We start from the raw sequence: 44074 nt of genomic DNA on the forward strand, positions 1-44074 counted from the left end.
AGCTAAAATGTTGATTATCGTTTGCCAGAAAATGATATTTTACTAAGCACCATAAATCTCCATTTTTATAAAACATACAGAAAAGCATCTTCTTTTCATCAGATCCTTTGATTGATTGAAAAGCATCTTCAAGGAGCCTATCCATAATTTTAAAAAATCCTTTAGGTTTAATAATCAAGTTGTCTATTGGTTCTGTTAATTCAATTTCAATTTCTATACCGCAACTTTTAGCATAATTAAATTTTTCAGAAAGTAAACTGTTTAAGTCGGTATTAACAATGTAATCCAGTGTTCTGCATACAACCATAAAATATCCCCTTTGTGCTTTTGCTTTGATTATACATGCGTATTATTGTGGTAGAGCATCCAATTTTTGGCAGCTTACAAAGGGTTAGGAAATAATACCGGAAAATAAAAAAGGCGGATCCAGATTATTCCGGATACCCGCCGTTTTAAATTAATGATTTGCAGAAATACCTCAACTATCATATTCTCCTACAGAGTCGCTAAAAAACTTGTTCTTAACAGAATTAAACATATTGTAATACTCTCCGTCAACCTCTACCTTGACGTTTCCGTCTGTGTAATAGGTCGCACTGATTTTCCCGTTAACTCCTTGTTCAATTAAAGCATTTTTCAGTAAAGTATGCATTTTTTCTATTTTGGTTTCGTCAGTTTCGATTTTAAGATTTCTGTTGCAATAGTCCGTATAGTCAATTTTCATATTGGAATCCCCCTTATTTTGTCTTAACCTAAGGAGATTCTAGCACGCAATAACGGAACAAGCAATTGACATTGTCACTAGATTACGGGATACTTTATTGTTCAATTTGTCACGCAATTACTATATGTAGATTGGAATTTGAAAACGTGATATGATTCAGGGTAAGAGGTGACGAATATGTTAAAATATGATAAGGCATTAAAACTTCTGGAAGATGCAGGATATAATACGTACAAAATGAAAAAAACAAAGTTGCTATCTCAGAGTACATACCAAAAGCTCAAAGACGGTACAACAAATTTAGATGGAAAATCTATTGATCGTCTATGCAAAGAATTCAATTGTCAGCCTGGGGACCTCATGGAGTGGGTGCCAGATGAAAAAGAATAGAGAACCGTGACCATAAAAGTCACGGCTCTTGTTTTTTTATTCTGCCAGTCCGGGATACTGTAACGCTCCGTCCTGTCCCGGCGTGAGTATTACTGGATCGGTTGCCATCTTTCCGTCTTTATATAAGTAATACCACTTGCCACCAGAAGCTTGTAATCCCTTAACCATGGCTCCATCAGCACCCAGGTAATACCATTCACACTTGTACTGATACCACGTGTTTGTAATCATGATTCCGGCACCATTAAACCAGTACCATTTATCCTGATCCATTAGCCAATCATTACGGACCGGAAGGCCGGTATCTCCCAAGTAGAACCTCCACCCATTATCCTCCTGATGCCAGCCTGATTTCTTTACTTTTGGTATCTCTGTCGAAGTCCATGTCTTTTTAAATACATCAGGGTTAGCATAAACCTTCTTAATTCCAGAAGTGGAGCTTCCCCAATCCGGAAGCTGGAAGTGAGGCTTATCAACTGGTGATTTCCAGTTTCCTCCCCATTCCAGGCCCAGGCTCACACCGATGGCCCCAACTCTTCCGAAAAAGTTACCTGCTTCATTATAAGCGCCTTGTCCATCATTCCTGAAAATATCAAAGGCAGTTCCCCACTGGTGATAAGAACTGTATGTACTTCCTGGAGCATTGGTCACGATATTACCGGGTGTAGTTCTGCCCTGTGCGTATAATGCGTCCTGTTCTGCTACGGTGCGATATGTCTCGCCTATTTTGATTATTAATCCCTGGTTGCTGCATTCTTCTACCAGCTTGGCAGCCAGCACCTGCAGACGAGGGTGGCATAATGTGATATCTCTCATATTGCTTTCCTCCATTCAAAAAGGCCCGGGATTACCCAGGCCTAAAGTGATTCGCTATTGTTTCTGTGTTTCTGTGTTATCAATCTTATTTTTTAATACAGCTATGTATTTACTTAGCCATTCAGGCACAGGAGCGCCCATTCTACCAGCGTTTTCTATGATAGACAGCAACTCATTAAGCAAGTACCAAACTGCCACCAGAAGCCCAAAAAACACGTTTGTAGGCACGTCGAAACCAACGGTTCCAGATACTGTGGCAATGATATAATCTACTACCATTGCTACGGCTATCACACATAAATAGCCGACCTTTTTAATGATGCCTTTTGCCCCCTTCTTTGAACTCCACCCATAAGATGGATCCCCCGGGTGATCTATGGCCTCCGTCTTGCTTGCAAGCATACCCGATATATTATCAGCCACCATCATGAGAGTTAAAACGCACAACACCGGGTATAAGATTCCCAGTTTATCGCTTAAAAAGGCTCCAATAGCTGCCGCGGCCCCCTGAACTGCAAATACATATTCTTTTTTCATTCTCATAGTCCTCATTCTTCCTTAATTTTTAGATGCAAGAATCTCCTGTTTCTGTACTTCTGTAATCCAGCTCTTGATTACTGCATTTGCAAGCATAGCAATTGTAAGCGGGCCTTTGCCACCATCAAATAATCTCATTAATGTCTCAAACATATTTATCCCTCCAGACTTGATAAAACTAATGTATCAACAGTTGCTTTTAAGGATTCAATTTCCGCTGTCTGTGCTGCCACCGTTTCACGTAGGCCCGGTGTTTTAAATGTGGCAATCATTACATCAGCCTTGATATCCCTGTTTTCGTAAATGGGTTCTTTTGTCTTTTCATCTGTTCCCGTCTGCACTTTCTCCGTCCTAATGACCTGGTCAGACTGCTTCGTAAGTATTCCGGAATAAACCAAATCTGACCGCTTCCAGTCAGTCTCACTGGATAATCCGATCTGTGATATGCTGCCTCCGGATTTTAGGATCGTTTCGATTTCATCAAAAGTCAATCTCCCTTTCTGAAATTTGATGGTCCCTCCGTTCTCTCCAAGATTCACACCTGCAGCGACCAGATCAAAGACCTGATCGCCAAATTTGATTTTTTCGATATTATTCATATGATTCCTTTCTGCCTGTTCTAAGGCAATAAAAATAGCCCCCATAAAGGGACTAGTTTACAAGTTTATTTAGTTCGTTAAATAGCAATTTTGGTAATAAACTAAATAACACTGGTGGAACATTGACAGGTAATCTCGTAGTGCAAAAAGATGTTCCAATCTATGAAATGATGGTAAACAGCACTACAAAAGGAAGAGTTATTAAAAACGCAAGTGCAAGTATAGATTATGGAACCGAATTGATTGATATTGCCGGAAATGTTCAAACCATCCTAACAGTAACTAATGGCAGGTTACGGCTTACGAAGCGGGTTGATGGAGTTATAACGGGGTCGGTTGATATAGCAAATATACCTTAAACGATCATTTTTCAACCCAAGCTTTCCACCCATTTTCATCTTTTATACGGACGAAAAGTTTTGGAGTTGTTGTTAAAGATGTAAACCTTTGGATAGCATATGTATTACCGTCAATATACATCGTCTCCATGATACCATTAACTGCTGCTACTGGTGTATTTAAACACTTATCTGAAGCTCTATATATGGTCATAATATTTGCAATATATGGGACATCGTTCAAATCACCGGAATATCCCCCTTTGTTTGATGATTTGGATGTTAGGTCAGTTAAATTGCTATTTACAGCATATAAGGCCGCCATGCTGGCTATCTTATTTGGATCATTTACGATCTGGCTTACCACAGCGTTTGCAATGGCATTGATAGCGTTACTATTTGCTGTTATGCCGGCATCTACAGCGTTCAATGTTTCTGCTGATAAATCCGGCGTTGAATTATCAGTCCACCCTTGCCCCGCGTATGGGGTTATTGTTAAAGCCATATATCATTCCTCCTATATTATTTATTTAATTTTATGTATCGTATCATCATAAACCGACCTTGTGAATTAGATTGTGCAACTCCTATACCGACATAGATATAATGGTATGATGCAGCATTGATTAGAGAAAATGTTTGTGTTCCAAACACGTCACCTGTTGCCGGAAGTACAAATTTTTCATATGCACCTACATTAGGTGATATAGTCCAGCTATTATCATTTGTAATTTGATCTACTTCTTTTTCCCCAAAAACCAACCATGTGTAACTATTGGCAGAATGGGATGGTAATTTATAGCATATAGTGACGCTTTTTACTCCTGCCATTTCTATTGGAACTTTAAATGTAATTGCAGGATAGTTTCGCGCACTACCGCTGGTTGCCGCGGTACTGTCGGACCGAAACCATATATATTCTCCTCCAGTTTCCGTATCATCTTTGCTCCAATTAACATATGTTAATTGATAGTCTCCTACCGGTGTGTTCCTGTTTGCGATCATTCTGCCTGTTTGGCCTGGTGCGAAAAGCCCATACCAATATGGTTGCAAAGGGTCACCATTTACAAAACCACTCCATGTGCCCTCTATCGTGCCGATAAACACGCCAGCTTTAATGTTTTCAGGCAAAAGGTTTTCAACCCCATTTACCACTACATCAGAATTAAAAAACTTATCCTTTATGCCGGCTGCTGAACCACCTTCTTGTGGGTTAATTATTATGTCTCCAGTAATAATCTGTGTGTCTTGATATACTTCTCCTTGATCATGATATCCAGCGGGTATTGTGTAAGTAGCATTTATTGGTAATTTATATTTAATACTACCATTATTTTTTACTGCACCGTCCTGTACTTCTTCACTCCCAACACCATAAAACTTTTGGTTTTCTACAACGTCAGATGGAAGTGCTGTTAAATCAGATAGATCAGCATTTCCACCACGCATTATAAATCCTTCACCCATTAATGATACCCCTCGTATGTACCAGTAACCCCTAAGATAGTTACTCCTTTTTTTATGTATTGTGGTAACAGGTTTATTATAGGATTTGCTACCACGTCACCAGTCATGTATTTACCACCTACTTTTACTATCTGCTTATCTGCAGTTGGGTAAACCGTAACACCTTCCATAGTAGGCACACTTTGTCCCACTGTTCCGGTTCCACTATGGATACCAGGCTTTATAGGCAGCGTACCTCCTATTGAAAGAATTCTTGTTTCTGACGCTATTTCATCAGCTTCACCCGCTTGCATTTCGCCACTGGATCCTATGAAAAGTTTATATTTTCTTACCCTTTGCGGTATGGCTGTTAATTCTGCTTCATCTATAGCACTACCATGTTTTAATATAATTCCATCCAACTTTATCACCCTTTAATCATTAAATAGAAGTCAACAGCCGGCTTACGGTTATAGCAGTAAAGCGTGGCTGTTCCCTGCCCGAACACAATTCTATCCAAGCATCCAAAAGCTTTGGTTTGGTTTTTTACCATTTGTGCGGTCGATGAACCGTCTAAATACAATCCCACAATTGGAGCATCATCGATCTTTGAACCAGTGACTAATATGGTTTGTGAATAAGGGACTGAGTTTCCCCACCCTGCAACCGGTACGTAGAGAGTTTTTACAGTGTTGATTTTATCTATCGCTGCAGCGTGCCTATTAACCTCTTTATTGCTCATGTTAATATCATCCGCCGAATATATATCTCCAATTTCTGCATAAGCCGTAACATCGTTAAGACTAATTGATCCATCAGTGTTATCGATCTTCTGATATCTGCGCATACCAGTAAACTTATCATTCTTATAGTTGGTTTTTAGTTCCATTTATATTTCACTCCTATTCCCTAATGCCTGGCTGCCGAGCCGGAAAGCAAAGTGTTGTTGCCCCGGAAAGCAGTTTTCAACCAACTTCCCAAGGTCATAAAGTATCTTTTCGATTGCATTTGCCTGATAGATTGATGTGTATGCTATCCTCTGTGGTGTTATTGGAGTACTTTCAGGAGTAAAGTACACGGCTCTTAGCTCAATAATATTCTGCCTGATTCTTTCCATTTCAGACTCGTAGCGTGGTTCCCTATCTTTCCAGTTCATTCTACATCTTTTATAAATAGAGTTTTTATACCCATACTTATTGAGCATTTTTGAACACCAAGCCACGGCTGTTTCTACACGTATCAAATCAGTGTAAGCTATACACCCTTTTGCCGTTGCATTATCAAGATCAGCCTGTACACGGTCATATATAAGATTGTCTATGTACTCACTCATGAATCGTCACCTCCGCCTTTATGCTGCCTGCAAAGCTATATGATACACTTTCGATTGTTCCGGTCTTTATACCGTCATAATCAGTGTCTATGTCTACTACCTGACCTATTACCTTGTTGCCAAGCAGAACGTCACCAACGACATTCTCAGCGTGCTGGTAGTACTCATAAACGCGGTCAAGTACAGATGTGGAATTTCTTTTGTTCACAAGAGTGGCGTCCGGCACTTCTTTGATATTTTTGTTGAAAACGATGTTAGGATTTTCTTTGATTACTGTTGATGTAAAATGATTATACTTTTTACCTGTAAGGATTACTTCTCCACCTGTTCCAGTGATGAAAGCATAATTATCACCTTTCGCTGTGATTGTTCCACCAGTTATGCTTAAACTATGATAAGCCTCAGAGAAGATGGCTTCTGCTGTACCGTCAAGAACACCTTTGTAAATCTCTGCTGTTTCTTCTGACTTCTGGTAATCATGTACGGTCAGTCTGACACCTGTCACAACGTCCGAATGCTCCAATGTAAGGCCGCCGAAAACTTCACCGGCTGTAAACTCACCAGTCTTATCCTCCTGCTTTGGATAAATCACCACGCCATCATAGTTAGATGTGTCTACAACGGCACCTATGGCGAAAGCAATCTGCACCAGCGCATTCCGTTTTGTGGTATATGGGATATATCCATACAATTTCACATTGTCAAACGTATCGGATAATAAATAGTTAAAGTCCTCGTTTTCAAAGATATCGGCTATTACCGCAGGTACTAACTGGCCTGTATAAATACCTCCGTGGTACTCATTACCATCAAGTATTCCTAATGCATCATGAGCATCCATAAAGTAATCAGTCTTGCTTTTCTTTGCCCCGTTCTTAAGATAAAAGTTACCTATTAGGCCACCGTTAAAATACAATGCTAGTTTCTGCTTTTTTTGTAAATCAAACGGTACACTTGACTTTGTTCGCACCGTGAAATTCATCGTATTAATGCTTATATTTTCTGATATGGCATTGATCTCCTGCAGACATGATATCTGCCTTATTTCATCGGATAAAAAATCACGGTAAATACCATAGTCAATTCTGGAGAGAAATACGGGCCTATTCGGTTTTGATGTAGACAAGAAGGTAATCACGATCTTGTCATATAGCATCACATAATTACTACAGAAATATTTCGTGTCGTTTGGAGTAAAGTCCATAATGGATATCAGTTCATTTTCTGAATACCATTGAATATTAATATGGCTTGCGTAATCACCTGACATTGTATTGAAGGTTAACAACAAGCCTACGCTGGTAAATTTCTGGTTAAAGGTTATGGTTAGCACCGGAGCATCAGCATACTTTTCATAAGTTGAACGAGGAAACAAAAACATCTGTGGATGTAACCCTATCCGCGGTTTTAATCCCTCTTGGCTTACTGCATATTTAAATTTTCCTTCGCTATCAGATATTTCGTCACTTATAAATCCATAGTCATTAGAATCGTCCGGGAAATTTATATATTCTCCATTGAGTAGAGCAAAACCAGGCAGGCATAAGGCATAACCAGGATAAACTAAATCATCCCTTTTTAAGTCTGGGAATTCTTTTCTTACTGTTGTTGCCCTTGGATACAGTCCTTTATGCGGATGCAATCCAACCCGGGGCCGTAACCCCGGATCAATTACCTGTGGATTGCTGTTTTCCTTTGCATATGGAGCCACATCATCATATACAACTTTCAGCCCTTCATTGTTTAACACGGCATCGGATAAAATTGTCTGTTTTAAAAACATCTTACGGCCTCCTTTGCGGTGCCTTTGCTATAAACTGAATGGACAAACCGGACCACCGATTGACCTGTCTCCCGCTCTCCATTATCGGCTTGTTTTCATCGTCACCACTGGTCACATACGCCTTAAATTCAAGCGTTTCCTGCCCGTACGGGAGCACAACCGTATGAAAGTCTGTCGGGGCTGTTATAATGCCGTAGAACGTGTCGTAGTCTGCTCTGTAATTTGAGTCTGGCTCCACGGTCAAGGTGTAATTGTAGAACGTTCCAATAACATCACGGTACATTTCATTGTTTAGCACTCTTCCGCTATGCTCTGAATCCGTTACCGCAAAGCTGCGCTTAAGCCCTGTTACCCATAGGCGGAGGTCGACACCGTCTATAGTAAATATTCCATTTCCACTTTCCACGTTATCAACCTCCTGTCGTTACCATTCTAACGCCTACGCGCTGTTTTTCGTTGTTGTTATACTTGTAAACTAACTGACCGAACTTTGTACCATCGACAATCATGTCTGCCTGTACAGAGCCGCCGCCGATTCCTCCCATTTCTCCAATGGCTTCCTTAAATGCCTGTTTCATTGTTTCAAGCGGAGATACAACCTCATAATCCTTGTTGTTATCTCCAAGGATTGCGGCAAATTCCCCTGCTTTTGGTGGGACTACGGTTCCGGTTGCCAAGCGTGGCATAACAGAAGAAAAGGAAGCGTAACCAGTTGAAGAATATGAAGGTACTGAGCGACTACTACTTGCCCTGTTGTTAGCACCAGAAGCTACTCCTATCAGTGAAAATCCTGCTATTGCTGCTACTGCTCCCGCCACTGCAAGCATGGCATAGTTTTGTATACCCGCTGCTATTGCTGCAACTACTAAAGCTATTGCTCCTGCAACTGCAATGATTTTAGAAGCTAATTTTTCACTTGGTGTCATTTTGTCCCATGCCATAGCAACATAAGCAGCTATGGCAACAATGCTTCCAAGCACAATAACAAGCGGATTAAGTTTGCCAAGAAGTGACCCCAATACGCCTATAAGATTTGGCAGCACAGATAGCATGTTCTTAATTCCAGTCATAAACTCAACAAATTTCCATGCTGCAAAGAACGCCAATACTATTATAGTGATGTTCTTAACTGCTTCCTGGTGCTGCGATATCCAATCCGAAAACTTTGTAAGCCACTCAACAACCTTTTTTAATGCCGTTATAATAACTTCACCAGTCCACTTTCCAAAGGGCTGTATAAAATCTTCCCATAGCCATAACGCCAACGGTTTCAATGCATCAATCACAGAATTAAGAACTTTAAGCGCTGCTGAAACTAAATCAAGCCCTACTGGTAATGCTTTTTCTAATGCCCATTTTGTTAATGGTAGAAGCACATTATTAAGTAACCAAAGCAATGCACTTCCAATCACTGATACAATAGGTATAAGACTGGCAAGTACACCATCGAATGCTATTAATAATGGGCTGAAATCCAACGTAGCCGCCCAATTTTTTATTGATTCAGAGGCTTCTCGGAAGAAACCAGTGACCAAAAGAACCAAGTCACCCAAGTGACGCATGATACTGGTCCCGGTATTTGCATTTATCCAAGCCTTGTCAAACTGATTCGCCAGATTTGCCACGGTCAGCGCAAAATTACTGAATGTAATCAGTAGATCATCTGTGATTGCCTTGCCGTACCCTTCGTCTTTCCACACCTGCATGAATGACGCTCCTACGTCCTTTGCAAGCTGTTTTAAGCTTCCAAGCATGATTTTAGCGGCGTTCGTTGTAGAAGCCCCGTATTGATCCCACGAGTCCTTTAATGGCTGGAATAGGTTAGCCAGTGTACTCTTAATATCTTCTGCGAGTGCTTTTGCTTCGGTTCCTACAGCAATTGTCTTGAACATCTGGTCAGGCGTAGGGCCTTTGTATTCGTTTGTGTCTGCTGACCGTTGAATCTGCATCAAGGTATCAAAAGCAAATGAAGCTTTCTTTACCTCTTTTGCCGCTTCTTTCGCCGCCTTTTGAGTGTCACTAAGACTGGCGGCATAGTCCTCCTGTACCGCTACCGCTTTTACAAACGTATCTTTCCCTGCCAGGGCCGCCATAGTTTGCCCGATCCAGTTATTTACCTCCGCAAGTTTTGATATAAACATGCTAAGTATCGGTGACACTACTTCCACAATAGGAGCAAACGCTACCGCAAAGCTGTTTTCTAGCATTGTCATTGAAGACATAAGTGAAGATGCTGCTTTGTTGGCATCGCCTGAATACCGGGCCAAGTTCTCAAATCCATCTTTTGCGGATTGTATTGCTGCACGCATAGCCATACGGATCAGCATTAATCGTAACATTCCTGAAAGGCTCAGAATACTTTTAGACAAAGGATTGACTTCTTTTCTCGTGCTACGCATGGAAGCATTCATCTTCTTGCCAGAACTTGCAACCTTCTTCTGTTCCTTATCGGTTACGGTTAATGATTTCTTATACTCTTTTTCTGCCTGTGTCACTCTTTGCAGTTCCGCATACAACTCGTCATATTCTGGATTGCCAAGAGTAACACCCTGTTTTTCTAATTCTAGAAGTTCCGCTTTTAGCTGCTGTTTCTGAAACTCAAACGATTCTTTATCAAGTTTTATTGGTACTTTAACAGGTGATATAAGATTCTTTTTATAGTCGGTCAACTCTGCTTGCGCTTTATTAAGTGCCTGATATGTACTGTCATAAAGTCCATCTCCAAACGTCTTGCCGGCCTGCGTAAGCTGATTTAATTGTTGCTTTAATAAATCGACCTTACCTTGCAACGATGATTCATCAATATCAATTTTAACCTTCTCAGGAGTGGATAATTTCTTCTGGTAATCTTTTAATACAGATTCTGATTTCTTTAATGCTGTGTATGTGCTGTCATACAATTCGTCACCAAATGTTTTGCCCTGTTCGGTGAGTTTCCGCAATTTAAGTTTCAAAGAATCAACTTGCCCCTGTAGCGATTCGATATTGATTTTTGAGCTTTCGGCAGGACTAAGCATTTCTTTTTTATAATCTGCTAATGCCTGTTTTATTTTGGAAAGTTTCATATAGGTTTCATCATATTGATCGTCACCAAAATACAGCCCTTGTGATTCCAAATCTTTCAACTGCTTGGTTAAAGTGGAAATTTCATTCTTGAATTCATTCGTGGACTTTTCAACCTTATCCATTCCATCGGCGTACTCATTAACAAATTGCTGCACTGTATTACCATAGTCCTGAAACTCACCACGGGCGTGTGAGATTCTTGATTCCTCGTCCAATACGCCGCTACTTTGATTTCCTCTGTCAATGGAGATTTTATCCATCTGTTCTTTAAGGCTTTGTACACTGTCTTTGGCTTCTTTTGCCGAATCCGATATGCTTTCAATCTGATCTGCGGCCTTAGTTGCTTGTTTTCCTGCGCCGGTAAGCGAATTTGTTAATCCCTTAGTGAGATCTTTTACAACAGCAGTTAATTCACGCAAGGCATCTTTAAGCGCTCCAATATCTTCAATGGCTCCATCTTTGTTAATTGCTGTGTTGATTAATATAATTCCATCTGCTTGAGCCGCCATGCCATCGCTCCTTTCTTCGGACCCGGCGCTTAGGCGCTGCCCTATCCGATAAGTTTTTCAACTGCTTCTCTTTCCTTCTGTTTCTGCTCCCAATCGAGATCACACAATGCCTGATTCTCTTTGTAAAACTTAGATTCCCACTTTTCAAGTTTTTCGCTATTTGCTCTCTTCTGCCGGATATTTTGAATAGAGGAATACAAGCCATCGCCGCCGATCTGCATATAGGAGCCAAAAAAGGTCCACCAGTGCATATACTTCACACTGCGGACCTCTTTCCCCATACTTTTATTAATTTCCGGTATTATAACAGGCGAATCTTTGAGCCAACTCATTAACACCGGCTTTGGTTTGTTATCTGCTGGCAAGCTGGCATCTATAAACCGACTAGCCTTTTCTACTGCCTCACCCATACACTCCGGTGGAATTGTTTCGTAGTCGATATACAGGATTTCAATAAGCACCTGTGTTTTATCTGCGCCATCAAGCTCCGGGTCTTCATAAGCGGTTAAAATGTCAAGCACAACCCTGTAATCGGTACGGATTTTATACAATACCCCTCCCACTTCTAATTCTGTGGGTAGGCTGAACGGATTCATCATTTATGATACTTCTGTGTATACTTGCTGGCCCGGGTCTTTGCTTTGCCTAATCGCACACCAGTTTCTTTCTCAATCACAGTTCGGATCGTTTCAATGATATGTACGGCAAAAAAATCACCGTTTCCCAAAATTGAGAAGGGCCCTGTAATTTTAAAGAATGTCTCTGACACGTTGGCATTAAACAAGCGATCAATCTCTATCATCATCTTCTTTTCAGCTTCAATTATTTTATCTTTGTCACTACCTTCGCCACTTTCAAGTTGAGTCTGTAATTCCTCGAATGCTTTAACCGCATGTTCATATCGTCCGACTAGACCAATATCAGATGGTACAAAGGTAAACTGCCCCAGGGCTTCACCACGCTTGTTTTTGATGTTGTATACCCTGGAACCATCATCAATTACAATATCATTACTGTTCTGCTGGTTATTCTTAATCAGTTTATTGCTCATGTCTTAATCTCCTTTATGATCCTGACGGGATAGTACCTTCCGTAAACTTTGGTTCTTTTTCATCGAGGGAAACCTTTGTCACATAGCCTTTCTTCCGTTCGCCATTAAAAGCTATATTGTAAGGGATATTTACACCGGAAGTCCCGCCACCATAACTCTGAGGCTTAACGATAACTTCCTCGATATATGCTAAGTGGTTAGTGGCATCGGTATCATCTACAATCACCTCAAGGATTAAGGTCTTGCACTTATCACCCACAAGCCGGTCCATAGCGATTTCCCTGAGTTTTGGATAAAGTGGTTCATCTGGATTTGCATAGTACGGATCAGCATCAATAGACGGTTCATACCCGTTGTCCGTCACCCTGGATTCACCCCATATATTTTTTGTTGATGCTGTGTCAGGATTAAGGCTGACAGCTAACTCTTCCATGTCGATTCCAACCTTAAACCAAGTCGCAGATGCCGCGGTGTTCTTGAAAGAGGAATCCAGGAAGTGTACTAACGCTTTTCTTTCTAATTTCATATATTTTGCTCCTTTCAGCGATCAAATTCGTTTTCATATTCTACTGATACGGGCAATACCCAATCCTGAACGCTGTTCTTATTTGGATCAAGTCCGTATGAGTTGTCACGGGTAATTTTTTTAATGATTCGTCCTTCTGATAGCTTCGGGTATGCAGTAAGTTTGTAGGCTGTACCATCAATGGTGACAGGCTCCTTACATATCCATTTACCAATACCGTCCAGAAACGTCTGAGCGGTCATTTTAACCCGTTCACTGTTTGAGCCTACCCGATATACTATGTAGAACGGATAACGGCAAATCTGGCGCACGTGAGCTGTCACAGACTCTTTCTCACTGTATACCAATGCCCCATTGTCTGCCGAAAAGATTATTCCGCTATCCCCATCTAAATCCTCAAAAGTGATTATCTCTCCATCAAGTCCTGGGTACTGATTAAGCAGATTTTTCATTGCATCAGTCAGTACATCATACCCGGTAACATCATTACCAATTGGTTGTGGTTGTTCAGCCACTATTGCCACCTCCTGCCGTTTTCTTTACACTCTTTACCCATGTCTTACCATCTTTCTTTTTGGCAGCATCAAACCAGTACGCTTGTGCGTTTGGGTGTGCGGTCTTATTAAATACTAAATTCTCTTTTGCTTTTGTCTTACCGCTGTACTGACTAACAAGCACTTTCTTCTCTCCAAGTCTGGCCCATGTGCTTCCGGTTACTTCGCTTACCATGTTCTTTCCTTTGTACAAAAATCGCCCTGCTGGACCGTAGGCAGCAAATACCACTCCTGAACCTTGTACAGCTGCACTTGCTGCCCTTGTCACGTTAATAAATGGTCCTTCTTGTTTAGGCATGAATGGTTCCATACTATTCATTACATCGCCATCAAGGCCATACTGGGCTTTCTGGTACTGCTTATCAAACCGTGATAGGTTAAGTTTTACCTGTATGTCTCCATCAACTATTGACCACTTTGGAAAATGCTTTGTTGTTGCCATGCTATTTCCCTCCGATCTCGAAGTGAGGAATCAACTTATACGGGCCGCCTACTGTGGTAATCAGGTATACATCATCACGTGTTTTGGTTATGTAATCCTTAAAATCTTTTTTGTATTCAGCATCATTTATAACCGTTCCAGGATACTCTCCTCTTATAAAAAAGTCTGTTCCTCCAGTGAACGTAAGCGATGCGGCGATTTCGGCTTCGATCTGTGTCGCCCATTCCTTAGGTCGCTTATAGGGTTTACCTGCGATTGTGATAGCCCCATCAACCAAGGTGTACCTTATATGTAACTTTGCTGTGTCTGCGCTTTCTAGTCCGGTCTTAGTTACATTCGCACCCTTATCGACATTTAGGTCAACGTTATGCAATACGGTAGGATACCATGTAATAACCTGGCCTGTTTGAAGTTTATTAAAGATTGTCACTGTGTCGGTATACATGACCTCCTCCTTTCTCATAGCCCTGCATAAAGCAGTAGCACGCCGCAATCATCAGTTACACCTATAAGGTACTCTTTAGCTGTTTCATAGCAAAGCCGGTTCTGCGCCTGTGTATCTCCTGCAGCGCTGATTACGGCGCTCTTAACGGAAGATGTGGCACTGAATGAAATGGATTCAGCCCCGGCAGTCTTGCTTGTGACAATATTTCCGACAACGTTTCCAAATTCATCAGTTCTATATCCTCCAGCTTGCGCCACCTTCTCCGCCTGTTCAATCTCCTGTAACTTATCAGCCACGGCGCACACAGTTTTCTGTACCTTCATAGCCGCGCGTTCATCGGCAGGAAGGCCGGGCACCAGACGGTCAAACGTCATAGTGTCCAGCTTGTCACTAGCCTTTTCTGCTAGGCGGTCAAAATCCTCCTGCGCTATTGCCGTGCCGTAGTACTTCTCTTTGTAAAATGTGTAATCCGTATACGCCATGGCTTAATCTCCTTAACCGTTTGATTTAATCATACCGATACGGACATTCTTATCTTTGAACTTAAGTGCCCAGTTTGCTTTATTTGCAAGCTCCGCATTGGTTGGGGATTCTCCTGTAATGTTATCCGCTTTAATGGCGAAGCCGTTAGGGTGAATCACTCTACCCTGCTTTGTGTAAAGCTTTTCGATACCTGCCGATGTTTCAGGGTCGTAGTCTACATAGTATGGCTTCTCATAATTGGTTTTCGGGCAAGTAAGGAATGCTCCCTGACCAATGATGTAAGATTTATAAACCGGGTTAGCGCCTGATGTGTCCACGGTAAAGCGGTCAGTTACGAGAGGAATAAGCCCACCGATAGTAGGTAACTCGATGTTTCTCTCAATAGCATTCGTAATGGTATATTTGTTGTAGTCTACCAGCCCAAGCGCCTTATATTTAGCAAAGATAAGCGAATTGATTATATAAAGTCCAAACCCGTCCGCCATATCCCCTAATGCCTTTTGCTGAGCAAAAATAAGGGTTTTTTCATCGATGTTATTTGCAGCCGCTGGTGTGCCTGTTGCTGCGCTTAAATCTGTAATGTGATTAGCCATTCCTGCAAGCCCGAGTGTTGCATCAGTGATACCCATTAACGCTCGTGTCCAGGTCTGGTTATAGTAGCTTGTTACGGAATTTGCAACATGAGTCATCGGAGAAGCCCCGGTCAGCTCTTTCGTAAAGTCCTTTGCTTTCCATGCTTTCATTCTCTGGATCATCATAGCAGTCTGTTTTCCTCCGCTAATCTCGGAAGGTGTGTTGTCGGTCATACCGTCATTGTTTAATGCTACATCGTCATTCTCGTCAACCGGGATATAGTATGGGATAGTACCAACGTTACCCTTTTCACCGATTAAACTCATAATGGTGGGATCTTCTACCATGATTCCGGAAGCAATGATTTTATCGTTCCATGTTGCCTGTTCAGCCATGTAACTAGCGAATACCTCCGGGTCAAAATCAAATCCGCCAAACTGTCCTGTTCTTGCCATGTTCTATTTCTCCTTTACTGTGTTAAGTTCTGATATAGTTCCGGGCTGTTCGCCTTTAAAGTCATTCGCTCATCAATATTCATCTTTGAGAATGACTCCTTTGTAACCCCTGTAAAGTTCTTGTCTTTACCCATTTGCTGGGTAAATGTAGCTCTGTTCTGCTGTGCTACCTGTTGGGCTTCATCAACAAGAATGTTAGGAATCTGATTCCCGTCTTTGTCAGACACAAGTGCCTTGAAAATGTCATCAATGGACCTCCCCTTCGCTGTGTCCTTGTCCAGTTCTTCCGCAAGCTTAACCCTTACGCTATCTGCTGTCAGATCGTTTACGAACTGTTTACCACCCATAAATTTATCTATGGTGGCATCTAACTGATGTTTGGATTCATCAGCAGCGCGAGCAATCTTTTCATCGTCTAGCTGTTTTGTCAAGGTGTCAATCTGTGTCTTATATCCCTCGAGGTCTACACCATCAAAATCCTTTAACTGTTCCTCCACAGCGTCCAGAGAGGCCTTGTATTCGTCTCTCTTTGCGGTTGCCTTTTCAAATTCTGCAATGGTGCGATAGTTCTCTTTCCATTCCTTATCCAGAGTGGCTTTCTTATCCTCTGGAACCTCGATTCCAACGCCTGTTAAAATTGCATATATATCTTTCATTTTCAATCCTCCTGAAATGATTTATTGACCGCTCTTTCAGCGGTAGGGATTTGCCAGATAGACCACTGGCGAGGTAATATAAAAGAGCCAATGCATAAGCACAGGCTCATCTATTACAAATATTGGCTATATCAGTGTCAGCCCTGATCCGGTTTCTTATCACTCTCATGTTGTTCCTTTCTTGCGTTCTCATATCGTGTTGCGGCCCCGTTTGCTGCCGCTGACTGTTCTCTGTTCCACTTGGCTATGCTTAAACGCTCTGTGAGCTTCTTAAGATCATTTTCCGCGCAGAAAATGTTATAGTCTTCATTTTGTCTCCTTAGCAAAGCCGCCTTGCGATCATATTCGTGCTGTAATTCAAATCTAAGCGGCTCTTCTTTAACAGAATCAACAGCCGCTTTCATTCCAACAAGCTCCTGCTTAGTCTTGCGTATCCTGCGTTCTAATGTTCTTTGCTGCTTATTTAAAGCCTCTATTTTTTCATTATCTTCTGTCTGTATATCAGCGTAAGGATTATTTACACCATCACCTGGGCCGAAACTATGGCGGCAATTTGCACCGCACAAGCCCGTGACCGTTCCATATCCTGTTGACTTTCGGAAATCCGGAAACTGCTTTGTCCTACCAGTCCGTGAAAAGAATTGTCCTTGCCACCAAAGATGATTCTTTGGATTCATACCACCGTCGCCACTTCTTGCTCCAAGGTGGGCTGATGTGAGGATAATATCCCAGTCCATTTCTTCCATGCGGGTCATTTGTATGTTGCCTGTTGCCTGACTTATTCCAGTACGCACAGAACGCGTAACAGCCGTTTCCAGCGTGTCTTTGTGGCCTGTTGGGTATTTAATCACCCCAACGTCTGAAATGGCATTATTGATAGCCTCACGCACTACCTGATTGTAAGATACAGCCCCGGAAGTGGCCAACCTATAAGCATTGTCACATTCGTTGATATATAGCTTCTGTGCTTCTATTGCCGTGGTCCTGGTGAAGTTTCTTATCTCTCCGTTTGTGGCTTCATACACTCTTTGCATCTGTCGGGTCATCACTGGCGATTCTTTCAAAGGCACAGGATTAAGGCCAGCTTCCCGGTATATCTTATCATCGTATTGCAGTGCCTTGATTCCGGCTTCCTCCATGGCTTTCTGGACTTCTTTTTCCTGCAGCTTCGTAAACTTGATAATCTGCTTCTGGATATCTTCAAGTATCTGCCCGGATTCCTGCAATACATCAATCTGCCATTTGTCGGAAGCGGTAAAGAGGTAATCAACACCACGCCCCAACCTTGCCCCGATTCTTCTTACAATCAAGTTGATTATGTATGTTCTAAGCTGAGATGCATATTCTTCTGACTGTTCAGTGATCCTTTGCAGGTATTCAGGTTTAAGCATCTAATCACCCTCACGTTAGGCTTGCAATGCAACCTGCGGCTAAGATTCCAATATAAGCGATTATAGATCCCACTGCTCCGGCACAGATGCATTTGATGATTGTAATCCCTATAATGGTTGCTGTAAGGGTTCCTGCGTCAAAGGCTCTACATACTGATATTATTGGCTGTATGAAAAGCAACCACCCTCCAGTATAAAGACCTAAAAAGATTCCAAAAAGTGCTACCACAAAAGCAATTATATTTCTCATGTCTTTTCCTCCTCACCTTCTTCTCTTTCCCAAAAGAACTCGATGCAATCTTTTTTTACAGAGCCACGGGAACCGTCTGTAAATTTAAACTCAATGAAGTTATGGTCCTTTATGAAGTTATCGCTCATAATCGCATGCATTTGTTCATACGTGAAATCCACATCATATATTGAGCCGCCGTGGGTTGCTATATTAATCATGTTATTCTTCTCCGAAAAGTGTTGGGCTTTTCTGATCTGCTTTAGCCTCTGCAATCATTGCCTTGGCTTCTTCCTCGCTCATGCCCTCAAACTTCTGGTAGTACAGCCATGCAGGCACCTTACCCTGGATAACATATTGCCACCACCTCGCCCTATCTTCTTCCCTGCTATATGTGATATCACCAAAGTCATAGGTCACTTCATAAGGTCCTACCGGTGCAAGTCCGTACAGATCAGCAAACACATTCAGGGCATAAATAAGACCGTCCATACAATCCTCTAACTTATCTCTGCAATCTTTGATAAGCTGGATCGTACGACGATCGTCACTCTCTACCTGTGTGGCTGTAACCATTCCTGTTTTCTGGTCAAATACAAAGTATCCACTGGAGTATCCCACTTTCCAACCGATGAAGGAAAGCTCGTTGTTGATTCCTTTGATTCTCATGTCGGTATTAAGTTCGGGATTGATCTCTTTGTAAAATGCGTCTGGTCCCTCCCCAAATACATTTTTAATAAACGGCGGAAGTCCCTCTACCGTTTCACCAACTTTGCGGTCTTTTATTTTTTCACCTGACGCCATTAGCAATCGATCATCGGCAAGCACCATTCTGCGGCTATACTTAATTTCCCAACTGTTGCGGCTGTATGCGGTATCCAAACCCTTTAACTCTTCCAGTACATTCTTGTAGATAGGCAATCCCAACGGGCTGTTAATCTCCGTATTATTGGCCTGCGGCGTTCTGAACACTCCAAATAGCATACGTTCCAGAGGTTCACCGTTCTGCTTAACCAGAGATACATCAGGTTCAAGCCCGGCCCATTTGGTTTCTTCCAGTAGTACCGGCTTTCCTTTGTCATTGTCGCTAGTACTTACATAGGCTCGGTTGCTTATCAAGTACTCGCCCGTATCGCTGTTGATCCTGTGATATTCGAATTTGGTATAGTACTTACGGGAAAACGCCGTACTGGTTGTATACGTGTCAATGAATATTATCCCAGTTATGTTCCCGTCATCGTCTGAATCCACAATCTTAAATGTGTTAGGAAGAAGAAAGTCAATCCCTTTTCCGTTCGGCTTAACAATGAACGTCCCGGCAGCACAACCATACTCTATCCATTCTCTGATCTTAAAATACCGCTTCTCGATCTGTTGCTGCAGCCATTCCGCCCGTGGGCTACCGTCAATGGTAATATGTATAGCCAGAGTAGTAAGCCGGGCCGTTTCTTCACACAGCACCTTACCGAATCCTATTGTACGGATATCATGCTTCGCACTCAGCCAGTATGGGCGGTCCTGGTATATATTCATGCACTTATCTATTACAATATCCATTTCCTGTGAGGTGACTGGCTTCACGTCAAATTCTTCTAATGCTTCTTTCTGGAATAACATGTTCCACCACCTCCTTACCGTGTCCAGTAATCCCATTTAATCACCTGCCCTGGTATTTCTTGGTCATTTCTTCAAATTCCTTGCGATCCTTCTCGAACTTTTCTTTCTTGAGCCGTACCCTGCCAATTGCGTCCTCTTCCATCACTTCACGGACTGCTTCTTTAATCGCCTCTCGCAACTCTCTGTCTTCTTTGATCCGATTCATGGCCAAATCAAACCACCCGGCACCATCAAAGTTATCATTCTTTCTGCTATGCCATGCATCGCCCGGCTTAATAGCCTTTGCGAACTGCTTGCCATCAATATCTACCCGTATCGTTTTAGGATTTTTCCCCATTTCTTTCAAGGCATCTTCAACAGCTTTCTTCATGGTACCCAGTGGGCTTACAATTTCAATATCATCGGCTGGGTTGCTATGCGGTGGTCCATAGAATCCACGGTCTCCACACATTTCATAGCCTTCCAATTCTCGTGCAGTAGGAGTGTTTCCCAAAAACTCTAAGTTCTTTGTGTTCCCAGAGATTTTAAAATCCGTTCCGCTTTCGCAGCCACAATCCAGATTGAAACGCGTACCATCAATTTCTATTTTATATATTTCGTTACCTGTAAACACCTTACCATCTATCTTTACTGCGAAACTCTTATCTGTTGTCTTCATTATGCTGGTCACCTCCCTTGTCTGCTTTTCCTAAGTACGTGTATTTAGTTTCTCCGAATAGGTTATTGCTAACTTCCATTTCCGAATCAAGAGCATGCTCAATCCCTCTCTTGTACCCTTTTACAAAAAGAATATCCTCAACACAGCCGCAACGTTTGCACTGGTATTTTGGTATGCCGTTACGGTTAATTACTTCAAACTCGTGGAACGGACACGATTGTTCTTTCTGGTTGTTTCCATTAATATCCTGCATGATTTTAATTACGGTTTTATTTGCTTTCATTATGCACTGTTCCCCCTTCTCATTGATAATGGACTCGTTGCATACCGCAACGCATCAATCCAGTGGTTATTTTTATCTGGATAATCTGGTATTACTTCACCGTTTCCGTCAACCTCATGTTCGTATTCAATCATTTCTTTATAGAGTCTCGGTGTCCTCGCCGGGTCCACAACAATCTTACGGCACTGTAGCCATTCGAACGTATACTTGACGCTACCCGGCCCGCCGTTAGCCTGTCTTGCTGGCAATCCTGCGTCTCTAAAGTCTACAATACTTTCCTGTTCATCTAGTCCACAACGGATTTCATAATCGTCGTATCCTTTTACCTTGATCTGACGTGCCATTTCAGCGTTGCGTATCTTACAACCACCCAATTCATCAATGGCGGTTATTACTTCTGAATTATGATTATAAGAAGATCGCACAAAAGCTTTGGGATCAGGATACCAACCCCAGTCTTGCCCCTGGTATATCCGCTCCATTCTCTCAATCTCTTCATCGGTAATAGTTCTGATTTCAAGGAATTCAAAGATATTTGTTCCCAGCCCTACCGGATTGCCAAGATATTCATGTTCATATGCTTTTGGGTTTACCTTCTGCAAATGCTCCGCATCATCATGGAACTGTTTACCAAGCCATTCAACCGGCACTGATCTGTAATCACTCTTATGCCTTAGTGAATCCTCTCGCGGCTCCTGAACATATTTGTTCGCCCAGTTTGACTTGCTTATAGGTGGGTTAAACGTTTTGAATACGACAAACTTAGGACCGCCTCTAAGTATGGACTGCTGAACCATTCGAATCTCTTCAATTCCTGCAAACTCGTCTAATTCTTCAAACCACAGGTATTTAAAATATCCCTTGCGGACTTTTGCAGACTTTGACTTCTTAGCCTTATCCAACCCCTTGAATATGATTCTCTGGCCCGTTGGCTTATATATGCATCTGTACGGGCTTGTTTTACATTTCCATAGGTGGCTTACCTCCAGCGCATCAATGGCCCATAGCACCTGCTCGTATACACTATCCCCGATTGTATTTCCGACCTTACGGTAAATAATTGCATTGGCGTCCGGGTCCTCCATCATTCCCAGCACTATTTCAAGTCCTGCAAAAGACGACTTTGTGGAGCCTCGCCCACCGTACAGATCGTAGTAAGTGTGTTTACCGTCTATAATGTCCCAGTGAACACCATAAAAGGCTGGCGCTATTAAGTCAGTAAGTTTAACATGAGTCTGGTCTTTGGATATCATTGACAATCACCACACTTTCTAATTGTTCCTTCTCGTCTGCCGTAAGCTTATCCGTCTGCGCCTTAATCTGCGCTATCTTGGCCCTCTGCTCCTCCGTTGCCATGTCCATGTGATCTGACAGCCATTGCAAGGCTTTCATGCGGTCCCCAAGTTTTATACTGGCGCCATCTTTACCTTGCTTCACCTCAGATATGATCGTGCCATCCACTTCCGAGCTTTCCCGGAATTTTACGGTATTCACTATCTTTGTAAGTGGCTTATCTGTTTCTTTATCCATTACTGGCCCGAACGCTCCCATGACCGGCACTTCCTCCTGCCCGAATGACAAGTAATCGGTGATATCAGAAAAGGCTATATCCATATACTTCTGGAAGATATCCTCAGGTTTAAGGAGGGCCTTGGAATATGCCATTTCCTTTAGCTTCATGATTTCTTCTCTCACACTGGGATTTGCTAGGAGCTTACACCCTTCCACATTTGCTGCCGCGTAGCTTACGCCATACGCTTTCTGGTAAGATTTTGTTGCATTGAATGACTTGCTATAATAAATACAAAAAAGCCGTTGCTTATCAGTCAAATCGTCATTACTCATTACCGATTCAACTTCTTCTGCCACGACTTGTTTCTTTACCTTGTTGCGTTTCGTTTTATTTGCAACGTTGCATTCCTTTTCCTGCGTTGCGTTGCAACTCCATTTCCCTCTATTCTTCCATGACCGGACCGTACCTTCTGGTACATCCAACCGACTGGCTATATCTTTAAGCATTACGCCATTCTCATAGAGTTCTCTGGCTTTCTCTTTAATTTCATCTGGCGCTCTTGCCAAGCCTCGCCGCCTCCCTTGTGTTGTTTTTATGTATTAATTAAACCTGTTCTTTACCCTTGATTCAAGCTGATCGAATTCGTGCTGCACATTATCAATTGTAAACCGCCTTCCGGTGAATTCCTTATCAACACTTATGTAAGTATCCACCATCTTGCTTCGGTGTTTTATCAGTTTAGTTTCCAGAGACAATTCTCTAATCACTACCCATGTAATTCTGATGTAGGCCCATAATTCTCTTAACATACCAAATTCCCTTTCGTCGTTTTTGATATCAAAAAAGAGACGGGGTCGACCGCCTCTTAGCTATTGATTATCGCTAAAATTATTATAATTAACGTTATAGGTGCAAAGTAACAAAGAAAACCTAAAACATACATACGTTTCTACCCTTTGCTTTTCTTCTATCATACGCCCAAATTTCCCAAAAGGAAACACCCATCACAGCATAACTATGACAGGCGTTTCTTTAGGAGGTGTATTATGATGAAGCTGATACGGAACGCCGGATTATGAACCCGAATTTACATACCGCCGTCTATTGGCTACGTTCCGTCACTACTTGTGTAGTTATACTCAATTCTTGGTCAATCCGCGCACCTAGATTCGAACCAGGGTCTCCAGTCAGGGGGATTACTGTTGTTCTGTCGCTGAACTATGCGCCGATTAAATCGTAACACTCGGATTCGAACCGAGAACCAACCGGATATAAGCCGGGTACTCTAACCGTTGAGCTATGTTACAGTATGCCGGATTCACCGGCACGCCTTATTGTTTATAGTCTGGTAAGGTAAAGTCAGACTGGCCTTATAATTCAGTTTATAGTCTGGAAAGGTTGGGTCAGACTAGCAATCTTTTAGCACCGCATTGCCAGGTGCGCCTTTGATATTATAGTCCGTCAAGACTAGTCGGACTGCATGATACCAATCGAACATAAGGGGAGTGTATGTTTTCACTGGTTCCAGTTTACATTATATAATAGTTGAAACGGAAAGAGCGGAAAAAACGGAATTAGTATTAAATTTTTATATTTCAGTTACTTTACCTACAAAACTATCAAACTCTTTTCTAATTGCGTCACCCGTCTTTTCCCCTCCTAATCTTGCAGCCACCGTGTCCCAGGATTCGCGTTCAAATAATTTGTATTTTATTATCCTCTGCATTCTTGCCGGGATCCGGTTCATGTACCTTTCAACCATTCTTCTGGTTTCTCCGGTTTTCCTTGCCCTTTCTCTTAGGATTTCCTCATCTTCTTTCAATGTATCTGCGTCCTCAGGCGTGTATGCTATACCGGATATATGAAAGTTCTTTGCTGTGTAAGGAAATGTACTCATAGATCCTTTAACTGAATCCTGCTCAATTGTTTTCTTCTTACGCTCCAGCTTCGCTATATCCCTGATTGTTTCCTCCTGTAATGCCTTTGCATCTATGTAATCTTTCAAAGCTGAAATAATCTCATTTTCCTTTTGCACGCTTCCACCCCCTTTCATTTGCCAGCAATAAGAACCTCGCCGTCAATCTCAAATCGTTTTCCAGCTTCTCATTCTTCTCCTTTGCCGTAAGTGATCCTGAATCTTCCAGCTCAAAACTATATCTATTGTGGTACAGCAAATTTTCTTTCGCATAAGCTTGTACTCTATATTGGGGTATCCCTATCACCATTTCTGCAACATCTGGCGTATAACTGCCTATGTATTCACCTTTATCAAAAACAGAATAAATTTTCCCTTTTGGCATTACTATCCCTCCTGCCCTATAATAGCCTCAATTTCTTTTTCAATATTATCCAATGCCTTCCATGCACACTGTTCTTCCGCCTTTTTCTTCTGGTCATGTGTCATTACCATGGTGTCACTGTGATTTTGCTTATGTATTGCCACTGTATCTCTAATCCGCCTGATCTGGCTATCTTTTGATTCTAACTCATCAGCCTGTAATCGGCATATCTGATTTAATTGGTCAAGATTCATTTCTGCCGCTGTCATGGTCAGTCCCTCCTTTGTTTGCCATTTCCCATGCGATAAGGATTAAACCGGATATAACCAATACTCCAAACCCTAACTCTGGTATTGCCAATCCTAATGTGCCTGACAGTATAGCCGCCATCAACCCCACGTAAATTACCGCCACTTTTATAATCGTTGTTGCTGTTTTTATGATTATCTCTTTCATTAATCGTCTTCCTCCATACCGGTCTGTACATGGATTGCTAAACACCCCAAGTCTGAGCTTAACTCTTCGAGCTGGTCATCTTCCGTCCATGATATTAATTCAGTGTGTGATGATCCACAATAAGGGCATTTAGGTTCACGGCCTTTCAGTAATTCCTCTCCGACTATAAATTGCTTTTCGCAACTAATGCACTGATATTTCTTGTGGTTATCAATATAATATCCCTCGAACCAATCATCTGATCTATACATATATCCTCCTTACGCTCCAATGCTCATATATCTGTTATGTACCTGCCGCAGATGTTCCCCGTTGGCGGCCGCATAGAATCCAAGTGTTGTGGACGGGTCCTTGTGTCCAAGTATCTGCTGAATATCCTCAATGGCACAATCTTTGATCCTAAGTGTGGTCGCCATAGTCTTGCGGAAGAGGTGAGGATATACTCTCCGCTTTAATCCGGCCTTTTCTCCTATCTGCTTGATAATCAGCCTTAACCCGTCCTCAGTGACCGCCTTGTATGGAGCCTTTACCCATGCAAACAAGGCTTCGCTGCTGTCCTTCCTAGATGCCAGATACTTTTCCAGGTGGACCTTGGCTACATCATTGAGGTACACTGTCCGGTAATCAGAGGTCTTATGAGCATATATCACAATCTCCCCGGTACTCCAATCAATGTCCTGCTTGCGCAGCTGTGGCACTTCTCCGATCCTTACACCTGTGCTGAGTAGAAACTCCATTAAGGCCCGCTCTCTTGGATTTGTACATGCCACCCTGAGCCGTTCAATCTCCACACCTTTCAGGTAATCTATAGGTGGCTTACGTTCTTTCTTAACTGGTACAGCTTCAACCGGGTTTGTGCTGATAACCCCATGCTTACGGAACCATGTGAATACTGCTGAAAGAAAGCGTCTCTCGTTATTTACGGTCCTGACTGAATTACCCTTACCAGCATACATGTCCAGGTAATACTTGATATCCACCGCTGTGATGTGGCGAATGTTCTTATCAGTGACACAAAGCATATTTTTCATGGCCCCCATGTACGCCCTGACAGTCTTATCGCTCAGCCCATCTTTCTTAACATTCATTTCATAAACCTGCAGCAAGTAGATATTATCGTCCATTTCCGTGGAGAGCTCCGTTTCCTTCTTCTGAACCTCCACATAATACAGGGCTTTAATGATTACTGTTTCCAGTATCCTCAGAGTTTCTGTATCCACATGTGGCTCCATCTGCATTAAGATTTCATTGATAATCCTCTCTTTCATATTCTTTCCCCCTTTGTAAAAGCTGTACCTATAGTTTCATTGCTTATTTATATCGTTTTGTTGAGGCTAACAATACGTTACTCCTGAAAATCTTCGTTTTAATGTGTAGCGTTACGCAATGTTATAGAAGTAACCCTATTCCAAATACCCTTCCAATGCCTTGCGGACCACCCAGGAAATGGAGCGTTCTTCCTTCTGGCAGTACGCTATCAGCTTCTTAAACTGCTCCGGGTCCATGCTGATATCCTGCCTTATGTATTTCTCACCTTCTGCTTTTTTCGGTCTTGCCATAGTGTAACGCTCCTTTCTCTGTGTATCACATCATAAGCTTTTGTCTATCTTCGTTTACCGGCCTAACTCTATATCAGCTATTGCCTGAAATACCGGGTAAAACTGTGCTGGCACTACTGCGTTTCCAAGGCATTTAATTCTGTCCACCCTATTGGGAATCCCATTAGCCACTCTACCCAATCTGGGTTCAGTTGACCACCAATCTGATCGTTTAGGTTCCTGCTTCTCTCTTTGCTCTCCCAGCGGCTTTTCTGACCCGTTCTGTAATCTCTGGCTTGTGGTGTTGCATATAGCTTTACAACCTGAGACAAACGCATAAGACTTTGTCCCCCGGCCTTGTTTTTGTGCCTCACAGTTCCGTTTTTTGTCATTATCGGATTTCCGGGTTTTCGTGCAACTGAATCTGTTGCAGTTGGAGTCGGCCACATGCGGCAGGTCTCCGGGTTTACCTGTTCTCTCAAATTTGCTGGCCTTTTTCTTCCTTTGCGGCTCCCCTCCGCTTGCCTTTGCAAAGCTTCTGGCGATCTCTGAGGAAGATAATCCATTGTGTTTGGTGTAGCCCACAATGGCTGTTCTGTATCGCCTATGCGGGGCATTGACACCGCAAGCTGGTAGTAAAAACGTCCTGACGGTGTAGCCTGCGGCTTCCAAGTCAGATAACACCGTGTCGAGTGCCATATTGATGATTCCAGCAACATTTTCTCCAACAACCCAAGTGGGCCGCAATTCTTTGATAACCCTAACCATTTCTGGCCAGAGGTAACGGTCATCGTCCTCGCCTCTTTGCTTCCCGGCAACACTAAAAGGCTGACACGGGAATCCACCTGAGATAATGTCAACTGTCCTTCTATTTGTCCGTTCATAAAAACTCACTCCTGTCAAAGTCCTGATGTCTCTCCATCGTGGTACATCGGGCCAGTGCTGTTCTAATACCTTTGTTGGATAATCAGCCCATTCACACTGCCCAACGCTCTTAAATCCGGCCCATTCAGCTGCCAGATCAAGGCCTCCGATTCCCGAAAAGAGGGATAAGTGTGTAAGCTGCCTGTTTCCGGTGCAATCGGTCAATTCCATCTGACCATCACATTTATAATTGTCAAATACTTCAAATCCCATTTTTTGAAAGGAGCCAGGTACCTTATCGTCCGGACGGCTCCGGCCTCCTTTCTTAATCAATCAAATATTAATTTAGTTACCCAATATACTCCTCAAACGTAGGTGTTTTCCAGAAGATGAAGTTGTTACACCAGCGTTGAATTTTTCTATATATTGGCTTGCAATGCTCTTTGTCATAAATCATTGGATATGGCGAAAATTTCAGCGACCTGCAAAACTGGATTCTTTCAATGTCCTGCTCAATCGTTGTATTGAAATTGGTTAAGATATAAACCATCACACGTCCTTTGTCTTTATCGTACCCGGTTGATTCCTTAAATGCTTTTAATTTCCGTTCTATGAGGTATTTATCTTCGTAACGATCGTAAGCGAAATGTATTCCATCAAGTCTGATTTGCTTAAGCAATTCAAGGTTTCGATCATTTATTCGCCTTATATCTATCCCCTGATTAAAATTCACTTTCGCTTTACTGTCCACCAGCTGCTGTAATAATTCAGTGTGTCCAGGATATGCCAGCGTATTGGGATCACAGAGGACAATATTTTTCTGATCTTTCCAAAATTCTGATAAATCAGCCACTTTATAACTCTTTTTCCCCTCTTTGCAAGCCACATGACAAAACTCACACCCCATAGGGCAACCTCTGGTTAAGAAACCGTATGCGGTATCTCTGGTCATTTCTGGATAAAGAGAATAGTCCGGGTAAATATGTTCAATTTCAGCAGGAAGCAAATTGTCTCTTTCCCGGTGATATATTTCCTTGCCATCTATTAATTCAATGCAATATCCAGACCCGCCTTTTTTAATCACATTTGAATAGACAGGCTGTATGTAGTCAGGTGTGAAGCTGAATACTTTTGACATATAAACTATGTCGTATTCTTCGATCAGGCCGTCAAACGGCTCATACCATTGCACACGATCACCTTTCGCTTTATGCCACGCACTTATTTTCATGAGTGGCAAATTTGGGTAATTATGCCCATCTACATCAATAAGTCCTACTTTCAATTCACACCTCCTTTCTACGTTAAATACGGGTTTACTTTTTTAAAGATTCCTCATACTCCTCAATGACTTTAAAAAATTCACTTGCCTTTAACTCCTTAAGTCCAGCAAGGTTTTTAAAATCACAGTCTGCTCTAAAGCTTGCATACAAAACATCGTTTATCATAAACAGTCTGCTGCTTGTCCGTCCGAAAACTCTGAATTCAAATCCCATATGGGGTTTGTGCGGTGATTTCAGCCCTAATTCCTGACATTTATTAACCCAGGCTTTCGCGAGCTGAGAATTTTTCTTAAACAGACCTGGGGCGTCTTTCTTAAAATACTTTCCAAACTTATCCGTGTCACCATCAGTCGGACAAATATGTAAGTACTGTACTAACTGATAATACTCATGAGTTTCAAAACCCTGCTCCTTTGCAAACTCCATAAACGCATCATTTACCTTTTCCGACATGGCATTGTAATCCAAGTACTCTTTATGGATCGGGCAGCTAGGTGTAACTAGGTAGAATTTTTCCATTGTCATATTCCTTTCTCGCGCTCTCTGGCGCACGCTGATGGCTCAAATTCCACTCATATTGCCATCTGTGACATTTCTATCGTCCAAGCCTATAAGTTGTCTAAATGGCTTAATAAATCAATCCCCTGCGCTGGAAGAATATCTCCCGGTATGTAATGGCAGTCCGTACCGGTACCATATTCCTTCCACGCTTCGCCATATACTCCACGAGTGCCACGTGCCGCAGCTTTCTCACGATCACCGCATCGTTATCCTCTTTCTTCACATAGCCAAGCTTAATGTCTACTGCTTCTGTTCGGTATGTGACATGATCCCCGATCTTAAGCTTGTCCCTCAATGCATCAATATCTTTTTGCCTGATAATCATATTCAACCCTTTTCGCCTCCATTTTTTTGACCTCTAAGATTATTTATAAGTTCCTGATTGTTCTTCTCCGCTATGTAATCCCTGACCGATTCCTCCGGGAAAGCAATTTGATATGTTCGTTCCTTGATCCGGTTGGTGATCCGCTCATCGTAATTCAACCTATCCAATGCCGCATTGCTTGTGAAAACTGTTACCTTACGTCCCACATACCGGTCATTGATAATCTGATAGAACTTGTCATTGATCCAGCCTGCCGGGGTCTCTGTTCCAAAATCATCAATAATCAAGATTTCAACGGCTGCCAATGAATCAAGTAGCTGGCTTTCTGTTTCTCCGTCCTCACTCGGCTTTTTATTCCATGTCCGCTTGATTTCTTTGATAATGGTTGTGGACCCGGCAAATTTAACCTGATGGCTTTTCAGGAGAGCATTGGCTATTCCTACCGCCATTCTGGTCTTGCCTGATCCCTTAGTCTCGGAGTAGAGATACAACCCCATTCCCTGGCTTTTCATATCGTCAAAGTTATCAAGGTAGTACTTCACGGTCTTTGCGGCAACTGCTATCAGGTTACGGCTGGCAATCTCCCGGTAGATACTGAGATTAAAGTTTTCCAGTTTAACATCTTTGAATGCTTCTGGCAGCTCTGCAAATTTCAATCTCCTAGACGCCACCATCTTTTCCCAGCAATCACATTGTTTGCCATACTCCATCCCATCATCACCGGTATAGAACACCCAGCCGGTCCCCTTGCACTTCGGACAGGTATCAGTATCCGTCAAAGATTCCTGTACAGTCTGTGTCAATCCCGGCTGAGATCGCTTCTGCAGCAAGTCCCTTTTCATTCGTTCCAGTTCGTCCTCCAGGCGGCCCATTGTCCTTCCCTCCCTCATAATTTTTATCAAGATAGTCAACATAGCCTGAATTGAAGAATGTACTTCCATTTTGAGGTTTGCGCCAGTCCTCGTCTTTTTTTAGATCGGCCTTGTACCGTTCAATGGCTCTCTCCATTTCCTCTCTTCCAATCTTGGATAACTCCTTTTTCTTTGTGTCTGAAATTTGCCCCTTGCCTTTTTTTAATGGGTATAGTTTCCAAAGATCTTCAAACAGCGTGTTGTGGTCATTCACAATGCACTTTATATCTTTCTTTATATCTTTCTTTAATATCTTTCTTTTTTGGGGGGTGACGTCTTCCCCTGTACCACTGGTGACGTCTTCCCCTGTACCACTGGTGACGTCTACACCTGTAGGTGACGTCTTCCACTGTGGGGGTAAAGAGGACCACTCTTTTATTCTTTTATTCAGCTTCACTTTCTTAGGACTGGTATAGGTTGGTTGCTGCGTTACGGTAATTACATTCCCTTCTTGCAAGCTATTAATTACCAGAGCAACGCTCTTTTTATTCAATCCAGTCCCATTGGCTACGAAACTGTTAGAGAACTCGCATTCCTTGCGACCATACCCGTAGGTATTTCTTATCAGGCAAAGCAATACTCTTATCTGTGCGCCGTTGAAATCAGCATGGAAAACGGCCTCTAACAACTCATTAGCTACCCTGGTATAACCGTCCTCCAGTTGAGGACCACTTACTTTGTCCTTGCCTCCTTCGCTCACATCATCACTCCTGTTCTAATACTTTCCCGGCCTCAAACTCACGGTATATGGTAATCCAATCATCTAATGGCATTGTAACAAGCCATTCATGCCTGTTCTTGCGGTGAAATACCGCAGGCAGGTTACAATCATCAAACGGTAAATATTTGGCTGCTGCGTTCGATTTGGCCTGTTCTATGGCATCATAGATATTCAACCGTTCCACCCTCTTGCATTCGATATGTATCTGTGGAAGTCCCACCACATCAGCGGCGCCAGTATCACCACAATATTGCTGGCCTCTGCTCGTTTTATAACCATATTCTTTAAGGATATTGGCAAGCTCACGTTCGCCATTTGCTCCTTTATCTCTGCTATTAATCTTTCCCAAAATACTCCTTTCTCCCCCGCCGCCCTGAAATAGCGGCAGGGGCTGTACCAATGGCATGTCGTGACACATAGACCTTTGGGATTCCTTTTATTGTCAGCCCGTTAAGGCACACAAGGCTATTCTACGTACTTAATTCCGTACACCTTATATTTGTTCGTGAAACTCTCTACGCCCGTTGTATGGGCCTCTGTGTGATGCGTACGGCACAGGCATATCTTGCGGTGTTGTGAATCATCAAGCGTTCGCCTGTCATTGCCCATGCCTATGGCATCTACATGATGAATCTCTCCCGGTCTGCCGCAGATCGCACATTTTTTGAGCTTCAAACAGGCATACAGGTAATGACCTATATCATCCGTCCGGTCCAGTGCAAAATCTGCAAGCGGTATCCCCATTTCCAGGGCATAATCCAGGATTACATTTATAAACTCTCTTGCCGTATCCATGGAGCACCCGGAAAATGAAAAGTACTCTGCGCCGGTCCGGTATATGTAAAGGTACTTAAGCCACTCTTTCATGACCTCCGGTACCTCGCCGGTATAGGCTGCTATGTCATTTATCGTGGCATAAGCTTTCTTACGTTGCTCTGCGCTGATATGCCGCCCATCATCAAGCCAGACCAAACAATTACGCATTCGCTTTTCCTCAATAGGCTCCATGAGGTTTTTACCAGGAATAAAAATCTGGAGATATGTACCTTCCTCAACCGGCTTATATCCGGTTATCCTTGCAAGTTCATGCACTTACGTCACCTCAATTATTTAAACGGCAGCCCATTATCTGCATTATCCGGTGGAATTGTTGCGGGATCAGCCGGAACTACTGGCTTGTCTGGAGTAGCCTTAAAACTCTTTATAGCGCTTCGGTATTGGTTCTGGTCCATATCAGCAAATTTTCCGATTTTATAATAAGCACAAATTGCCTTTTCACTTTTTCCGATTCGGTCGCATTCAGACAACAGTTCATCAACTTGCTTTTTATTAATCCTGGAAACATTGGGCTTGCTTTCATGTGGCTTATTCGCTAATTCATGGCATTCAGCGTCTGGATCGGACATTTCCTCAGTCGGAATACAAAAGAGCTGGAAACAGGCGTATTTGAATGCTATAGCCATGGCCTTATTAGTTGCCTTATCTCCACTGTCCATTCCCTCACCAATAGTCACTACTTCAACACTAGAACCGTCCTCTGCATAAAAGGTATATTTGACTTTGCATATTGAATAAATCAGTTGACCGCCTTTTGCAGTAGTTCGTTCCTCTCGGTGCTGCTCCAATACCTGTGGGACAGTAAAAATCTTGTTTTTGATAAATGCAGGATTTAGAGCGTTCATAACATCGTCAACGCCGCGGTACATAAAACCTTGCTGTTGATTCTTTTTATCCTTTCCAATCGCTCCCACGTCCTCCATGACGGCGACTATGGACTGATAAATCTTTTCTCCCAAAATTAGACTTCCTTTCTCTCAAAATAAAGTCCCAGGCTATTCATAGCCATTTCAAGCTCCTGTAACTCTGCATCAGTTCCGACTACCGTATAAACCGCCTTGATTGATTCCGGCATAGTGAGCGGTGCGGCAGCGGCTTCATTAACGGTTGTAATCGCTTCTTTGACTTCTGCTTTGGCTGCTTCCTCTGCTTCTTTTCTGATCCGTTCTTCCTCGGCAATCTTCCGGCGTTCCTCTGCCTTTGCACGCTCAATCTCAGCCTGTATACGTCTCTCCTGCTCTGCTTGTAATCTCGCTTCTTCTCGCTTTAAAATCTCGGCTTTCTGAGCCTCATACTTGTTGATGTGGCCCAAAGCCTCAGGCAGATTAAGCGTGGCGGCAAATATACGTAACGCCTCCTCTTTGGCCTCTGAATTATTGGCATCAATAGCCATCTTGCCAGCCCTTGCATTGGTAATAACTTCGGTCATTTCTTTTGTCAGAGCCTTAAGGCTTGTACTGGCATTGGTCCACTTATCCGATTTGATTTTATACAGCGGAAGGAAATCAACCATATCACCGATATTTTCATCATAAATCCTCTGGATATCGGCCTCACGCTCTGCAATGCGCTTGCTTTCGAACTCCTCAACTTGCCTAAGTATGTAATCAATGGGGATATCAAGCTTTGCAGATAGGGCCTTAACCTTATCAGCGAACTTTTCATACGGTTCCATCCATAACTTTTTTGTTGTTTTAAGGCTATCATCTACTGACTTTTTTGTTTTCCTGAGATCGGCAACGGACTTTTTTGCAGCCGCTTTCTGGTCCTCTGTGAAAACAACACTGTCATACTCATGGGTGCGCTCCTCTATCCATTTTTCGAAATCATCAAAATTCGCTGTGATCTCCATTTTCCCCGTTGTTACATTCAGTTCCATATTGCTCATAATCCACTCCTATCTGGCTTCTGTTAGCCATCTGCTTAGTAATTCTCGATTTATTGATACACTCTTCACACGCTGCGCTGTCTGATTCCAGATACAGGCCGCACATGTCGCATTTATGCCTGTTCATTGGGATCACTCTTTAAGTCAAGTTTTAGTTCCTCCAACTGCTTAATCGCTTCATTGATATTGTCGTCTTCCCAAACATCGTAGCACCATTCATAATCCTGACCGGATTCCCAGCCGCTGGTATATACTCTCATGTGAGCTGCCGCTGTATGGCCGCTAAAATCAAAAAACGCGGTAGGGAGGTCCCCTGTAATTTCACGGTCACGCCGGTTGACTCCATTAATATCAAGCACCAGATCAAGCAGCCTATGTAATCCTTCACGCCTGCTATATTCAGTCCGGCGCCTTGCAGCTAATTTCTTGCGGTTTCGATTATTCACTTGACAATCCTCCGATCCTCCCCGTATAATCAGGGTTATAATTGATTTTTATGTTACACTGACCTGCAGGTGTTGGCGCACCTGTGGGCCTTTTTCTTTTACCGCCGTTTCCCCAGTCAAATTGATTCATTCCAATGGCTGATCCGGCTTTGAGGGTTTTATGTTTCCTGCTCATTAGTACTCCTCGCAGCGTAGGTTTACTGGAAGAACAATTTTGATGTTCTCTCTCTTACCTCTTTCGCCTGATCTGATAACAATTGCGTCCTTCGGTCCTCTTAAATCAATTCTTGCAATAGGAATGCGGTCACCATAATCACTGATAGAAGCCAGCGCATCTTTCAGAAGATTTGCATTTACTCCTATGGTTAGACCCTTCGGTTCTGTCATTAAATCGTTCACCATTTTTTCTACACCATAATATTCACCTTCTGGCTGAACATACCCCATGATAGATTCACCGACCTGCACATAAATGCGGTTTTTAGAAACTTCGATATCAACATAAGAATCATGCCGTGTTATCTTCGGAATGTTTGGTTTTATGTAACATGAAAATGATTCATCGGCTTCCGTAATATCTGCATATTCAATCGAAACCTTATGCCCGTCAAGCGCTGTGGCTTTAATCGTTTTGGTTTCTACATCTACTTTCAAATAAATCCAAGGTAATTTACCTCCCTTATACTCAGGTCCAACAAACCTCTTTGTATTATCAATGATTCTCTTAAAATCCTTTGCGGATATTCTTGCTTTCATTCCTCGCTCACCTCCTGCCATAAAAGAATATAATTAATAGCATCAGCCAGACCCATAGGGGAAAATATATATTCATAGGTCCTCCTATTCATCGGCTTTGTTCTTAAAAGCCACCATTTCAAAATTACCCGTATCAGGAACCATGATCTGGATTTTGGGATAGTTCTTAAAGTTTCTTGCTGTGGAGTTGCCCAACATCTTGCCTACCTGGGAGTTGCCCAACATCTTGCCTACCTGGGAGTTGCCCAACATCTTGCCTACCTGGGAGTTGCCCAACATCTCGCCTACCTGGGAGTTGCCCAACATCTCGCCTACCTGGGAGCTGTCCCACATCTTGCCTACCTGGGAGTTGCCCAACATCTTGCCTACCTGGGAGTTGTCCAACATCTCGCCTACCTGGGAGTTGCCCAACAATACCAAAACGTCATTGCATAATTTCTTAACTTCGCAGCGTTTCAGCCTGTAGAATCCAGATGATAATTCTTCCAGCTTCTGATCTACCAGTACATGCTTGTCCCACCAGTCACACACATATTCCCGAAACATTTTTTCATGTTCTTCCCTGTCGAACCAATCCGGGACGATATCCTGATCCACAACAAATTCCCATTTCTCCGGCTGCTCTTTTGGGCTTACCCACCATTCATTATCTTTGGGGACCAGCTCAGCGCGGACAAACACCCTTTTTGCATTCCATCGGGTATCTTCGATCTTTAAGCTTTCCAGCAAGTCAGAATGGCTGTCATTGGCTCCTGGTGCTACTACTACTTTACTTTTTAAAATAATTCCACTCTTAAAACGGCACATCTTTGTTATCCTCCTTTTTTATGCTGCGTTTTTCTCAATCGTTGGAAGAATCCCGTTGTCTTTAAGTAACTGATAAAGAAATAGTCTTCCTTTTTGCGTCCATTTGGTGTTCATTTTAACATCTGGTCTACCATCAGAATGCGTTATATCTACAGTGTTAGAGTGGGTATATCCGCAATTCTGATACTCCTTATACAAGAGCCATTGACCGCTTTGCTTATACTGGACTTTAAGAGCATGAAGAAGATCATTCATTGCCTGCCCGCTCATGCCGTAATCCTTTGCTATCTGAGTAATGGTTACAAGGCCCGTATTCTTTAGGATTTTATCCATATAGTCAGCCTTTGGTTTCAATTCTCCGATTATCTGATTTTTAACATTGACTTCCTCAATCAGCAGAGTTTTATCTCCCTTTAATTTTTCGATTGTCATATTAGCCAGCTTCAAGGCTCTTGCAAACACCTGCTCCGGCGTGTTCCAGGCTTTTTCAAGATCAAGGAAGTACTGGCGGTATATCCTGCCTTTCTCGGTTCGCTGGATCATGCAAATCTGTTTTGCCATGTCCACTGATACTTCATAATCAACCGATGGGCGGCCTCCTGTACTTTCGCTCTTTTTTGAGCAAAAGTCTTTACCTTCCTCAAATCCGTACTCTGCCATTCTTGGGAACCAATCTTTAAATGCTGTTTTGATTTCCAATCCTTCATGTAAATCTCTGGCTGATACTGTAGGGCTTTCAGATTCATAATTGATCTGAATTATTTCGTTCAATAAAATACCTCCTTTTGGTTGCTTCCATATTCTTCCAGTCTTATAATGTACTTACAAGCCTTGCAGGGCTGAGTACATAAGAAAGGAGATTTTTATGGATAAACCTAGTTTAAAAAAAGACTTAATTTATAATTTTTGGAATATCGCTGACCTTAAGCAATTAGGCACCCAGCGATTACAATTAGTTACTGCATCTGGCTTAATATCAGGTGTCCCAGCCAGACTACCAGTCGACACCGAGTACGATGAACTTGTTGGCACTCAAATATTGGCAAAATATTATGTTGATGCGGTTAAGAACTATCGTTCAAGACATGGACTATCTGGCACAGAGTCCGTGCCTGGAAATGATGGCGCCATAGTTCTCCAGGATGTTGTCATTACTAATACATCAGGAACTATAGATATTCCGTTCCTTGTCGTATTTTTCGACCAAATCATAGGCGTTTCCCTTGGGAATATCTAGTTTTACATCAATCTGCCGGCCTTGGGATTTAATTTCGAGGTCGGCAACTCTTTTCTCCAGTGCCTCCCATTTCTTTTTACTAATCCACATCATTCTCACTTCCTTTCAAAGTACCTCTAAATACGCACACACCGCTAATATCAATCCTACGCCCGCAACAAATATCATTCGTGGCATTATGTACTTCACTATTTCTAGGGCCAGTGATGGGCTGTGGTCGGTGTAGTCGTCTAGGGGGTTGGGGTTTTCTCTCATACCTGCTCCTTTCCTCTTACTATCTGTAGGATCTCCTGGTCACTCAATCCGAGTGCAGATACTAAAGACCATAAGTCCTGCAACCGGAAGGTTTCTGGGTGCTGCCAGCGGTAATTTATCGTTCCTTCCGGACGGTTTAACCGATGCGCAATCTCCTTTGTTTTAATCTGTTTGATTTCCATTCTTTTTCTGATAGTAACGCGAGCGATAAGCTTCTTTTGCTCAAAGTCACTTAATTTCACTTTTGGCAATTTACTCCCTCACCTTCTGTGTCCATTTTGTATTCATTTTAACCGATGTACTGCCGTCAGAATGAGTTATGTCGATCGTTTCAGAGTGTGTGTAGCCGCATTTGGAATAATCCTTATAAAGCAGCCATTGCCCACTCTCATTTATGACGATGGTTTCTTTATTCTGTATTCCATCAAAGACCATCAATTTGGTTTTGTCATCACCATCAACGTGCCTGTTAATATCTCGGCTACCGTTTTGGTACCCGAGGATACCAGCAACATCTTTACCGACAAAATATGGTTCGTCACCCATGGTTACTGTCCGTATCTGCCCGAACTCAGCATTGCTAAAGACTTTTAGATTATTCAAATATGTACCTCCTTTTCGTTATTTTCGTTCTGAATGTCTTCAACAAAAACGTCAATTGGAACACCAAAATACCTTGCCAAAGCCATGCGTTTCTCCACTTTTGGAGTATATCTTCCATACTTCCAATTTGTTAATGTTGCCGTGGAAACGCCTGTCTGCTTAGCGACCTCATAATCAGTCACTTTGGCCTTGTCTCTTAATTCTGCATATTTTTGATACAAATTTTCACCTCCCTGAAGAAATCTATTGACATTAGCTAAGTTTTCTAATATAATTATGATGTCGGTCAAAGTTATAATAGAAACCTATGCTAATTCCTTTTATTTAGCTTATGTATCAAAGCTATGGTCATATAATAGCATTGATTTCAAAGCTTGTCAATAGGGTTTAGCTTATTTTTCAAACTTATTTTTAAGAGGTGCTATATGTATGATATTTTTGCAAAATTATGTGAAATTAATAAAGTGACTCCCTATCGCGTATGCAAGGAAACGGGGATAACTACCGCAACTATTAGCAATTGGAAGGCGGGAAGGTATGTGCCCAAGCAGGATAAAATGAAGAAACTTGCTGATTATTTCGGGGTGTCTGTTGAATACCTAACCACTGGAGAGGAACCGAAATCAGAAAATGCGAATGTTAGCAAACAAATGGCAGATCGCGACATTGCGAAAAGATTTGCTGATATAATTGGAGATATTAATGATCCTGATGGTAGCCCACTTTATTTTGACGGAGTGGAACTTGATGACAAAACAAAGGAAATCATGGCAACTTATGTGACGAATGTAAAACAGCAGTTTGAAATCATGCGCGAAATGGTCAAGAAAAAATAATTTAAAAGAAGTCATGCCTGACTGGGGGAAGGGAAAATGAGTATAAAAGGGACTACACAAGAGTTATTTGTTGGTAAAAAGAAGTCCACAATAGTGACGCTGTTTGGAAAAAATAAAATAGTTAAGTATGAAGACTTAAAATATATTAATTATATGTACTCATCTGGAACTGAAATTGGTTTTTTGAGTTTTGTAAATTATGACAACCGGGAAAATAGGTTTGAGTTTGCTAAAAGTGCAAATGAAAAAGTATCTAGAACAATAGATTTAATAAAAGAAAATATGCCAGAGTTAGAAATACGCGAGCAACAAGTAACTGACCTAAAATTTTATCAGCGTAATTTGTTTACTATCATCATAAGTTTTGTTTTGGGATTTCCTCTCGGAACAATAGGCCTATATCTTATGTGGCACTATAAAAAGAGCTATATAACAGGAAGAATTCTCGTCACTTTTATGGCGCTGTTGTTTTGGGGGACGTGTGGTTATATTTCATACCTTGGTTATGTATCATCTATGAATAGCGTTAATGAAGCAATGGCAGAATATCAGAACACCATGAACAACCTTTATTCTGGTATACAATCAGGCAATCAAGGTGAGGTGTTACAAACTAGCCCTGCCGAAATGTTAGAAACCAATGAAAGTTCAGTAGATGAAGTATACAATGTAGGAGATGTCTACGAATCAAAAGAAATTAAAATAATGTACTTGAACAGTGGTGACTATAGTGTAGAAAATGAGTATAGCCAACCAGAATCAGGAAACAAATATATATTCGTAGAATTTTCAATAGAAAATGTAGGAAATTCCGATTGTAGTGCCGGTTATGCTTCTTTCCGTTGCTATGCCGACAATACAGAATGCTCTAACCCCATTATATCAAGTGAGGGAGCAATGCCCATAATCACGAATTTATCACCAGGGAGAAACACTAAAGGAAAAATATTTTATGAAGTTCCTACTACTACAGAAAAAATAGAGATTGAATATGAAACCAATATACTGACACAAGAAAAAATATATTTTAACTACAAGTAAATAAAAACCGCCCCGGCACATACCGGAACGGATTTTATAAATCATACCAGACAATGGCCTGATACAAGGTTTTCGCAGACTTATTGTATCACGAATGCGCCAATCTGTCAAAGGTATGGCGTATTTTTTATACCTAAAATAACAAGTAATGAAAGGAAGAACGATATGCCTACAGCAAGAAAACTGCCATCAGGATCATGGAGGGTACAAGTATTTGATTATACAGATGAAAATGGAAAACGACACTATAAATCTTTTACGTGTGACAACCCCAAAAATGCAGGTAAGAAAATAGCGGAAAATATGGCGACTGAGTATGCTTTGACCAAAGAAACAAGGTCTAGGACTAAAAAAACTTTTGGGCAGGCCCTTAAAGAATATATCTCCATGAGGGAACCTGTTGTCTCCCCTCGCACCATACTAAATTACAAGAGATTACAAGATAAGGATTTAAAAGTATTGGCTAATATTGAGATAAATAATATCACGCAAGAAATAATTCAAGATTTTGTAAACAACGATGCTAAAGTACATGCTCCTAAAACTGTTAGAGATAATCACGGGTTAATTTCTGCTGTTATTAAACAGGAGCGCCCAAGTTTTGTATTAAATACAGTTTTACCAAGGCCGGTACGTCCGCAGCTATATATACCATCAGATGACGATGTAAAAAAACTTATCAAATTAGCGGCTGGAACTGATTTAGAGTTGCCAATTTTACTCGCTGCTTTCGGACCGATGCGGCGCGGTGAAATATGTGCGCTTGACACTGATAATATAAATGGGAATATCGTTCACGTGTGTAAAAATATGGTTTTGGCACCAGACAAGACATGGGTTATAAAAGCACCTAAATCTTATGCTGGAGACCGTTTTATAGATTACCCTGCCTTTGTGGCTGATAAGTGGAAAAACATGTCTGGAAAGGTCACAAAACTAACGCCCGATAATATAACTACTCGTTTTTCAAGACTGTTAAAAAGTTCTGGTATAACACATTTTAGATTTCACGATTTAAGACATTATTCTGCAAGCATTCAACACGCACTTGGCATACCGGATGCATATATTATGAGTCGTGGTGGTTGGGGAAACGATGGCGTATTAAAAAATGTATATCGTCATGCTATGATGGGGAAAACACAGGAAATGAATCAGATCGCGAACACATATTTCAGCTCTATGCAACATGAAAATGCAACACAAAAAATAAAACCCCAGTAAACACTGAGGTTTTAGAGAGGCGACAACCAGATTTGAACTGGTGATCAGGGTGTTGCAGACCCACGCCTTACCACTTGGCTATGTCGCCATAAATTGTTAAGTGACCCCAACGAGATTCGAACTCGTGTTACCGCCGTGAAAGGGCGATGTCTTAACCGCTTGACCATGGGGCCTAACTTGCATTTCGTTTTCCTCATAGTCTCGCCTGAGTATCACGAACTCCCCGAGTAGGACTTGAACCTACGACCCAACGGTTAACAGCCGTTTGCTCTACCGACTGAGCTATCGAGGATTACTGAGGCATATACCCTCAAAACCACACATTGTTACATATCTATTTTCATCCGTTCTTCCTCTTACCTAAACCAACCTGGTTAAGCCCTCGACCTATTAGTGACAGTCAGCTGCACATGTTGCCATGCTTCCACCTCTGCCCTATCTACCTCGTCGTCTTCAAGGGGTCTTACTCTTGCGATGGGATATCTCATCTTGAGGGGGGCTTCACGCTTAGATGCCTTCAGCGTTTATCCCTTCCCGACTTGGCTACTCTGCCATGGCTTTGATAGCCAACAGATACACCAGAGGTCAGTCCATCCCGGTCCTCTCGTACTAAGGACAGCTCCTCTCAAATATCCTACGCCCACGCCGGATAGGGACCGAACTGTCTCACGACGTTCTGAACCCAGCTCGCGTACCGCTTTAATGGGCGAACAGCCCAACCCTTGGGACCTACTACAGCCCCAGGATGCGATGAGCCGACATCGAGGTGCCAAACCACTCCGTCGATGTGAACTCTTGGGAGTGATAAGCCTGTTATCCCCAGGGTAGCTTTTATCCGTTGAGCGATGGCAATCCCACTTTATACCACCGGATCACTAAGTCCTAGTTTCCTACCTGCTCCACCCGTCGGTGTCGCAGTCAAGCTCCCTTATGCCTTTGCACTCTTCGAATGGTTTCCGTCCATTCTGAGGGAACCTTTGAGCGCCTCCGATACCCTTTCGGAGGCGACCGCCCCAGTCAAACTCCCCGCCTGACATTGTCCCCCAGCCAGGTCATGGCTGCAGGTTAGAAATCCAATACCGCAAGGGTGGTATCCCAACATCGGCTCTGATAAGACTGGCGTCCTATCTTCACTGCCTCCCACCTATCCTGTACATGCAGTACCGAATCCCAGTATCAAGCTGGAGTAAAGCTCCATGGGGTCTTTCCGTCCTGGCGCAGGTAACCAGCATCTTCACTGGTACTTCAATTTCACCGGGTGCATTGTTGAGACAGCGCTCAAATCATTACGCCTTTCGTGCGGGTCGGAACTTACCCGACAAGGAATTTCGCTACCTTAGGACCGTTATAGTTACGGCCGCCGTTTACTGGGGCTTAAATTCAGAGCTTCGCGTTGCCGCTAACCCCTCCTCGTAACCTTCCAGCACCGGGCAGGCGTCAGCCCATATACCTCACCTTTCGGTTTTGCATAGACCTGTGTTTTTGCTAAACAGTTGCTTGAGCCTATTCTCTGCGGCCTGGTTTCCCAGGCACCCCTTATCCCGAAGTTACGGGGTCATTTTGCCGAGTTCCTTAACAATGCTTCTCCCGCCGGCCTTAGGATTCTCTCCTCATCCACCTGTGTCGGTTTACGGTACGGGCACATATTACACAATAGCGGCTTTTCTTGACAGCCCCTACGAAGACTTCCCTACTTATGTTCGGTACGCGTCACACCTTCCTGTTGCTGGGTGGATTTGCCATTCCAGCCAGTCCAGTGCTTGCCCCGGTCTTTTCATTCCCGGGTTCTTCTTCGGTTCTGTGTCCCCACAGTTCTGATAATATGCGGTACAGGAATTTCAACCTGTTGTCCATCGACTACGTCTTTCGACCTCGCCTTAGGCCCCGACTTACCCAGAGCAGATCAGCTTTACTCTGGAAACCTTAGATATTCGGCCTGGAGGATTCTCACCTCCATCTCGCTACTCATTCCGGCATTCTCTCTTCTTAACACTCCACATCTCCTTACGGTAATGCTTCTGTGCGTTAAGAATGCTCCTCTACCAATGTATATAAATATACATTCCACAGCTTCGGTGTCGTGTTTTAGCCCCGGACATTTTCGGCGCAGGACCTCTCGACTAGTGAGCTATTACGCACTCTTTGAATGTGTGGCTGCTTCTAAGCCAACATCCTAGTTGTCTGTGAAATCCCACATCCTTTTCCACTTAACACGCACTTTGGGACCTTAGCTGGTGGTCTGGGCTCTTTCCCTTTTGACTACCCAACTTATCTCGTGCAGTCTGACTCCCGTACATCATCTGGCCGGCATTCGGAGTTTGATATTCTTTGGTAAGCTTTGACGCCCCCTAGGAAATTCAGTGCTCTACCTCCGGCAGACTAATACGAGGCTAGCCCTAAAGCTATTTCGAGGAGAACCAGCTATCTCCGGGTTCGATTGGAATTTCTCCCCTACCCACACCTCATCGCCACCCTTTTCAACGGATGTGCGTTCGGTCCTCCATTTCCTTTTACGGAAACTTCAACCTGGACATGGGTAGATCACCCGGTTTCGGGTCTACCTTTACTGACTTATGCGCCCTATTAAGACTTGGTTTCCCTTCGGCTCCACACCTTAAGTGCTTAACCTTGCCAGTAACGGTAACTCGCCGGACCGTTCTACAAAAAGTACGCGGTTCCACTTTAAACGTGGTTCCACAGCTTGTAAACACAGGGTTTCAGGTTCTCTTTCACTCCCCTCCCGGGGTCCTTTTCACCTTTCCTTCACAGTACTATGCGCTATCGGTCAC

The 44074-nt window shown here is 42.6% G+C and carries 65 protein-coding genes, 4 tRNA genes and 1 rRNA gene (2 of these 70 cut by a window edge); 6 read left to right on the forward strand and 64 right to left on the reverse strand.

Annotation, left to right across the window (positions count from 1 at the left end; genetic code table 11):
* Together BMW45_RS05180 and BMW45_RS05185 are read right to left on the reverse strand one after the other, a co-directional pair.
* On the reverse strand, positions 1-307 hold the 5' portion of the coding sequence (locus tag BMW45_RS05180) for an ATP-binding protein (protein ID WP_092241098.1). The gene continues 110 nt to the left of window position 1, outside the view; the window shows 307 of its 417 coding nt (coding positions 1-307); its start codon is at positions 305-307; its stop codon lies beyond the left edge, outside the window.
* Positions 308-478: 171 nt separating this feature from the next.
* Complete coding sequence (locus tag BMW45_RS05185; RefSeq protein ID WP_092241101.1) at positions 479-724, reverse strand: hypothetical protein; 246 nt, start codon at positions 722-724, stop codon at positions 479-481.
* Between the two features lie 177 nt (positions 725-901).
* On the opposite strand from BMW45_RS05185, the gene BMW45_RS05190 reads away from it, so the two are divergent.
* Positions 902-1114 (forward strand): helix-turn-helix domain-containing protein, encoded by a 213-nt coding sequence (locus BMW45_RS05190; RefSeq protein ID WP_092241103.1) that lies wholly within the window; start codon positions 902-904, stop codon positions 1112-1114.
* Between the two features lie 36 nt (positions 1115-1150).
* Here BMW45_RS05190 and BMW45_RS05195 read toward each other — a convergent pair whose 3' ends face one another.
* Genes BMW45_RS05195 through BMW45_RS05210 form a run of 4 tightly spaced genes read right to left on the reverse strand, consistent with a single transcriptional unit; the run spans position 1151 to position 3066 of the window.
* Complete coding sequence (locus BMW45_RS05195; RefSeq protein ID WP_092241105.1) at positions 1151-1930, reverse strand: M15 family metallopeptidase; 780 nt, start codon at positions 1928-1930, stop codon at positions 1151-1153.
* Between the two features lie 54 nt (positions 1931-1984).
* Complete coding sequence (locus BMW45_RS05200; protein WP_242882916.1) at positions 1985-2473, reverse strand: phage holin family protein; 489 nt, start codon at positions 2471-2473, stop codon at positions 1985-1987.
* 15 nt (positions 2474-2488) lie between these two features.
* On the reverse strand, positions 2489-2620 hold the full coding sequence (locus BMW45_RS05205; protein WP_092241107.1) for an XkdX family protein: 132 nt from the start codon (positions 2618-2620) through the stop codon (positions 2489-2491).
* Between the two features lie 2 nt (positions 2621-2622).
* Positions 2623-3066, reverse strand: coding sequence for a hypothetical protein (locus tag BMW45_RS05210; protein ID WP_143057011.1), 444 nt, complete (start codon positions 3064-3066; stop codon positions 2623-2625).
* 140 nt (positions 3067-3206) lie between these two features.
* Between BMW45_RS05210 and BMW45_RS05215 the strand changes: the two genes are divergently transcribed.
* A complete protein-coding gene (locus BMW45_RS05215; RefSeq protein WP_143057012.1) occupies positions 3207-3425 on the forward strand; it encodes a hypothetical protein in 219 nt (72 codons plus the stop codon).
* Between the two features lie 4 nt (positions 3426-3429).
* Here BMW45_RS05215 and BMW45_RS05220 read toward each other — a convergent pair whose 3' ends face one another.
* The 50 genes from BMW45_RS05220 to BMW45_RS05455 form a co-directional block, all read right to left on the reverse strand.
* Positions 3430-3909, reverse strand: coding sequence for a hypothetical protein (locus tag BMW45_RS05220; protein ID WP_092241113.1), 480 nt, complete (start codon positions 3907-3909; stop codon positions 3430-3432).
* Between the two features lie 17 nt (positions 3910-3926).
* Positions 3927-4871 (reverse strand): hypothetical protein, encoded by a 945-nt coding sequence (locus BMW45_RS05225; RefSeq protein WP_092241115.1) that lies wholly within the window; start codon positions 4869-4871, stop codon positions 3927-3929.
* Positions 4871-5272, reverse strand: a complete 402-nt coding sequence (locus BMW45_RS05230; RefSeq protein ID WP_092241117.1) for a hypothetical protein — start codon at positions 5270-5272, stop codon at positions 4871-4873. The genes BMW45_RS05225 and BMW45_RS05230 overlap by 1 nt, the downstream gene beginning before the upstream one ends.
* A 5-nt stretch (positions 5273-5277) precedes the next feature.
* Entirely contained in the window at positions 5278-5739 is a 462-nt protein-coding gene (locus tag BMW45_RS05235) for a hypothetical protein (RefSeq protein ID WP_092241119.1), read from the reverse strand.
* On the reverse strand, positions 5740-6183 hold the full coding sequence (locus BMW45_RS05240; RefSeq protein ID WP_092241121.1) for a hypothetical protein: 444 nt from the start codon (positions 6181-6183) through the stop codon (positions 5740-5742). It lies immediately after the preceding gene.
* Positions 6176-7966 (reverse strand): hypothetical protein, encoded by a 1791-nt coding sequence (locus BMW45_RS05245; protein ID WP_242882917.1) that lies wholly within the window; start codon positions 7964-7966, stop codon positions 6176-6178. The genes BMW45_RS05240 and BMW45_RS05245 overlap by 8 nt, the downstream gene beginning before the upstream one ends.
* Position 7967: 1 nt before the next feature.
* Positions 7968-8372 (reverse strand): hypothetical protein, encoded by a 405-nt coding sequence (locus BMW45_RS05250; protein ID WP_242882918.1) that lies wholly within the window; start codon positions 8370-8372, stop codon positions 7968-7970.
* A gap of 4 nt (positions 8373-8376) precedes the next feature.
* Positions 8377-11541, reverse strand: coding sequence for a coiled-coil domain-containing protein (locus BMW45_RS05255; protein ID WP_092241123.1), 3165 nt, complete (start codon positions 11539-11541; stop codon positions 8377-8379).
* Positions 11542-11582: 41 nt separating this feature from the next.
* A complete protein-coding gene (locus BMW45_RS05260) occupies positions 11583-12140 on the reverse strand; it encodes a Gp15 family bacteriophage protein (RefSeq protein WP_092241125.1) in 558 nt (185 codons plus the stop codon).
* Positions 12137-12592: a hypothetical protein gene (locus BMW45_RS05265; RefSeq protein ID WP_092241127.1), complete on the reverse strand. Its 456-nt coding sequence runs from the start codon at positions 12590-12592 to the stop codon at positions 12137-12139. Before BMW45_RS05265 ends, BMW45_RS05260 begins: the two co-directional genes overlap by 4 nt.
* Positions 12593-12605: 13 nt before the next feature.
* Positions 12606-13118 (reverse strand): hypothetical protein, encoded by a 513-nt coding sequence (locus tag BMW45_RS05270; protein WP_092241128.1) that lies wholly within the window; start codon positions 13116-13118, stop codon positions 12606-12608.
* A 14-nt stretch (positions 13119-13132) separates the two neighbouring features.
* A complete protein-coding gene (locus BMW45_RS05275) occupies positions 13133-13633 on the reverse strand; it encodes a hypothetical protein (protein WP_092241130.1) in 501 nt (166 codons plus the stop codon).
* Complete coding sequence (locus BMW45_RS05280; protein WP_092241132.1) at positions 13626-14114, reverse strand: minor capsid protein; 489 nt, start codon at positions 14112-14114, stop codon at positions 13626-13628. The genes BMW45_RS05275 and BMW45_RS05280 overlap by 8 nt, the downstream gene beginning before the upstream one ends.
* Position 14115: 1 nt before the next feature.
* A complete protein-coding gene (locus tag BMW45_RS05285; protein WP_092241133.1) occupies positions 14116-14559 on the reverse strand; it encodes a hypothetical protein in 444 nt (147 codons plus the stop codon).
* Between the two features lie 14 nt (positions 14560-14573).
* Entirely contained in the window at positions 14574-15041 is a 468-nt protein-coding gene (locus tag BMW45_RS05290) for a head-tail connector protein (RefSeq protein ID WP_092241135.1), read from the reverse strand.
* A gap of 12 nt (positions 15042-15053) precedes the next feature.
* Complete coding sequence (locus BMW45_RS05295) at positions 15054-16070, reverse strand: hypothetical protein (protein ID WP_092241137.1); 1017 nt, start codon at positions 16068-16070, stop codon at positions 15054-15056.
* A gap of 14 nt (positions 16071-16084) precedes the next feature.
* A complete protein-coding gene (locus BMW45_RS05300) occupies positions 16085-16726 on the reverse strand; it encodes a phage scaffolding protein (RefSeq protein ID WP_092241139.1) in 642 nt (213 codons plus the stop codon).
* Positions 16727-16863: 137 nt separating this feature from the next.
* Positions 16864-18117 carry a phage minor capsid protein gene (locus tag BMW45_RS05305; protein ID WP_092241141.1) on the reverse strand — a complete coding sequence of 418 codons (1254 nt, stop codon included), beginning with the start codon at positions 18115-18117 and terminating at the stop codon, positions 16864-16866.
* A 10-nt stretch (positions 18118-18127) separates the two neighbouring features.
* Positions 18128-18367 (reverse strand): hypothetical protein, encoded by a 240-nt coding sequence (locus BMW45_RS05310; RefSeq protein ID WP_092241143.1) that lies wholly within the window; start codon positions 18365-18367, stop codon positions 18128-18130.
* Positions 18364-18567 carry a hypothetical protein gene (locus tag BMW45_RS05315; RefSeq protein WP_092241144.1) on the reverse strand — a complete coding sequence of 68 codons (204 nt, stop codon included), beginning with the start codon at positions 18565-18567 and terminating at the stop codon, positions 18364-18366. Before BMW45_RS05315 ends, BMW45_RS05310 begins: the two co-directional genes overlap by 4 nt.
* Position 18568: 1 nt before the next feature.
* Positions 18569-19963, reverse strand: a complete 1395-nt coding sequence (locus tag BMW45_RS05320; RefSeq protein WP_242882919.1) for a phage portal protein — start codon at positions 19961-19963, stop codon at positions 18569-18571.
* Between the two features lie 40 nt (positions 19964-20003).
* Entirely contained in the window at positions 20004-20621 is a 618-nt protein-coding gene (locus tag BMW45_RS05325; RefSeq protein WP_092241148.1) for a hypothetical protein, read from the reverse strand.
* A complete protein-coding gene (locus BMW45_RS05330) occupies positions 20605-20904 on the reverse strand; it encodes a hypothetical protein (RefSeq protein WP_207649049.1) in 300 nt (99 codons plus the stop codon). The genes BMW45_RS05325 and BMW45_RS05330 overlap by 17 nt, the downstream gene beginning before the upstream one ends.
* Positions 20904-22157 (reverse strand): PBSX family phage terminase large subunit, encoded by a 1254-nt coding sequence (locus BMW45_RS05335; RefSeq protein ID WP_092241151.1) that lies wholly within the window; start codon positions 22155-22157, stop codon positions 20904-20906. Before BMW45_RS05335 ends, BMW45_RS05330 begins: the two co-directional genes overlap by 1 nt.
* Positions 22129-22983: a terminase small subunit gene (locus BMW45_RS05340; RefSeq protein WP_092241153.1), complete on the reverse strand. Its 855-nt coding sequence runs from the start codon at positions 22981-22983 to the stop codon at positions 22129-22131. The genes BMW45_RS05335 and BMW45_RS05340 overlap by 29 nt, the downstream gene beginning before the upstream one ends.
* Positions 22984-23016: 33 nt before the next feature.
* Positions 23017-23226 carry a hypothetical protein gene (locus tag BMW45_RS05345; protein WP_092241155.1) on the reverse strand — a complete coding sequence of 70 codons (210 nt, stop codon included), beginning with the start codon at positions 23224-23226 and terminating at the stop codon, positions 23017-23019.
* A 425-nt stretch (positions 23227-23651) separates the two neighbouring features.
* Positions 23652-23724: transfer RNA gene (locus tag BMW45_RS05350), tRNA-Ile, on the reverse strand.
* 281 nt (positions 23725-24005) lie between these two features.
* Positions 24006-24452: a hypothetical protein gene (locus tag BMW45_RS05355; RefSeq protein WP_092241157.1), complete on the reverse strand. Its 447-nt coding sequence runs from the start codon at positions 24450-24452 to the stop codon at positions 24006-24008.
* The gene (locus BMW45_RS05360) at positions 24436-24717 is read right to left on the reverse strand and encodes a hypothetical protein (RefSeq protein ID WP_092241159.1); all 282 of its coding nucleotides are present in this window, start codon (positions 24715-24717) and stop codon (positions 24436-24438) included. The genes BMW45_RS05355 and BMW45_RS05360 overlap by 17 nt, the downstream gene beginning before the upstream one ends.
* 2 nt (positions 24718-24719) lie before the next feature.
* The gene (locus BMW45_RS05365) at positions 24720-24965 is read right to left on the reverse strand and encodes a hypothetical protein (protein WP_092241161.1); all 246 of its coding nucleotides are present in this window, start codon (positions 24963-24965) and stop codon (positions 24720-24722) included.
* Positions 24940-25152: a hypothetical protein gene (locus BMW45_RS05370; protein ID WP_092241164.1), complete on the reverse strand. Its 213-nt coding sequence runs from the start codon at positions 25150-25152 to the stop codon at positions 24940-24942. Before BMW45_RS05370 ends, BMW45_RS05365 begins: the two co-directional genes overlap by 26 nt.
* Positions 25152-25403 (reverse strand): hypothetical protein, encoded by a 252-nt coding sequence (locus BMW45_RS05375; protein ID WP_092241165.1) that lies wholly within the window; start codon positions 25401-25403, stop codon positions 25152-25154. The genes BMW45_RS05370 and BMW45_RS05375 overlap by 1 nt, the downstream gene beginning before the upstream one ends.
* Positions 25404-25412: 9 nt before the next feature.
* Positions 25413-26420, reverse strand: a complete 1008-nt coding sequence (locus BMW45_RS05380; RefSeq protein WP_092241169.1) for a tyrosine-type recombinase/integrase — start codon at positions 26418-26420, stop codon at positions 25413-25415.
* 135 nt (positions 26421-26555) lie between these two features.
* Positions 26556-26711, reverse strand: a complete 156-nt coding sequence (locus BMW45_RS27410) for a ribbon-helix-helix protein, CopG family (protein ID WP_207649050.1) — start codon at positions 26709-26711, stop codon at positions 26556-26558.
* A 54-nt stretch (positions 26712-26765) separates the two neighbouring features.
* The gene (locus BMW45_RS28360) at positions 26766-27887 is read right to left on the reverse strand and encodes a DNA (cytosine-5-)-methyltransferase (protein WP_330390686.1); all 1122 of its coding nucleotides are present in this window, start codon (positions 27885-27887) and stop codon (positions 26766-26768) included.
* 16 nt (positions 27888-27903) lie between these two features.
* Entirely contained in the window at positions 27904-28839 is a 936-nt protein-coding gene (locus BMW45_RS05390) for a radical SAM protein (RefSeq protein ID WP_092241171.1), read from the reverse strand.
* A gap of 31 nt (positions 28840-28870) precedes the next feature.
* A complete protein-coding gene (locus BMW45_RS05395; RefSeq protein WP_092241173.1) occupies positions 28871-29356 on the reverse strand; it encodes a hypothetical protein in 486 nt (161 codons plus the stop codon).
* A gap of 109 nt (positions 29357-29465) precedes the next feature.
* Positions 29466-29729 carry a hypothetical protein gene (locus BMW45_RS05400; RefSeq protein ID WP_092241174.1) on the reverse strand — a complete coding sequence of 88 codons (264 nt, stop codon included), beginning with the start codon at positions 29727-29729 and terminating at the stop codon, positions 29466-29468.
* A complete protein-coding gene (locus BMW45_RS05405; RefSeq protein ID WP_242882920.1) occupies positions 29726-30595 on the reverse strand; it encodes an ATP-binding protein in 870 nt (289 codons plus the stop codon). Before BMW45_RS05405 ends, BMW45_RS05400 begins: the two co-directional genes overlap by 4 nt.
* Positions 30489-31334, reverse strand: coding sequence for a replication protein (locus BMW45_RS05410; RefSeq protein ID WP_092241178.1), 846 nt, complete (start codon positions 31332-31334; stop codon positions 30489-30491). The genes BMW45_RS05405 and BMW45_RS05410 overlap by 107 nt, the downstream gene beginning before the upstream one ends.
* 4 nt (positions 31335-31338) lie before the next feature.
* Complete coding sequence (locus BMW45_RS05415; protein ID WP_207649051.1) at positions 31339-31704, reverse strand: putative PDDEXK endonuclease; 366 nt, start codon at positions 31702-31704, stop codon at positions 31339-31341.
* 116 nt (positions 31705-31820) lie between these two features.
* Positions 31821-32447 (reverse strand): putative HNHc nuclease, encoded by a 627-nt coding sequence (locus tag BMW45_RS05420; protein WP_092241180.1) that lies wholly within the window; start codon positions 32445-32447, stop codon positions 31821-31823.
* 14 nt (positions 32448-32461) lie between these two features.
* Entirely contained in the window at positions 32462-33151 is a 690-nt protein-coding gene (locus BMW45_RS05425; RefSeq protein ID WP_207649052.1) for an ERF family protein, read from the reverse strand.
* A 2-nt stretch (positions 33152-33153) separates the two neighbouring features.
* Complete coding sequence (locus BMW45_RS05430; protein WP_092241182.1) at positions 33154-34080, reverse strand: DUF1351 domain-containing protein; 927 nt, start codon at positions 34078-34080, stop codon at positions 33154-33156.
* A complete protein-coding gene (locus BMW45_RS27720) occupies positions 34022-34207 on the reverse strand; it encodes a hypothetical protein (RefSeq protein WP_166433284.1) in 186 nt (61 codons plus the stop codon). The genes BMW45_RS05430 and BMW45_RS27720 overlap by 59 nt, the downstream gene beginning before the upstream one ends.
* Positions 34194-34526, reverse strand: coding sequence for a hypothetical protein (locus tag BMW45_RS05435; protein WP_092241184.1), 333 nt, complete (start codon positions 34524-34526; stop codon positions 34194-34196). The genes BMW45_RS27720 and BMW45_RS05435 overlap by 14 nt, the downstream gene beginning before the upstream one ends.
* Positions 34519-34701: a hypothetical protein gene (locus BMW45_RS05440; protein ID WP_092241186.1), complete on the reverse strand. Its 183-nt coding sequence runs from the start codon at positions 34699-34701 to the stop codon at positions 34519-34521. Before BMW45_RS05440 ends, BMW45_RS05435 begins: the two co-directional genes overlap by 8 nt.
* Positions 34701-35282: a hypothetical protein gene (locus tag BMW45_RS05445; RefSeq protein ID WP_092241188.1), complete on the reverse strand. Its 582-nt coding sequence runs from the start codon at positions 35280-35282 to the stop codon at positions 34701-34703. Before BMW45_RS05445 ends, BMW45_RS05440 begins: the two co-directional genes overlap by 1 nt.
* A gap of 84 nt (positions 35283-35366) precedes the next feature.
* Positions 35367-36089, reverse strand: coding sequence for a hypothetical protein (locus BMW45_RS05450; RefSeq protein ID WP_092241190.1), 723 nt, complete (start codon positions 36087-36089; stop codon positions 35367-35369).
* Positions 36090-36107: 18 nt separating this feature from the next.
* Positions 36108-36860: a phage antirepressor KilAC domain-containing protein gene (locus tag BMW45_RS05455; RefSeq protein ID WP_092241192.1), complete on the reverse strand. Its 753-nt coding sequence runs from the start codon at positions 36858-36860 to the stop codon at positions 36108-36110.
* A 94-nt stretch (positions 36861-36954) separates the two neighbouring features.
* On the opposite strand from BMW45_RS05455, the gene BMW45_RS05460 reads away from it, so the two are divergent.
* Entirely contained in the window at positions 36955-37326 is a 372-nt protein-coding gene (locus BMW45_RS05460; protein ID WP_092241194.1) for a hypothetical protein, read from the forward strand.
* 105 nt (positions 37327-37431) lie between these two features.
* On the opposite strand, the gene BMW45_RS27725 is transcribed toward BMW45_RS05460, so the two are convergent.
* The 4 genes from BMW45_RS27725 to BMW45_RS05475 are packed head-to-tail and all read right to left on the reverse strand — an operon-like array spanning position 37432 to position 38405.
* On the reverse strand, positions 37432-37581 hold the full coding sequence (locus tag BMW45_RS27725) for a hypothetical protein (RefSeq protein ID WP_166433285.1): 150 nt from the start codon (positions 37579-37581) through the stop codon (positions 37432-37434).
* Positions 37578-37832 carry a hypothetical protein gene (locus tag BMW45_RS05465; RefSeq protein ID WP_092241196.1) on the reverse strand — a complete coding sequence of 85 codons (255 nt, stop codon included), beginning with the start codon at positions 37830-37832 and terminating at the stop codon, positions 37578-37580. The genes BMW45_RS27725 and BMW45_RS05465 overlap by 4 nt, the downstream gene beginning before the upstream one ends.
* A 1-nt stretch (position 37833) precedes the next feature.
* Positions 37834-38184 carry a BRO family protein gene (locus BMW45_RS05470; RefSeq protein ID WP_092241198.1) on the reverse strand — a complete coding sequence of 117 codons (351 nt, stop codon included), beginning with the start codon at positions 38182-38184 and terminating at the stop codon, positions 37834-37836.
* Positions 38181-38405, reverse strand: a complete 225-nt coding sequence (locus BMW45_RS05475; protein ID WP_092241200.1) for a helix-turn-helix domain-containing protein — start codon at positions 38403-38405, stop codon at positions 38181-38183. The genes BMW45_RS05470 and BMW45_RS05475 overlap by 4 nt, the downstream gene beginning before the upstream one ends.
* A 204-nt stretch (positions 38406-38609) precedes the next feature.
* Between BMW45_RS05475 and BMW45_RS05480 the strand changes: the two genes are divergently transcribed.
* From BMW45_RS05480 to BMW45_RS05490, 3 genes are all read left to right on the forward strand, one after another.
* Positions 38610-39020, forward strand: coding sequence for a helix-turn-helix domain-containing protein (locus BMW45_RS05480; RefSeq protein WP_092241202.1), 411 nt, complete (start codon positions 38610-38612; stop codon positions 39018-39020).
* Between the two features lie 36 nt (positions 39021-39056).
* The gene (locus BMW45_RS05485) at positions 39057-40061 is read left to right on the forward strand and encodes a DUF4352 domain-containing protein (RefSeq protein WP_092241204.1); all 1005 of its coding nucleotides are present in this window, start codon (positions 39057-39059) and stop codon (positions 40059-40061) included.
* A gap of 165 nt (positions 40062-40226) precedes the next feature.
* Entirely contained in the window at positions 40227-41285 is a 1059-nt protein-coding gene (locus tag BMW45_RS05490) for a site-specific integrase (protein ID WP_092241206.1), read from the forward strand.
* Between the two features lie 17 nt (positions 41286-41302).
* Here BMW45_RS05490 and BMW45_RS05495 read toward each other — a convergent pair.
* The 4 genes from BMW45_RS05495 to BMW45_RS05510 all read right to left on the reverse strand — a co-directional run.
* Positions 41303-41373 (reverse strand) — tRNA-Cys (locus BMW45_RS05495).
* Positions 41374-41386: 13 nt separating this feature from the next.
* Positions 41387-41458: transfer RNA gene (locus BMW45_RS05500), tRNA-Glu, on the reverse strand.
* A 46-nt stretch (positions 41459-41504) separates the two neighbouring features.
* Positions 41505-41577 (reverse strand) — tRNA-Asn (locus BMW45_RS05505).
* 78 nt (positions 41578-41655) lie between these two features.
* A 23S ribosomal RNA gene (locus tag BMW45_RS05510) occupies positions 41656-44074 on the reverse strand; it runs 474 nt beyond the window's last position.

The organism is Lacrimispora sphenoides (genome assembly GCF_900105215.1).
Taxonomy (GTDB): Bacteria; Bacillota; Clostridia; order Lachnospirales; family Lachnospiraceae; genus Lacrimispora; species Lacrimispora sphenoides_A.

What these genes read in the sequence shown, in the direction of transcription:
- BMW45_RS05290 (WP_092241135.1), bottom strand. Translation starts at nt 15,041, where the DNA reads ATGGCGTATACGGATTACACATTTTACAAAGAGAAGTACTACGGCACG.
- BMW45_RS05285 (WP_092241133.1), bottom strand. Translation starts at nt 14,559, where the DNA reads ATGTATACCGACACAGTGACAATCTTTAATAAACTTCAAACAGGCCAG.
- BMW45_RS05445 (WP_092241188.1), bottom strand. Translation starts at nt 35,282, where the DNA reads ATGAAAGCAAGAATATCCGCAAAGGATTTTAAGAGAATCATTGATAAT.
- BMW45_RS05245 (WP_242882917.1), bottom strand. Translation starts at nt 7,966, where the DNA reads ATGTTTTTAAAACAGACAATTTTATCCGATGCCGTGTTAAACAATGAA.
- BMW45_RS27720 (WP_166433284.1), bottom strand. Translation starts at nt 34,207, where the DNA reads ATGAACAGGCATAAATGCGACATGTGCGGCCTGTATCTGGAATCAGAC.
- BMW45_RS05365 (WP_092241161.1), bottom strand. Translation starts at nt 24,965, where the DNA reads ATGACAGCGGCAGAAATGAATCTTGACCAATTAAATCAGATATGCCGA.
- BMW45_RS05345 (WP_092241155.1), bottom strand. Translation starts at nt 23,226, where the DNA reads ATGTTAAGAGAATTATGGGCCTACATCAGAATTACATGGGTAGTGATT.
- BMW45_RS05260 (WP_092241125.1), bottom strand. Translation starts at nt 12,140, where the DNA reads ATGATGAATCCGTTCAGCCTACCCACAGAATTAGAAGTGGGAGGGGTA.
- BMW45_RS05185 (WP_092241101.1), bottom strand. Translation starts at nt 724, where the DNA reads ATGAAAATTGACTATACGGACTATTGCAACAGAAATCTTAAAATCGAA.
- BMW45_RS05320 (WP_242882919.1), bottom strand. Translation starts at nt 19,963, where the DNA reads ATGTTATTCCAGAAAGAAGCATTAGAAGAATTTGACGTGAAGCCAGTC.
- BMW45_RS05480 (WP_092241202.1), top strand. Translation starts at nt 38,610, where the DNA reads ATGTATGATATTTTTGCAAAATTATGTGAAATTAATAAAGTGACTCCC.
- BMW45_RS05315 (WP_092241144.1), bottom strand. Translation starts at nt 18,567, where the DNA reads ATGATTAATATAGCAACCCACGGCGGCTCAATATATGATGTGGATTTC.
- BMW45_RS05255 (WP_092241123.1), bottom strand. Translation starts at nt 11,541, where the DNA reads ATGGCGGCTCAAGCAGATGGAATTATATTAATCAACACAGCAATTAAC.
- BMW45_RS05405 (WP_242882920.1), bottom strand. Translation starts at nt 30,595, where the DNA reads ATGGGCCGCCTGGAGGACGAACTGGAACGAATGAAAAGGGACTTGCTG.
- BMW45_RS05200 (WP_242882916.1), bottom strand. Translation starts at nt 2,473, where the DNA reads ATGAGAATGAAAAAAGAATATGTATTTGCAGTTCAGGGGGCCGCGGCA.
- BMW45_RS05295 (WP_092241137.1), bottom strand. Translation starts at nt 16,070, where the DNA reads ATGGCAAGAACAGGACAGTTTGGCGGATTTGATTTTGACCCGGAGGTA.
- BMW45_RS05195 (WP_092241105.1), bottom strand. Translation starts at nt 1,930, where the DNA reads ATGAGAGATATCACATTATGCCACCCTCGTCTGCAGGTGCTGGCTGCC.
- BMW45_RS05375 (WP_092241165.1), bottom strand. Translation starts at nt 25,403, where the DNA reads ATGTATAGATCAGATGATTGGTTCGAGGGATATTATATTGATAACCAC.
- BMW45_RS05225 (WP_092241115.1), bottom strand. Translation starts at nt 4,871, where the DNA reads ATGGGTGAAGGATTTATAATGCGTGGTGGAAATGCTGATCTATCTGAT.
- BMW45_RS05325 (WP_092241148.1), bottom strand. Translation starts at nt 20,621, where the DNA reads ATGAAGACAACAGATAAGAGTTTCGCAGTAAAGATAGATGGTAAGGTG.
- BMW45_RS05270 (WP_092241128.1), bottom strand. Translation starts at nt 13,118, where the DNA reads ATGAAATTAGAAAGAAAAGCGTTAGTACACTTCCTGGATTCCTCTTTC.
- BMW45_RS05300 (WP_092241139.1), bottom strand. Translation starts at nt 16,726, where the DNA reads ATGAAAGATATATATGCAATTTTAACAGGCGTTGGAATCGAGGTTCCA.
- BMW45_RS05460 (WP_092241194.1), top strand. Translation starts at nt 36,955, where the DNA reads ATGGATAAACCTAGTTTAAAAAAAGACTTAATTTATAATTTTTGGAAT.
- BMW45_RS05240 (WP_092241121.1), bottom strand. Translation starts at nt 6,183, where the DNA reads ATGAGTGAGTACATAGACAATCTTATATATGACCGTGTACAGGCTGAT.
- BMW45_RS05360 (WP_092241159.1), bottom strand. Translation starts at nt 24,717, where the DNA reads ATGCCAAAAGGGAAAATTTATTCTGTTTTTGATAAAGGTGAATACATA.
- BMW45_RS27725 (WP_166433285.1), bottom strand. Translation starts at nt 37,581, where the DNA reads ATGAGAGAAAACCCCAACCCCCTAGACGACTACACCGACCACAGCCCA.
- BMW45_RS05370 (WP_092241164.1), bottom strand. Translation starts at nt 25,152, where the DNA reads ATGAAAGAGATAATCATAAAAACAGCAACAACGATTATAAAAGTGGCG.
- BMW45_RS05310 (WP_092241143.1), bottom strand. Translation starts at nt 18,367, where the DNA reads ATGAGAAATATAATTGCTTTTGTGGTAGCACTTTTTGGAATCTTTTTA.
- BMW45_RS05450 (WP_092241190.1), bottom strand. Translation starts at nt 36,089, where the DNA reads ATGTGCCGTTTTAAGAGTGGAATTATTTTAAAAAGTAAAGTAGTAGTA.
- BMW45_RS27410 (WP_207649050.1), bottom strand. Translation starts at nt 26,711, where the DNA reads ATGGCAAGACCGAAAAAAGCAGAAGGTGAGAAATACATAAGGCAGGAT.
- BMW45_RS05190 (WP_092241103.1), top strand. Translation starts at nt 902, where the DNA reads ATGTTAAAATATGATAAGGCATTAAAACTTCTGGAAGATGCAGGATAT.
- BMW45_RS05280 (WP_092241132.1), bottom strand. Translation starts at nt 14,114, where the DNA reads ATGGCAACAACAAAGCATTTTCCAAAGTGGTCAATAGTTGATGGAGAC.
- BMW45_RS05265 (WP_092241127.1), bottom strand. Translation starts at nt 12,592, where the DNA reads ATGAGCAATAAACTGATTAAGAATAACCAGCAGAACAGTAATGATATT.
- BMW45_RS05305 (WP_092241141.1), bottom strand. Translation starts at nt 18,117, where the DNA reads ATGCTTAAACCTGAATACCTGCAAAGGATCACTGAACAGTCAGAAGAA.
- BMW45_RS05380 (WP_092241169.1), bottom strand. Translation starts at nt 26,420, where the DNA reads ATGAAAGAGAGGATTATCAATGAAATCTTAATGCAGATGGAGCCACAT.
- BMW45_RS05205 (WP_092241107.1), bottom strand. Translation starts at nt 2,620, where the DNA reads ATGTTTGAGACATTAATGAGATTATTTGATGGTGGCAAAGGCCCGCTT.
- BMW45_RS05395 (WP_092241173.1), bottom strand. Translation starts at nt 29,356, where the DNA reads ATGGAAAAATTCTACCTAGTTACACCTAGCTGCCCGATCCATAAAGAG.
- BMW45_RS05235 (WP_092241119.1), bottom strand. Translation starts at nt 5,739, where the DNA reads ATGGAACTAAAAACCAACTATAAGAATGATAAGTTTACTGGTATGCGC.
- BMW45_RS05440 (WP_092241186.1), bottom strand. Translation starts at nt 34,701, where the DNA reads ATGAGCAGGAAACATAAAACCCTCAAAGCCGGATCAGCCATTGGAATG.
- BMW45_RS05220 (WP_092241113.1), bottom strand. Translation starts at nt 3,909, where the DNA reads ATGGCTTTAACAATAACCCCATACGCGGGGCAAGGGTGGACTGATAAT.
- BMW45_RS05335 (WP_092241151.1), bottom strand. Translation starts at nt 22,157, where the DNA reads ATGATATCCAAAGACCAGACTCATGTTAAACTTACTGACTTAATAGCG.
- BMW45_RS05330 (WP_207649049.1), bottom strand. Translation starts at nt 20,904, where the DNA reads ATGAAAGCAAATAAAACCGTAATTAAAATCATGCAGGATATTAATGGA.
- BMW45_RS05490 (WP_092241206.1), top strand. Translation starts at nt 40,227, where the DNA reads ATGCCTACAGCAAGAAAACTGCCATCAGGATCATGGAGGGTACAAGTA.
- BMW45_RS05430 (WP_092241182.1), bottom strand. Translation starts at nt 34,080, where the DNA reads ATGAGCAATATGGAACTGAATGTAACAACGGGGAAAATGGAGATCACA.
- BMW45_RS05210 (WP_143057011.1), bottom strand. Translation starts at nt 3,066, where the DNA reads ATGAATAATATCGAAAAAATCAAATTTGGCGATCAGGTCTTTGATCTG.
- BMW45_RS05485 (WP_092241204.1), top strand. Translation starts at nt 39,057, where the DNA reads ATGAGTATAAAAGGGACTACACAAGAGTTATTTGTTGGTAAAAAGAAG.